Origin of the sequence: Microcoleus sp. S13_C5 (genome assembly GCF_036700845.1) — a bacterium.
GTDB lineage: Bacteria > Cyanobacteriota > Cyanobacteriia > Cyanobacteriales > Microcoleaceae > Microcoleus.
Genome location: NZ_JAUBPR010000054.1, coordinates 1 through 41,161, shown reverse-complemented (window position 1 = coordinate 41,161; position 41,161 = coordinate 1). Strand labels below are relative to the sequence as shown.

General features: G+C 46.5%; 34 protein-coding genes. 15 read left to right on the top strand and 19 right to left on the bottom strand.

Annotated features, from left to right (window positions below):
- Positions 1-69: 69 nt before the first annotated feature.
- The 4 genes from QUA04_RS15945 to QUA04_RS15930 form a co-directional block, all read right to left on the bottom strand.
- A complete protein-coding gene (locus tag QUA04_RS15945; protein ID WP_333258294.1) occupies positions 70-516 on the bottom strand; it encodes an alpha/beta hydrolase in 447 nt (148 codons plus the stop codon).
- A gap of 514 nt (positions 517-1,030) precedes the next feature.
- A complete protein-coding gene (locus QUA04_RS15940; RefSeq protein ID WP_333258293.1) occupies positions 1,031-3,031 on the bottom strand; it encodes a cation:proton antiporter domain-containing protein in 2,001 nt (666 codons plus the stop codon).
- Positions 3,032-3,591: 560 nt separating this feature from the next.
- Positions 3,592-6,348 carry an NHL repeat-containing protein gene (locus QUA04_RS15935; protein ID WP_333258292.1) on the bottom strand — a complete coding sequence of 919 codons (2,757 nt, stop codon included), beginning with the start codon at positions 6,346-6,348 and terminating at the stop codon, positions 3,592-3,594.
- 298 nt (positions 6,349-6,646) lie between these two features.
- Positions 6,647-8,044, bottom strand: a complete 1,398-nt coding sequence (locus QUA04_RS15930; protein ID WP_333258291.1) for an amidase — start codon at positions 8,042-8,044, stop codon at positions 6,647-6,649.
- 305 nt (positions 8,045-8,349) lie between these two features.
- Here QUA04_RS15930 and QUA04_RS15925 point away from each other — a divergent pair, with 305 nt between their 5' ends.
- Together QUA04_RS15925 and QUA04_RS15920 are read left to right on the top strand one after the other, a co-directional pair.
- On the top strand, positions 8,350-9,612 hold the full coding sequence (locus tag QUA04_RS15925; RefSeq protein WP_333258295.1) for a type IV pilus twitching motility protein PilT: 1,263 nt from the start codon (positions 8,350-8,352) through the stop codon (positions 9,610-9,612).
- 61 nt (positions 9,613-9,673) lie between these two features.
- Positions 9,674-10,474 carry a circadian clock KaiB family protein gene (locus tag QUA04_RS15920; RefSeq protein WP_333258290.1) on the top strand — a complete coding sequence of 267 codons (801 nt, stop codon included), beginning with the start codon at positions 9,674-9,676 and terminating at the stop codon, positions 10,472-10,474.
- 339 nt (positions 10,475-10,813) lie between these two features.
- Here QUA04_RS15920 and QUA04_RS15915 read toward each other — a convergent pair whose 3' ends face one another.
- Complete coding sequence (locus tag QUA04_RS15915) at positions 10,814-12,454, bottom strand: thioredoxin-like domain-containing protein (RefSeq protein WP_333258289.1); 1,641 nt, start codon at positions 12,452-12,454, stop codon at positions 10,814-10,816.
- Between the two features lie 65 nt (positions 12,455-12,519).
- Here QUA04_RS15915 and QUA04_RS15910 point away from each other — a divergent pair, with 65 nt between their 5' ends.
- Complete coding sequence (locus tag QUA04_RS15910; protein WP_333258288.1) at positions 12,520-12,918, top strand: helix-turn-helix transcriptional regulator; 399 nt, start codon at positions 12,520-12,522, stop codon at positions 12,916-12,918.
- Entirely contained in the window at positions 12,896-13,645 is a 750-nt protein-coding gene (locus QUA04_RS15905) for a hypothetical protein (protein WP_333258287.1), read from the top strand. Before QUA04_RS15910 ends, QUA04_RS15905 begins: the two co-directional genes overlap by 23 nt.
- On the opposite strand, the gene QUA04_RS15900 is transcribed toward QUA04_RS15905, so the two are convergent.
- From QUA04_RS15900 to QUA04_RS15890, 3 genes are all read right to left on the bottom strand, one after another.
- On the bottom strand, positions 13,608-14,765 hold the full coding sequence (locus QUA04_RS15900; RefSeq protein ID WP_333258286.1) for a DNA cytosine methyltransferase: 1,158 nt from the start codon (positions 14,763-14,765) through the stop codon (positions 13,608-13,610). The two genes, QUA04_RS15905 and QUA04_RS15900, sit on opposite strands and share 38 nt — an antisense overlap.
- Before the next feature lie 174 nt (positions 14,766-14,939).
- Positions 14,940-15,908 carry an arsenosugar biosynthesis arsenite methyltransferase ArsM gene (gene arsM, locus QUA04_RS15895; protein WP_333258285.1) on the bottom strand — a complete coding sequence of 323 codons (969 nt, stop codon included), beginning with the start codon at positions 15,906-15,908 and terminating at the stop codon, positions 14,940-14,942.
- Positions 15,909-15,989: 81 nt separating this feature from the next.
- Complete coding sequence (locus QUA04_RS15890) at positions 15,990-17,684, bottom strand: hypothetical protein (RefSeq protein ID WP_333258284.1); 1,695 nt, start codon at positions 17,682-17,684, stop codon at positions 15,990-15,992.
- A gap of 644 nt (positions 17,685-18,328) precedes the next feature.
- On the opposite strand from QUA04_RS15890, the gene psaA reads away from it, so the two are divergent.
- From psaA to QUA04_RS15875, 3 genes are all read left to right on the top strand, one after another.
- Positions 18,329-20,623 (top strand): photosystem I core protein PsaA, encoded by a 2,295-nt coding sequence (gene psaA / locus QUA04_RS15885; protein WP_333258283.1) that lies wholly within the window; start codon positions 18,329-18,331, stop codon positions 20,621-20,623.
- A gap of 110 nt (positions 20,624-20,733) precedes the next feature.
- Positions 20,734-22,962: a photosystem I core protein PsaB gene (psaB, locus tag QUA04_RS15880; protein WP_333258282.1), complete on the top strand. Its 2,229-nt coding sequence runs from the start codon at positions 20,734-20,736 to the stop codon at positions 22,960-22,962.
- 359 nt (positions 22,963-23,321) lie between these two features.
- Complete coding sequence (locus QUA04_RS15875) at positions 23,322-24,107, top strand: hypothetical protein (RefSeq protein ID WP_333258281.1); 786 nt, start codon at positions 23,322-23,324, stop codon at positions 24,105-24,107.
- 160 nt (positions 24,108-24,267) lie between these two features.
- On the opposite strand, the gene QUA04_RS15870 is transcribed toward QUA04_RS15875, so the two are convergent.
- The 3 genes from QUA04_RS15870 to QUA04_RS15860 form a co-directional block, all read right to left on the bottom strand.
- Positions 24,268-24,462 (bottom strand): hypothetical protein, encoded by a 195-nt coding sequence (locus tag QUA04_RS15870; protein WP_333258280.1) that lies wholly within the window; start codon positions 24,460-24,462, stop codon positions 24,268-24,270.
- 155 nt (positions 24,463-24,617) lie between these two features.
- Positions 24,618-24,830: a helix-turn-helix domain-containing protein gene (locus QUA04_RS15865; RefSeq protein ID WP_006631308.1), complete on the bottom strand. Its 213-nt coding sequence runs from the start codon at positions 24,828-24,830 to the stop codon at positions 24,618-24,620.
- Between the two features lie 87 nt (positions 24,831-24,917).
- Positions 24,918-25,130 carry a helix-turn-helix domain-containing protein gene (locus QUA04_RS15860; RefSeq protein ID WP_006631307.1) on the bottom strand — a complete coding sequence of 71 codons (213 nt, stop codon included), beginning with the start codon at positions 25,128-25,130 and terminating at the stop codon, positions 24,918-24,920.
- Positions 25,131-25,320: 190 nt separating this feature from the next.
- Between QUA04_RS15860 and QUA04_RS15855 the strand changes: the two genes are divergently transcribed.
- From QUA04_RS15855 to QUA04_RS15845, 3 genes are read left to right on the top strand one after another with little or no spacing between them, the layout of a single operon-like run.
- Complete coding sequence (locus tag QUA04_RS15855) at positions 25,321-25,791, top strand: hypothetical protein (protein WP_333258279.1); 471 nt, start codon at positions 25,321-25,323, stop codon at positions 25,789-25,791.
- Between the two features lie 56 nt (positions 25,792-25,847).
- Positions 25,848-26,111 (top strand): type II toxin-antitoxin system HicA family toxin, encoded by a 264-nt coding sequence (locus QUA04_RS15850; RefSeq protein WP_333258278.1) that lies wholly within the window; start codon positions 25,848-25,850, stop codon positions 26,109-26,111.
- Positions 26,108-26,326 (top strand): type II toxin-antitoxin system HicB family antitoxin, encoded by a 219-nt coding sequence (locus tag QUA04_RS15845; protein WP_333258277.1) that lies wholly within the window; start codon positions 26,108-26,110, stop codon positions 26,324-26,326. Before QUA04_RS15850 ends, QUA04_RS15845 begins: the two co-directional genes overlap by 4 nt.
- Here QUA04_RS15845 and QUA04_RS15840 read toward each other — a convergent pair.
- The 8 genes from QUA04_RS15840 to QUA04_RS15805 form a co-directional block, all read right to left on the bottom strand.
- Entirely contained in the window at positions 26,323-26,529 is a 207-nt protein-coding gene (locus tag QUA04_RS15840) for a hypothetical protein (RefSeq protein ID WP_333140518.1), read from the bottom strand. The two genes, QUA04_RS15845 and QUA04_RS15840, sit on opposite strands and share 4 nt — an antisense overlap.
- Positions 26,530-26,781: 252 nt before the next feature.
- Positions 26,782-28,104 carry a CO2 hydration protein gene (locus QUA04_RS15835; protein WP_333258276.1) on the bottom strand — a complete coding sequence of 441 codons (1,323 nt, stop codon included), beginning with the start codon at positions 28,102-28,104 and terminating at the stop codon, positions 26,782-26,784.
- Positions 28,105-28,281: 177 nt separating this feature from the next.
- Positions 28,282-29,835 carry an NADH-quinone oxidoreductase subunit M gene (locus QUA04_RS15830; RefSeq protein ID WP_333258275.1) on the bottom strand — a complete coding sequence of 518 codons (1,554 nt, stop codon included), beginning with the start codon at positions 29,833-29,835 and terminating at the stop codon, positions 28,282-28,284.
- A 244-nt stretch (positions 29,836-30,079) separates the two neighbouring features.
- Positions 30,080-30,799, bottom strand: coding sequence for a carbonic anhydrase (locus QUA04_RS15825; protein WP_333258274.1), 720 nt, complete (start codon positions 30,797-30,799; stop codon positions 30,080-30,082).
- A 96-nt stretch (positions 30,800-30,895) separates the two neighbouring features.
- Positions 30,896-32,755 carry an NAD(P)H-quinone oxidoreductase subunit F gene (locus tag QUA04_RS15820; protein WP_333258273.1) on the bottom strand — a complete coding sequence of 620 codons (1,860 nt, stop codon included), beginning with the start codon at positions 32,753-32,755 and terminating at the stop codon, positions 30,896-30,898.
- 335 nt (positions 32,756-33,090) lie between these two features.
- A complete protein-coding gene (locus QUA04_RS15815) occupies positions 33,091-34,119 on the bottom strand; it encodes a glycosyltransferase (RefSeq protein ID WP_333258272.1) in 1,029 nt (342 codons plus the stop codon).
- 319 nt (positions 34,120-34,438) lie between these two features.
- On the bottom strand, positions 34,439-35,554 hold the full coding sequence (mraY, locus tag QUA04_RS15810) for a phospho-N-acetylmuramoyl-pentapeptide-transferase (protein ID WP_333258271.1): 1,116 nt from the start codon (positions 35,552-35,554) through the stop codon (positions 34,439-34,441).
- A 130-nt stretch (positions 35,555-35,684) separates the two neighbouring features.
- Positions 35,685-35,924, bottom strand: coding sequence for a DUF3134 domain-containing protein (locus tag QUA04_RS15805; RefSeq protein ID WP_006631296.1), 240 nt, complete (start codon positions 35,922-35,924; stop codon positions 35,685-35,687).
- A 412-nt stretch (positions 35,925-36,336) separates the two neighbouring features.
- On the opposite strand from QUA04_RS15805, the gene QUA04_RS15800 reads away from it, so the two are divergent.
- The 5 genes from QUA04_RS15800 to QUA04_RS15780 all read left to right on the top strand — a co-directional run bounded on the left by QUA04_RS15800 (position 36,337) and on the right by QUA04_RS15780 (position 40,942).
- On the top strand, positions 36,337-38,013 hold the full coding sequence (locus QUA04_RS15800; RefSeq protein WP_333258270.1) for a glycosyltransferase family 4 protein: 1,677 nt from the start codon (positions 36,337-36,339) through the stop codon (positions 38,011-38,013).
- 158 nt (positions 38,014-38,171) lie between these two features.
- Positions 38,172-38,756 carry a PAP/fibrillin family protein gene (locus QUA04_RS15795; protein WP_333258269.1) on the top strand — a complete coding sequence of 195 codons (585 nt, stop codon included), beginning with the start codon at positions 38,172-38,174 and terminating at the stop codon, positions 38,754-38,756.
- A 312-nt stretch (positions 38,757-39,068) separates the two neighbouring features.
- Positions 39,069-39,206 carry a hypothetical protein gene (locus QUA04_RS15790; RefSeq protein WP_333258268.1) on the top strand — a complete coding sequence of 46 codons (138 nt, stop codon included), beginning with the start codon at positions 39,069-39,071 and terminating at the stop codon, positions 39,204-39,206.
- A gap of 502 nt (positions 39,207-39,708) precedes the next feature.
- Positions 39,709-39,876: a DUF433 domain-containing protein gene (locus QUA04_RS15785; protein WP_333258267.1), complete on the top strand. Its 168-nt coding sequence runs from the start codon at positions 39,709-39,711 to the stop codon at positions 39,874-39,876.
- Between the two features lie 250 nt (positions 39,877-40,126).
- Positions 40,127-40,942 (top strand): PD-(D/E)XK nuclease family protein, encoded by an 816-nt coding sequence (locus tag QUA04_RS15780; RefSeq protein WP_333258266.1) that lies wholly within the window; start codon positions 40,127-40,129, stop codon positions 40,940-40,942.
- The last annotated feature ends 219 nt before the right edge of the window (positions 40,943-41,161 follow it).

Below are 41,161 nucleotides of genomic sequence, written 5' to 3'. Positions count from 1 at the left end.
TCTCTTGTTTCATCTGTCGAAAGAATTCTTAAAGAATTTGGAGATAATTATGTAATTAATTTTGCTTAACTACTTAAAACTCAATACCGATAAGCCTTCCGGCGCATTGGCTCCCTGCACCAGAGCGGCTTGCAGCGCTTCCACACCCCCACCGTCGCGCCTGGGTATGACAGTAGTCAAATCCGTCAGGATGGCAGTGCCGATGCCCGTATTTAGCAAGTTGCTCAGGCCGACTACATTTAGGGGAATTTTCGCTTGTAGCGCCCGAAAAATTTTACTCCGCTGTTCCTCAGACAGGAGATTGGCGTATGCTTGCAGTTTGGCGGGGACTTTTCCTGTTTCTGCGAGTTCGCGCAAATCCGCAACCGATATTGACGATTCTAAAATACCTTTGCGGACAACAACCGTTTCTGCTGCTTTTACAGAGGATGTCGCGTCGCTCAAAGGGCCGATCGAAATCGAACCCAAAACACTCGCCACTGAAGAAAACCATCTGAAATTTGGTCTGATGCTCATTTTTACCTTATTGAACTAGAGGGGGTAGATCACCATATTCTCAAAATTCTCCCAGATACCGAGATATTGTTCTAGATGCCGAGAAATTGCGTCCATCGGAGTGCGATCGTCAAGACCTCTACGCATATTTACTTGTCGATCGCACATTCCGTACCTAAGTGCACTTCTCGTGCGGGTGCTAATGATGATGAGTTGAAGGATTTTTTAATCGGCAGCCCAAAAAATACAAACTTCGCGAGTGAAAAGAGCGAGCCAGTGTATTTCCGAACCGCACAAAGGTGCGGAAATTTTCCTAGCTATTCCGTTGGATTAGGATTAAATATAAGACTTACACAATTGTCACAAATAGGGCTTAAATTTTAGGTATGTAGTTGCGCTTGTGCGCTCTTAGTTAGGAAAGAGCGAGTCGAGCGCAACTACATACCTTTGTTGAATTTGCCAGTTGGCTTTAGTCCTAAAATTTTAACCGCAGATGAATGCAGATTCATAACATCATCTGCGGTTAAAATATCCCTCAAGATACAGGAAAATAAACAACAAGCATCGAGATATCTGCGTGAACCCGGGCGATCGCTTCTGGTTCTTTGAGAGTTCCAGGTTTTTCCCACAAATTCTGGTGAGAAATTGTTGTTAAAATCAGCAAATCGTGTTCTAACAAATTCTGCGAAACTAGCTTGATAAAATTTCCTCGCACCCGATTTACTGGTATCTCAGAAAGAATTTCCACCTCCGCCGCACTTTTGTTGCTTTGTTCCCGTTTTGTCGCCACCAACAACACTTGCAAAGTCGCCTTGAGTTCGTCGGCTAAACTCTTAGCAATATCCACGGTTTCCTGAAATCCAAACCGAGTCAACTCGCTGTCAGTTACGGCCAAAAGAACTCTGGCTGTATTCTGGAGAGGATCGGGAAATCGAGCAATCAGTACGGGTACGGGCGATCGCCTGATCACAGTATCAATGATGCTGCCAAAAAAATTGTCGCGAGTCGTGGAAAATCCCTTCCAACCGCAAACTATTAAACTAGCTTCGCGTTCGGTTGCACTCCGCAGAATTCCGCGATCGATCGCATCATCTATCCTCGCGATCGGTTCAACCGCACAAGCAGCAGCATGGGCCACAGTTTCCGCAGCCGTCAACAGTTGAGTTTGCTGCATTTTATCTGCCGGTGAAATTGCTTCGCCGCGATCGGACAAAATATGCAGCGGCAGCAAAGTTCCCTGAGATGTTTTTGCTAAAATCAAAGCCAAACGCAGCAAATTATCTTCCGTATTCGGATTAGCAACAGGCACTAAAACTCGCTCTCCCCATGACTTCTTTCCCGCAGTAGCAGCCGGCAAACTTGACCCCGGCTGCTGCATTTCTTGACCCCACCGAGATACAATCCAAGGAGAAGCGACACAAGTTACTAAAATCATGGCAATGATGCCGTTCACCGTTACGCGATCGACCAATTTAATCTCAAAAGCCACCGTAATAGCCGCCAAAGTAGAAGCAGCTTGAGCAACAGAAAGACCGAACATTACCATAATGCTGGGAAACTCAAAACCAAATAATTTCCCCGGTAGCCAAGCTGCCAAAAACTTGCTCACAACCTCAGCTAAAATCATCACCGCCGCCACCAACAAAGACTGCGGCTGCTTTATCAGAATTAGCGGGTCAATTAACATCCCCACAGAAATCAGAAAAAACGGCACAAACAGCGTATTGCCAATAAACTCAATCCGATTCATCAGGGGACTCATTTTGGGAATAATTTGAGTAATGGCAATCCCCGATAAAAATGCACCAATAATTGCCTCAATTTCAATTAGTTCTGCTGCGTAAGAAACTAGAAATAGGGTAGCCAATACAAATATAAATTCGGCATTTTCGTCGTGTCCGAATTTCTTAAAAAACCAGCGACCGATTTTGGGAACGCCCCACAAAGTAGCAAAAGTGTAGATAGCCAGAGATGGAATGAGAAACAGCCAAAATTCTAGAGTTAGATTTCCTTTGAAAGCTTTAACAACAATTGCCAGCACCAACAGTCCCAACACATTCGTAATTAAAGTCCCGCCCAAAGTCGTAGTAATAGTCTGAGTTCGCATCAATCCCAATTTTGTGAGAATTGGCAGCGCTAACAGGGTGTGCGTAGCGAAACAAGAAGCAACTAAAATTGAAGCCAGCCAGCTATATCCCAACAGCAACATCGCTGCTGTCCCCAATATCATCGGTAGCGAAAAAGTAGCCAGCCCAAATATGACAGCTTTGTCCGCATTGAGTTTGAGGTCGTCGAGGCTAGTTTCCAGTCCCGCTAGGAACATCAAAAACAGCAATCCTACAGTACCTAACAAAACAATAGTAGCGTCCCGTTGCAGCAAATTGAGACCGTTGGGCCCGACGATTACGCCAGCAATAATTAAACCAACTATTCCCGGTAGTCGCAAGCGCTCAAATACCAGCGGCGCGAGTAGCATGATTGCTAAAAGAACTAGAAAAACGGGAACGGGAGCGGTAATCGGGCCAGAAGTTAACATAAATTTCACCCTAAATATTGGCAGCGAACTGCTACCATATTTAAAAGGAAATAATCAAAATATCTATCAATCTAAAGAGGTATTATCAATAATTGACAGCGTAATTTTTAATAAGTAAGACTGGGCGGGAGTAAGTCGGTTTATTGGGAAAATATGGGTTTTATGACGAGAAATTGGGTGGAGCACGAACTCCGATAAAAAAAACTATCTTTTTTGCGGGAGGGACAAAAACCCGGTTAAGAGTCAAAATAACAGGTTGTGAGCGATCGACTTTTAACGCCGAAACCTGGTTTTTGATCCTATTTGCGTTCACCACTATGTAGGTATCAAATGCAAGGGGAAACAGACATATATCCCAAGATGGACTTTGGTAAACTCGGTCTAATTCAGAAACCCGGTTTCTTTAAAAAACCGGGTTTTTCACCACAACAGACAATTTAAATGGGTTAGTCTTGGACGCGAAAAAACCAGGTTTCTACGCAACGTACTTAACCGTAGCCTTACGGTAGCTAAGTATGTATTTGTTGTCAAGATTTGTCCATCTAATTTTCAATGATAGGCTAAGCTAGCGACACAATACTAGCTCGCTCGTAAGGCAATCTGTTTGTCGGCAAAACTTCCAGATTAATTTGCAACGAATCCAAAGCCGGATTTTCGGCTAGCAGCTTTTGCGTCAAACTCTTATTAAGAATTTCCCAGAAATCCGTTTCATTGGGATAATTAGTCAAGAAACTGTCGATGCTTTTGTAAATCGGCACAAAGTCGGGATACTCATCCTGCGTAATTCCTGGTTTGTACTGATATTTGACATCAATATTGAGGTTATTCAAACCCTGGTGATCTATCGAGTAATTAGGAAGCTTGAAATCCCAGGCTTCGCCTAATTTACCATCTTGAGTGCGAGTAACGGTACTGCTGCGCTCGTAAGGCAATTGGTTGGTCGGTAAAACGTCCAAATTAACCGTCACAGACGAAATTGCCGGATTGTCAGAAAGCACTTTTTCGGTCAGATTGTTGTTGACAATTTCCCAAAAATCTGTTTCGTTCGGGTAGTTAACTAAAAGATTGTCAATGCTCTTGTAAATAGGCACAAAATCAGGATACTGATAATTTTGAATCCCGTCTTTGTACTTATAATTTACATCAATATTCAGGTTGTTTAACCCTTGATGATTAATTGGGTAATTTGCAAATGTAAAATTCCATTTCTGCGTCAGTTGAGCATCGGACGGAAAGAAAGCAATTCCTATTGGACGCTGTAGCTTGCTGTCGGGAGGGACAAAAATAGAACTGTTACTCGACCCCGGATTTCCCGATATTGGCAGCGGTTCGTCAGTCTGACCGTTATACCGCAAAACCGCGCCGGCACCGTTAGCATTAGCGCGGTTGTCAAAGCCAACTGCAAACAAATTGCCGATCGGCGAAAAGGCCAAACTACCTACATAATTGCTGCTGGGCGAAGTATCAGTATAATTGGTAGATAAAACCTTGACCAATTCCCCACTTTTTAAATTGTAGCGCCTGATATCGTTAGCAAAATCGCTGACATAAAGGTCGCCGTCAGCGGGCCCGATTGCCATTCCCAAAAGACTTGCAAATCCCTGACTCCGAGGCGAAGGATCGGGCGAAGCAAAGATACTTGACTGCCGGGTTTGCGGGTTGTAACGCAGCACCTGACTGGGGAAACTTGCGCTATAATCTGCTTTACCATTGCGAGCAACACTCCCCTGCGTTGTCACATACAAATTGCCGTCAGGAGCAAACAGTAAACCGTTCGGGCCATTCAATCCTCCCGCTTGCTGATTTCCCGAAGCAAATACATCAATAAACTGTCCTGTTTTGCCGTTATATCGGAGAATTTGGTCACTCAAAAAACTGCTGACATAAAAATTACCGTCAGGGCCAAAAGCTAAACCGTAAGGGCGAAACAATCCGCCAGTTTCATCGACCGCCGTGTTCGGATTATCGCCGACAAACTTGTCAATAAATGCGCCCGTAATTCCGTCATACCGCAATACCGCAGATGCTGTCGGTTCTCCAGAATTTCCGGGCTTTTCGCCGCTACTAACGTAAATGTCCGACTTATCATCGCCATTGCCATCTGGCCCAAAAACGATCGTATCTGGATTAGACAAACCGCCGCTTCCCGGTGAAATAAATTCGCCTAGAAAATTGCCGGTATTGCCGTCAAACCGAAGTACATTATTGCCCCTGCTATTGCCAACTAGGAAAGTTCCTTGAGGATTGCTGGGTTTAGTGCGAGTAACTTTGCTGGTGCGGCTATAGGGCAAGTTTGGGCTTGGCAAAACGTTAAAATTGATATCAATTGCCGCCAAGGCAGGATTTTCATTGAGGATATTTTGAGTCAAGTTTTTATTGACAATTTCCCAAAAATCTGTTTCGTTCGGATAGTTGGTTAAAAACTTATCAATGCTATTGTAAATTGACCGGAAATCTGGATATTCATTTGGGGTGATTTCCGGCTTGTACTGGTAACCTATATCAATATTGATCTTGTTCAATCCTTGGTGATTAATTGCGTAGTCTTTCAAGGAGAAATTACCATCTTCTTTGAGTTGACCGGAACGACTGCGGAAAACTGTACTTGTTCGATCGTAGGGCAATCTGTCTGTTGGCAAAACTTCAATTTTAATGCTAATATCTGTCAGTGCCGGATTTTCATTAAGCACCTTTTGCGTCAAATTTTTGTTAACAACTTCCCAAAAATCTGTTGCGTTCGGGTAGTTAACTAGGAAATTATCAATACTTTGGTAAATGGGAACAAAATCGGGATATTCGTTCGGGGTAATTCCCGGTTTTAATCCGTAACCAACTTTGAGGTTTAGGGTGTTTAAACCTTGGTGTTCGATGGTGTAATCTTTTAAATTGAAAGCCCAGTTTTCATCAGGAAATAGGGAAGAAGTTCGGGATAGGGTGAGTTCTGGCACGCCACCACTATCACCAACAGCCAAATCCATCCCTGTCAGTTCGTCTCTCTGAACTTGAGTGGAGACAGCGCTCTGGGATTTTATACTACTATCAACTTTAAGATTGTCGCCTCCTGACGATTGGATACCGAAGTCGGTGGATGGCTCAAAAAGGCCGATCGCACTACCAGTCGCAGCAGCCGCCCAATCGGGTTTTTGAGTCGAATCGTAGCTGGTATCAAATAAACCTTTGGTATCCCCGACGGCACTTTGGCTGATCCGATTTAAGCGCTCGAACTTACTGCCCAATAAGTCTTGTATTGCCGCTGAAACACCCACAACATTTCCCGGAATCTGGTTTTCTTCAAACAGTCCTGCTGTGTTAAACATAAGGTATTTTTTTAGATACACCCGCCATCGGGAAGGAAGTTAAAAAGATTATACTCTCTTTCGCCAAAAAATCAAGTACCTTAAGAAGTGTTTTATTTTTGTTTACCCAAACTAAAACAGAAAATTGTCCCCTTTCTCAATCCTCTCGTTTGCCGTTGCATGGGTATTGTTCAAATGTCAAACAGTCAACACTCAATAGAAATTTCTGCGAAAAACCGGATTTCTAGTTCCCCGCGCACCAATCCTGATTTGGCATACCCCTAAAAAAGGGAAACGTGCTTTTATCCCTTGCTCTTCTCTATTTAAAATCTAAAACGGGGAAAGGTTTCGCCGCTTCCATCTGCGCCGCTAAAGCAATTAAAGTTGCTTCCGCCGCCGGCCGCCCGATAATTTGAATTCCCACGGGCACACCGTTGTTATCTAAAATTGCAGGAAGTGCGATCGCAGGCAAACCGCTAGCATTAAACGGCGGACAAGGAGCTACCCAATTAATAATGCGCTGCAAAGTTTCTTCAAAACTCAAATCCGCCCACTCTCCAACCCGGATGGGGGAGTGCATATAAGTCGGCAAAACTAACACATCAAATTTTTCAAAGAATCCCACAATCCGCCGTGAAATAACCTGCATTTGATTCACCGCCCGCAAATATTCCCCAGCGGAAATAGTTCTTTCTAAAAGCCAGCGATTCATGGGTTCCAAAGCAGGGCCTGGAATGCCACTTGCCGCCGCCCCCGACTGCCAAATTGCGATAAACGGTTCGATTAAACCCGTAAAATCTGGGCATCCAGGTTCGACATCATGACCCAAATCTGTCAATAATTTTACTGTTTCGAGTACCGCTTGCTGACAGATAGCCGCAGCCTCGCCCACAGGGGAAATAGTCGTAGAAAACGCAATTCGCAGTTTGCCCGACTTTTGACGGGAAGCCTCTAAAAACGTCGGATTTGAATCAGGTAGCCAGTACGGATCGCCTGTTGTGTAGCCTGACATCACGTCCAAAAGTGCGGCGGCGTCAGCTACAGTGCGCGCCAGTGGGCCGTTGGCAGAAATGCCGCTGAGGTAATCTCCGACAGGTGCCCAAGAAACTCGCCCCCGCGACGGTTTAATGCCCACTAAACCGCAGCAGGAAGCCGGCCCTCGAATCGAACCGCCGCCGTCGGAACCTTGGGCGATCGCGCACAAACCCGCTGCTACAGCCGCCGCTGAGCCTCCGCTAGAACCTCCGGGCGTATAGTCTAAATTCCAGGGATTGCGGGCGGGCGGGAAACCTTCTGGTTCGGTGTAAGGTAATGAGCCAATTTGAGAGGTTGCTGTTTTCCCCAGAATGTTAAATCCCGCTGCTTTGATCCGCCATACTACTGACTCGTCGTAGGCAGAGATGTTACCCAGCAAAGCCTGAGCGCCGTAGGTACAGGGAAGGCCGGTAACTGGTGTCAAGTCTTTAATGGCGATCGGCACTCCGAAAAAAGGTGGCAATTCCTGTGGCTTGTTTAACCCAGCTAGTTTTTCGGTTTGAGATTTAGCTAGGGCGATCGCCCGCTCGGCCGTTACAGTAAAATAACTGCCAAGCTCAGGGTTTAATCGCTCAATCCGTTCCAAGTACAGATTGACAATTTCTAAAGGCGACACTTCCAGGGTGCGGATCGACTCCGCCAACTCCAGAGCTGGAGTAAAAGCCCGCTCGACAGAATTCATCGGTTTAAGTCCTTAATATTTGAATGAAGTATCAATTTATACTGCTTGAGTGCGGAAAACTCTTTCCATTAAAAATTTTATCCAAAAATGTAGAAAATCCCTATTTGGTCGTAGATAGAGAGTGAGCGCATCCTCCTATTGGCAGAATATTTCCTTTGTATTGCACAAGTAGAACCCTATCTTGCGATAGACTGAGGAGAACAGTTAAGCTTTTGTGCAAGAGACGCACAATGGCGATCGGCATTGTCCAACTCCCACAAATCCTCTGTTCGAGTCAGCCTTCTCACCAACTTAAGGTAGCGCATATGACACAACAGCATCCGCCAGCTCCTCGCCCGCCCGTACCCGGAGCCCCCCCACCGCCAGGAATGCCCCGCCCTCCAGCTCCCGGGATGCCCCCCAGAGCAGCAGGAATGCCGCCCGCACCGCCGCCAGCACCAGCACCGCCGCCAGCACCAGCGCCGCAATCCTTCGCCACACCTAAAGGCCCCATCTCCAGCAACGGCGGAGTTCCGAGTTTGAAAGAGCTAGTAATCCGAGCCAAAGAAGAAGGAGTATCCGACCTTCACCTCGGAGTAAACGAAGTTCCCCGCTTCCGCACCCGGGGCGAGATTGCCGACATCGGCTATCCACCGACGGATTTAGATACGTTTTTTGGCTGGTTGCGGGAGTGCATGAGCGATGAAGAAATTGAAATTTTCCAAAAAACCCTAGACTTTGACGGCGCTTTCGACTTCGGATTCGTGCGGATTCGGATCAGTTGCATGGACTCCTTGGCCGGCCCGGCAATGGTGCTGCGGCTAATTCCTGCCAAAATAATGACACTGGAGGAATTGAAGCTGCCGGAGGTCTTTAGGAAAATATGTGGCTACCACAAAGGGCTGATTTTGGTGACAGGCCCGACAGGTTCGGGTAAGTCTACCACGTTGGCCGCGATGATCGACTACATCAATAAGAATAAAGCCTACAATATCATCACGATCGAAGACCCGGTAGAATTCGTACACGAAAGCAAAAAATCCTTGATCAAGCACCGGGAAGTCGGCAGGCACACCCTCAAGTTTATGAGCGCTCTCAAAGGCGCTCTGCGACAAGACCCGGATATGCTGCTAGTAGGAGAAATTCGGGACAGAGAGACGGTGGAAATCGCCCTCAAAGCCTCTCAAACCGGTCACTTAGTTGCAGGAACCCTGCACACCAACAGTGCGGTTAAAACTCTGAACCGGATTCTTGATATGTTCGGGGCGGAAGAACAGGATGCCATACGGGTTTCAATTTCCGAATCCCTAGTGGCAATTATTGCTCAACTGCTGTGCAAAACCACAGACGGAAAGCGGGCTGCTTTCCACGACGTTATGATCAATACCGACGTGGTTAAGGAATACATTCTGAAGGGCCAGAATGAGGAAATCAATCAAATCATGATCAAAGATACTTATGAAGGCATGACGACGATGAATAAGTCGCTCTACGGTCTTTATCAAGAAGGTCGGATTACTGAAGAACTTTGTGTAGAGAACTCGCCGTTCCCGAACGAAATGGCTCAGATGCTCCGAGGTCGAGTCTAAAGGTCGAGTGTTAACAGTTAACTGTTAACAGTTAACTGTTAACTTTTATTGGTGTACTGAATTGAAAGTCGATCGCCCGATTTTGCCAGAAATTTTCAAAGGCATTGCGCTGTTTACGCCTGGGGGAGACTTAATCTATTGCATAGACCCCCGCAAGCAAACTCAGTGGCATTTGCAGTTGTGCGTAGCTCTACAGGAGATCCTCGGTTTGTCGGAACCGCCGCATTTTCTGATACCTTGCTACACGGCAACCGTTGACTGCTGGCTCGATCCAGGCGATCGGCAGGTGCGGCTTGCTGCCGAGGCTTACCCCCCCGTGCTGCGACATCAAACGCTGCTGAACGCCATTTTTGGGACTGGGGACTTAGTGTGGCATCCCCGGAGCGAAGAAATGTGCGAACCGATGGCAATTGCTACTTATCACGAACAATTCCCCGAACTTTGGGAAAATCACGACTTAGTTGTACAGTATGCCAGCCCCGAAGCTCGATCTTACTGGAGCAGTTCGATAGCACCTCCCTTGGGCTTTCCGCAATCGCAGCAGACTCCGCTTCCCAAACCAACAGCACTCACCCCACCGCCACAAACTCAAGGGTACGTTTTGCGTTTGTTTGTTTCCGGCAGCAACCCCAGCACCGAACGCACCCTCGAAACTTTACACCAGTTTTTAGAGCAATGCCTCGATCGTCCCTACACTTTAAAAGTAATTGATGTTTTGAAACATCCAGACCAAGCTGAGGCAGATCAGATTTCAGCAACTCCTACTTTGATTAAAATCTGGCCGAAACCCGTGCGACGAATTGTCGGCGAATTGAATGATAATGAAAAAATAGTGCGGCTGCTGAGCTATTCGGAATTTTAGATTGGGGCGAGGATTTTGGCGATTATTTAATACGGGCGATCGCGGTTTGAGTAGCGATCGAATTAACAACATTTAGTAATTCAGCCCTGGACGCAAAAAGTGGTTTGACTTTCTACTTATATCGGTCAGGTGTTCTTGGACCCTACACCCTAAATATAGAGGTTCTGCATCCAGGAGTGAATTGCGGGTGAGGCACTGCACTCACCGCGAATAATTAGGGTAACTTACTTGGCTTGAAAATGGTGGTAAGGTGCGCCGAAGAGCACCCTACTTTACCACAATCAATCTGGCAATTAGGAGAATTGAAAACCGTGCCTGATGTCAAAAAGGTCGATCGACTTAATCAGGAAGACAAACATCGGGAGCGCACAAATTGGGGAAATCCAAAGTTGTGACTTCCAGCGTGTCCAACTCAACTCTCCGAATTACATGATTGTTCGTATCAGCAACAAACAAATGAGGCCCGATCGCACTCAACCCTGAAGGTTCAAAAAATCGAGCCTTGAGACCTTTAGCATCAACCAAACCTGCTGTACCATCTCCAATCATGGTTCTGCACGTACCGCCCCGGTGGTCGATCCGCTTAATTTTGTGATTGTAAGTATCAGCCACCCAGAGGTAATTTTGAGCGTATTCAACACCCAAACAGTGCTGCAACCTGACCTCATCACCGCGACCATCTTTATCCCCAAAACCAAACAATTCACCGCTACCGCAAACAGTTCGCACCTTCGGGTCTTCATCTATACCCACAGCACGAATCGAACTAATTTCGCTGTCGGCAACAAACAACTCCGATCGATCCGTAGCGAGCCCGCTGGGCTGAGAAAAAGCAGATTCTGCAAGATTCCCGTCCACACAGGATTCTCTGCCAATACCCGCATAAGTGCCGATCGTGCCAGTGTCTAACTGCATTTCCCAAATTTGGTGGGAACCAGCCATTGCAATAAAAAGCCTATTTCCAACTCTTTCTAAATCCCAAGGCGAATTCAATTGCATTTCTAAACCCTTGCCACTGCGGGGTGAAATTTCGTGACTTTGTTCGCCGGTACCAGCAACAGTTTCTACCCGTTGAGTCGTAAAATCAATCTTTCTGAGAGCATGATTTTCCGTATCAGCAACATATAGAATTTGACTTTCTGCATCAAAAGCCATACCTTGAGGTGCAAAAAACTCAGCCTCTTCAAAGTCCCCATCAGTTAAACCCGGTTTGCCGCTACCGATGACGTGCAGCACCTCACCTTCGAGGGTGCTGACAACAATCCTATTGTGGCCGGAATCGGCAATAAATAAGCAAGAACCGACTAAGTTTTGTATGACAGAATTAGCCGGCCCTGGCAATACAGTTTCATCTACAGATTCATTTTCCTGACTCATTTCGCCCAAAAGCGCGACCTGTTGGTGAAGCTGTTTTGCCTCCGTTGCAGCGATCGCAAATGCCAGCACTTTACCGGGAAAAGCCAGCGGTGTTGATACAGGTTTGCGCTGTTTTTCTAAGCGAAAACTGAGTTGTTTAAAGTTGAGTGCATTTTTATCTTTGTATTCAGCAATTAACTTGCCAACTAAGTCGTCAAGTGCTTCTCTATTGCCTTCGCCGGAAACAAACCCAACTACATAACTTTCAGGATCGATCACCATTAAAGTCGGCCAAGCGCGAACCGCGTAGCTTTGCCAAACTTTCATGCCGCTATCTACGATTACGGGATGTTCGATATCGTAGCGGAGGATAGCTTGGCGGATGTTTTCTACTTCTTTTTCGTTTTCAAATTTAGCCGAGTGAACGCCGATAACCGTGAGGGAATCTTTATATTTTTGTTCGAGGTATTTTAAGTCTGGGAGAACGTGCAAGCAGTTGATGCAGCAGTACGTCCAGAAGTCGAGGAGGACGACCCGCCCTTTTAGAGATTCAATGGATAAAGGTTTTTCGGTGTTTAGCCAGGGGTAGTTTCCGGGGAATTCTGGTGCTCTGACGCGAGGCATGGCATCTCCTGGGTAGGATGTGAATGATTTTTTTACTTCTTTAATTTAGCGGGAAGTTTAGCGCCATGGGGAAAAAGCTGGTTAAACCTGGGCTTTTGGAGACAGCCAAGATGGCTGTGCCACCAGAGGGGAGTGAGTTCATTGCTCATATTGCCACCTTGAATACTTTAGTCTGTAGAACTTTTGTATTCAAAACCTTACTATTTCTCTCTATGCAGCCTAGCAAACTAGACCAAACTTTAGGACTAGAAATACAACGTCGTCGCATAGAGAAACGTTGGTCACAAGAATATCTGGCAGAAGTCACAGGTCTGCACAGAACCTATATCAGCCAGCTTGAGCGAGGGCTGAAAAGTCCATCTGTTAGAGTTCTTAGTCACATTACAAATGCTCTGGACATAACAATGGGTGAATTTTTACGAGTTGTAGAGGAACTCTTGAGTGCTGACGGAAAACGAGATTGAAAGATTGAGGCAAGCCATTATTGCTACCATTGCATCTCCAGTTATAGGCTCGATAGAGGATTATACTTGGGAAGCTATTTTTCATTATGTCAAGCATATTCCTTTATCAGATCCAGCATTAGGACGTAGCAAACTCCTCTATGATGCTGTTGACTCCACGACTGCAACTGGTTGGTCACTTAAATCTCTTCAACTGAATAGTCTTAATGTTGTAAATACATTTTTGTTTGTCATTCAGAGAGCAGATGTTATCAAAAAGGCTGCCAAACTTGGTTTTCCTGGTTTGACGGAACAATCCTCACCTGCTGAACTCGGAGCAGCTATTGTTCAGCATTGGAACGAGAAAATTATATCGAGTCAAGTAGCACAGAGCATTACCAATAGCTATGAAAGCATACTGCTGAAAACCATTAGAGGATATGAATATATTTACTGTGAATTTCCTCTTAATCCACTTGACCCAAATGCTTTTTCCTGGGCTTGGACAGTGGATAGAGTTACTGGACGATCGGGAGTAGGCCTACAAGGCAATGTTGCAGGTAAGCTAGAGTTAGTTTGGTACAAGAATCAAAAGCAACTTTTTAGAGCTAGAACCATTCCTCCAGAAGCAGTTCACATCAGGGTTAAGCGAACTCGTATTACACTTGATCGATATGTGCAAACTGTTCTCTCAGCTTTGCAAGATCAACTCAGTACACAGTCTTTGGACAGTGAACTTGGAGAATAGATGCAGCTATTGCTTTACCTAGAAGTGGGGGTACTGATTCTCCGATTTGAGAAGCCATATCAGTGTATGTTCCCAGAAAGTGAAAGTTATCTGGGTAAGAATGCAATCTTGCAGCTTCACGGATTGTAATTGTCCGATTTTGGGTGGGATGAAAAAATCTGCCAGAGCCGGGATGGAAAACCCACCTTGTGATAGTTCTTGCTGGTTTATCCCAGTAAAGCCTTCCATATGCACCGCTATAGTGCTTTTTAGGAGCTAATTCTGGTGGCAAGTCTCTAGCATCTTGCCCTTCACTAAGAAGACGCACTCTTGACATTTGAATGGGGCTCAAAGCACGAGCAACGTGATTGAAAAGTTTCGTACTTCCATTACGTATCATTGCTTGGTACGCAGTTTGGGGTGGCAAAGGATAAACTTCAGCATTATATTCCTCTCCTGCGTTCAATGACGGCAAATCTCCAATCGCATCTCTAACGGTGACGACTGAAGAAATGTTTGATTCTAGGAGACTAAGTTGGTAACAAGATTTAGTAGCTCTGTAATCGCTTCTAATGTCGCCAGCGTGTGTAGGTTCAGGGAATTGAAGTGGTTTATCTAAACTAGCCAGGAAAAAAGCCCTTGATCGGGTCTGCGGTACTCCATAATGCGCGGAGTTTAGTGAGCCATAAGTGACTTTATAACCTTGCGACTCAAGTTGCTGTGTAATTTCATTCTTAACTACACCACCATAAGCTTTCAAGATTTCAGGTACGTTCTCCATAACAACGTAAAGGGGTCTAAATTCCTGTACGAATTCTAAAAATGTCCGATATAAGTGATTGCGAGAGTCGCTGAGGTAGCGATAGTCAGCAGGAATATTTCTTGAAAATCCTTGGCATGGGGGGCCGCCTATCAACGCTGTTAGTTCCTCTCTCTGCAAACCCAAACATAATCGCAAATCTAAAGGATTGACCTCACGTATATCCTGATGAACAATTTTGGTGTTTGGGTAATTGTGCTTATAGGTCGCTAGAGCTTTCGCATCCACCTCGATCGCACATAAAGATTCAAAACCAGCCAGGTGAAATCCTGTAGTCAAGCCACCCGCACCAGAAAATAAGTCAATAGTCTTATATGTCATGATCGAATACTATAGTATTAGGAAGCTAGTGTCAACCAACTTCAGCAATTGGCGTTTCTTGCTTCTCCTAAATTTTATGCTTGCTTTTCCCTGCTGTTATTTTCCAAAATAACTAATACACCGTTAATTTTATTCTGGTCGATCGCACTTGCGATCGACTTAACCCCACAAAATCTAACAGCAACCGCCGCCGTTATAATGCCAAGTCGAATCAGTAATTAACACCTTATCGGGGATTAATCCCCCCAACTTCCCAGCAGTTTTATCGCACACCGCCGCCGGAACTCCCCGCTGCAAAACGTGACCTGCGCCGTCATCAAACAGATCTTCAGACCCCGTATAAATCGCCGTCTTGCCAGTGAAAATGCAAGCTCCGTCATCCGGTACATCCACTTTGAAAGACACCGAATCCAGGCTTTCTAACAGCAAATCCGCGTCCAATTGATAATTGTGTTTGTCCAGCAATCGGTAAGGCCTTCTCGCCCGCACTTCCACTTGCCCAAAACCAACGTCTACAAGGTGTTGAACGTATTCTGCGTATGTCAGAGCACCGGACAAACACAAAGCCCGCAAGCGTTGGTCTTCCTTCAAATGCTGCGGAATGGGGCGAGTTGCGATTGGATCGCTCATCAACAATCTGCCACCCGGTTTTAACACCCGATAAGTCTCTTTTAATGCTTTAGCTAAATCCGCAGGTTCAAAGATATTAAACAAGCAGTTTTGGGCGACAACATCTACAGAAGCATCCGGCACCGGCAACGCAAAAGCATCGCCTTCACAAATTTCTACAAAACTCGGATCAAACCAATCATTTTCGTGGGCGGCTATTTGCAAGTTTCGGGCAGCCGCATCTCGCATTGCTGGAACCGGATCGACGGCAATAACCGCTCCTTTATGTCTAGAAAAATATGCAAATTGTAGTGCTTCCAATCCGCCGCCGACGCCTACATAAAGCACGAAGGGATTGCCGACAAGTTCGGCGGCGTGAACGGTTGTGCCGCAGCCGTAATTCATTTCTTGCATTTGTTCGGGAATTTTTAATCCGGGCAATTGCAAGGGACTGCTTTGGACGCAGCAAAGTCCGATTTGGGGTGTTTCGGCAACATCGCTGTAGAATTTGGCTGCTGTTTCGAGGTAGGTCATTTTTTAGTGTCCTTTAATTTTTAACGGCAGATGGAGCACGAGCGTCCCGCCCATGCCACGAAGAAGCCCAGGAAGATTTTGTTAGGTGGCAAATTCGACTTTTTGTTCGGATTTTGGCTGATTTTCGGGTTCGGAAACAGTTGTTTCGGGAGGGGCTAATTGGCTGGTTGGCTGGCTAGGAGTTTCAGCGGCAACTGGTGGCGTTGGCGGTACAAGATTGGGAGACTGTTCTGGTATCGCGGGAGCGACTACTTTTGGTACTGGAGCTTTTCCTGTTATTTCTGGCAGGGTTGGTGGCTCTGAATGATTAGCAGGTTGCTGTTCTTCACGCAAGAAGTTGCGGAACCGATTGTAGTATCCTTTATATTCCTGTTTTTTTGTTTGGGGAGATGCTGTTGGGGTCGGTTCTATTATTTTAACGGGTGCAACAACTTTGGGGGTTTCTAACTGTGGAGTTGCTGTCGGTGTCGGTTCTATTACTTGAACTGGTTCCACAACTTTGGGGGTTTCTAACTGTGGAGTTGCTGTCGGCGTCGGTTGTATTACTTGAACTGGAGCTACAACTTTGGGGGTTTCTACCTGTGGAGTTACTGTCGGCGTCGGTTGTATTACTTGAACGGGATCTACAACTTTCGGTGCTTCGAGTTGGGGGGTTGCTGTCGGTGTCGGTTCTATTACTTGAATGGGAGCAACTTCAGGAGCGACTGTTGGCTCTAAGCTCGGTTGGGTAACAGGGGTTTCTGGAACCGCTGGTGAGGGTGGGACAACTGGTGTTTTTTCTAATGCAGGTGTCGGTGTCGGTTCGGGGGTTGGGGTTGGTGTCGGTTCGGGGGCTTGGTACGTGCGATCGACTAGACCGCGAGTTTCTGCTGCTGTTAGTTCGCCCCGCACTAATTTTGAAAGAGGATCTTGGCCAAGCGGTTGGAAATTTATCAGTCTGACTGTATTATTAAAGGCGTTTTTGACGATATTTCCCCGTTCGTCAATTAATTCTAGCTGGACCCAGTTTTTCCCTGGTTTGAATCCTTTAAGATATATAGGTTGCCACTGGTCGATCGCAAAGCTTTGGCCGTTGACTGTGGCTCGAATTTTCCAATCGAGTATTTCATCTTGGGAATTTTCTTGCGCCACTTCGTGCGGGGGGGCATTTGTCAAGTAAAAGTCGAGCAGGATGGGTTCTGCCCCGTAGCTGCCGTGGGGGCTGTTGTACGTTAATAGGGGCAATGTTTGATTGGGATTATTGTCGTCTGTTTTGGTAAAAACGTGAAAGGTTGTTTGAGCCGCGGCACCTTCGTTTTTAAAGCTTTCTTCCCAAGGGCGAGCGGCGAACACCTGAAGGGTATGGGTTCCGGGTTCTAAGTCCGAGAGCGTTAAAGGCTGGTTGAGATCGTAAACTTCTGCATAAGGTTGGTTGTCTAATAAAACTTGCAGATGGGGGCCCAAACCCAAGTTTGCATCTTTGAAAATGGGCAAGTCCTTAACTTGGAACTGAACAGACACATTTATATCCTGAAGCACTTCGTCAGGTTTTGGATTCAAAATACTAATTTGAGGCCGGTAGATTTCTAGAGCCTGACGCAGTTGTTGAATGGCTTCTGGGGGAGAAACCTCTGAGATTCTGTTTACTGGGGCGGTAGCTGAGCCGCTCTTGTTCCCTGATTTGGGCAATTCGGGATGGCCCGCGCCACAACTTGCTAAACCCAAAATTAATATTGCTGCTGCCAACAATGCCAGCAGCCTGCCCGCAACCGTTCTGTGCCAATTGATCCCAATCACGCAACCATACTCCTAGAAGCCTTCTCATAGGGAACTATAGCCCAAAAATGAATTTAGTATTGGGGAATTGCCGGCGAGGAATTCCCAAGTCGCGTAGGAACCCGGATTGAGGCAGCAGCGGGCAACCCATCATCTCCCACTCTTAATTGCCGCAGCCTTTTTCCAAAACATATATCTACAAATGAGTATTCGTAAATTACCTTATCTTTGAGTTTTGTAAAGTTAATGGCAGTACCCCTTGACTTTTTCGAGGGACTGTGGGATTTAAAGGCGTTATTACATCAAGAATTGAGCCTTTTTTAAGTATTGTTAACAAGCGATTAATACTCCTCTAGCAAGCTTATAATTCATAAAACTCCCTCAAAAGGAGCAGCCGTATCAAGTCTGAATCAAGGACGCGATCGGCGGCTCCAGATAGCGAGAAGAGTTGGCAGTACCCAGTCACATTGTTAGCGACACTGGGAAACTGGCTTCTTCACAGAAGCAAAATGCTTGGGGAGACGATGCACCTGCGTCTAGCTCTGCAAAGAGTAAAGTGTAGTTCAGTGTCGGCTTTTTCGAGAATCCCCCGCCTAATCAAGCGCGGGGAGTGTCCGGTACAGTATTCAGTTCTCGTTCCTTGTCTTACCGAGAGGAGAGTCTTCATGACCATTAGTCCTCCAGAGCGAGAGGTAAAAGCTAGGGTAGTAGTCGATAAGAATCCGGTTCCAACTTCCTTCGAGAAGTGGTCAAAACCCGGTCATTTTGATCGCACTCTAGCTAAGGGACCAAAAACCACCACTTGGATTTGGAACCTCCACGCTAACGCTCACGACTTTGACAGTCATACAAGTGACTTAGAAGACGTTTCGCGCAAAATCTTTAGCGCTCACTTCGGCCACTTGGCAGTAATCTTCGTATGGTTGAGTGGCGCATATTTCCACGGCGCTAAATTTTCCAATTACGAAGCTTGGCTGACAAATCCTACAGCCATCAAGCCCAGCGCTCAAGTGGTCTGGCCGATTTTTGGTCAAGAAATTTTAAATGCAGATGTAGGCGGCGGCTTTCACGGGATTCAGATCACCTCTGGTCTATTCCAACTGTGGCGCGCCAACGGCATCACTAACTCATACCAGCTATATTGCACTGCGATCGGCGCCCTGGTAATGGCAGCTTTGATGCTGTTTGCCGGTTGGTTCCACTATCACGTCCGCGCTCCGAAACTGGAATGGTTCCAGAACGTGGAATCGATGATGAACCACCACTTGGCAGTGTTGTTGGGCTGCGGCTGCTTGGGCTACGCGGGACAGCAGATTCACGTTTCGCTGCCGATCAACGCTTGCATGGACGCGATAGATGCAGGTTCACCGCTGACAGTCGGCGGCAAGCTGATCAAAACAGTCGCTGACATCCCTCTGCCGCACGAGTGGATTTTGACGCCGGGCTTGATGGCTGACATCTACCCGAGCTTCGCTAAAGGTTTAACCCCCTTCTTCACCCTCAACTGGGGCGCATACACAGACTTCCTGACCTTCAAAGGCGGTCTGAACCCGACCACAGGCGGTTTGTGGCTGAGTGATACAGCACACCACCACTTAGCTTTGGCAGTGCTGTTCATCGTTGCTGGTCATATGTACCGCACGAACTGGGGCATCGGCCACAGCATGAAAGAAATCCTAGAGAACCACAAAGGCCCCTTCACTGGTGAAGGTCATAAAGGTCTCTACGAAATCCTGACTAATTCTTGGCACGCGCAACTGGCGATTAACTTGGCACTGATGGGCTCTCTGAGCATCATCGTGGCTCAGCACATGTACGCGATGCCTCCGTATCCGTACATCGCGACCGACTACCCGACTCAGTTGTCCATCTTCACCCACCATATGTGGATCGGCGGATTCCTGATCGTTGGAGGAGCAGCTCACGGAGCAATCTTCATGGTTCGGGACTACGAACCGAGCGGCAACGTCAACAACCTGCTCGATCGCGTGATCCGTCATAGAGATGCGATCATTTCCCACCTGAACTGGGTTTGTATATTCTTGGGCTTCCACAGCTTCGGTTTGTACGTTCACAACGACACGATGCGGGCTTTCGGTCGTCCTCAAGATTTGTTCTCGGATACCGGGATTCAATTGCGTCCGATATTTGCCCAGTGGGTGCAAAACATCCACGCCTTGGCTCCGGGCACAACAGCGCCTAATGCTACGGAAATCGTCAGCCACGCTTTTGGCGGCGGTGCAGTAGTAGTAGCCGGCAAAGTAGCGATGATGCCGATCGAGTTGGGTACGGCGGATTTCATGATCCACCACATCCACGCTTTCACTATTCACGTTACAGTCCTGATTCTCTTGAAAGGCGTGTTGTTTGCACGCAGTTCTCGCTTGATTCCTGACAAAGGCAACTTGGGCTTCCGGTTCCCTTGCGACGGCCCCGGCCGTGGCGGCACCTGCCAAGTTTCTGGTTGGGATCACGTGTTCCTAGGCTTGTTCTGGATGTACAACAGCATCTCGATCGTGATTTTCCACTTTAGCTGGAAAATGCAGTCGGACGTTTGGGGAACAGTATCGCCAGACGGCACAATTTCTCACATTACCGGCGGCAACTTCGCCCAAAGTTCGATCACGATTAACGGCTGGTTGCGGGACTTCCTGTGGGCGCAAGCTTCTCAGGTGATTCAGTCCTACGGTTCGGCACTGTCGGCATACGGTCTGATGTTCTTAGCTGGACACTTCGTCTTCGCCTTCAGCTTGATGTTCCTGTTCAGCGGCCGCGGCTACTGGCAAGAACTGATTGAGTCGATTGTTTGGGCTCACAACAAGCTCAAGGTAGCTCCGTCGATTCAGCCTCGCGCTCTGAGCATTATTCAGGGTCGGGCTGTGGGTGTAGCTCACTACCTCCTAGGAGGAATTGTCACTACGTGGGCATTTTTCCTAGCGCGAATCATTTCGGTAGGGTAAACTACCCCTAGGTTTTGGATTCTCGATTTGGGAGGAATCTCAAATCGAGAATCCAAACTCCGAACCGAATCCCTTCAATTTTGTTCAGGATTCAGGATTAATCAAGGCTTATGGCAACGAAATTTCCAAAATTTAGCCAAGACCTTGCCCAAGACCCGACCACACGGCGGATCTGGTACGGGATTGCCACAGCACACGACTTTGAAAGCCACGATGGCATGACCGAAGAAAATCTTTACCAAAAGATTTTTGCTTCTCACTTCGGCCACCTAGCAATCATTTTCTTGTGGACATCGGGCAGCCTGTTCCACGTAGCATGGCAAGGTAACTTTGAACAGTGGATTAAAGACCCCCTAAACGTCCGCCCGATCGCTCACGCGATTTGGGACCCGCAATTCGGCGCTCCTGCAGTAGAAGCTTTCACTCAAGGGGGCGCTTCTAACCCGGTGGATATCTCTTACTCTGGTGTCTACCATTGGTGGTTCACCCAAGGGATTCGGACAAACGCCGACCTGTATCAAGGAGCTATCTTCTTGTTACTACTGGCCGCTGTCTTCCTGTTCGCAGGTTGGTTGCACCTCCAACCCAAGTACCGCCCCAGCTTGTCTTGGTTCAAAAATGCTGAATCTCGCCTCAACCACCACTTGGCTGGTTTGTTCGGTGTCAGCTCTTTGGCTTGGACTGGTCACATGGTTCACGTTGCTATCCCCGAATCTCGCGGACAGCACGTAGGTTGGGACAACTTCCTGTCTACCCCGCCTCACCCGGCCGGTTTGGCTCCGTTCTTCAGTGGTAACTGGGGCGTATACGCCGAGAATCCAGATGCAGCGAACCATGTCTTCGGTACTTCCGAAGGCGCTGGAACCGCAATTCTGACTTTCTTGGGTGGCTTCCACCCTCAAACAGAATCCCTGTGGCTGACAGACATCGCTCACCACCACTTGGCGATCGCAGTTCTGTTTATCGTTGCCGGTCATATGTACCGGACTAACTTCGGTATCGGTCACAGCATCAAAGAGATGTTGGATTCTAAGGCTGGTTTGGTCGGCGGTAAGAGTGAAGGTCAGTTCAACTTGCCTCACCAAGGCTTGTATGAAACCTACAACAACTCGCTGCACTTCCAACTGGCATTTCACCTCGCTGCTTTGGGCGTGATTACCTCCTTGGTAGCACAGCATATGTACGCGATGCCTCCCTACGCTTTTATAGGTAAGGACTTCACGACTCAGGCTGCGCTTTACACCCACCACCAGTACATTGCTGGATTCATCATGGTCGGCGCTTTCGCCCACGGAGCTATCTTCTTGGTGCGGGACTACGATCCTGAAGCAAATAAAGGCAACGTGCTCGATCGCGTGTTGCAGCACAAAGAAGCGATTATCTCTCACTTGAGCTGGGTGTCGCTGTTCTTGGGCTTCCACACTCTCGGCTTGTACGTTCACAATGACGTTGTAGTGGCTTTTGGTACTCCTGAAAAGCAAATCTTGATTGAACCAGTGTTCGCACAGTTCATCCAAGCTGCTCACGGAAAAGCTCTCTACGGCATGGACGTGCTGTTGTCTAACCCTGACAGCATTGCTTCTACCGCTTGGCCGAACTACGGCAACGTATGGCTCCCAGGCTGGTTGGATGCGATTAACAGCGGTACTAATTCTCTGTTCTTGGCGATCGGACCTGGCGATTTCTTGGTTCACCACGCGATCGCACTAGGCTTGCACACCACCACATTGATCTTGGTCAAGGGAGCTCTAGACTCTCGCGGTACTAAGCTGATGCCGGACAAGAAAGACTTCGGTTATGCTTTCCCTTGCGACGGCCCCGGCCGTGGCGGTACTTGCGACATCTCTGCTTGGGACTCTTTCTTCCTCGCTATGTTCTGGATGCTCAACACCCTGGGCTGGGTAACTTTCTACTGGCACTGGAAGCATCTGGGCATCTGGCAAGGTAATGTGGCTCAGTTCAATGAGTCTTCTACCTACCTGATGGGCTGGTTCCGCGATTACCTCTGGCTGTATTCTTCTCAGTTGATCAACGGTTACAACCCGTATGGTACTAACAACTTGTCTGTCTGGTCTTGGATGTTCTTATTCGGACACCTTGTTTGGGCAACTGGTTTCATGTTCCTGATCTCTTGGAGAGGTTACTGGCAAGAGTTGATCGAGACTTTGGTTTGGGCTCACGAGCGCACTCCTTTGGCTAACTTGGTTCGCTGGAAAGACAAGCCTGTTGCTTTGTCCATCATCCAAGGTCGCGTTGTTGGTTTGGCTCACTTTACTGTGGGATACATCCTCACTTACGCCGCCTTTGTAATTGCCTCGACGGCCGGGAAATTCGGGTAACTCTGAACTCTGGTTTCTAGGTAATTAAATGAAATCCCCTGCCTTCTGGCGGGGGATTTTTTTGTATAGCAGAAGGAAGTTCGGCAACGGATTGTGTAACGGATGTAACGGATGGATGGAATAAGATTGATGAGTCGAAGCTGCCGTTCGATTAATGTTAATCGGCGGGAGAATGCGAAGCGGTTGGCTGAGTCTGTCAAGCAGGAATAAAAGTGTGATCGATCAGTCCTAAAAACCTTGAGCCCAAAGCTTTTCGCGGTAATTTGCACCTACAGAAAAATTTATAGTGCGAGCGGGGTAAAATTAGTAGTTAGGTTCCCAAGTTTCGGGGATAAGTGGTTTATCGAGAGGGCTGGGTTGTGAATACAATTATTGACACACAAGTGCTTTCATATCGTTTCAAGGAGATTGAGAACGATGTCCACGACGGAAGCCGAGCTATTTCATCAATTACAGCTAATGAATTTTTACTGGCTCAGCCCAGAGACTCAAAGCAACCTGACTACTACATTCTTCATCCAGCTAGATACTCGCCACTAAATTCAGAAGAGCCTGATTTTGGTATTCCCGAGCATTTTGGAAATCCTAAATGGGCCAAGGGAGGTGCTTGTCGGACAGACCAAGTGATTATCGACTTTGGCAGTCAGTTCTCTGCATATCGTGAGTTTGGAAACGAAGCAATTGCTGAGGTTATTAACAAAAAAAACTATGGCGTATATGAACTCAGTGTTTCTCATTTATCTAAACAAAAGCAGAAGTACCTCAAAAAACGGTTGAAATACATTTTGGATAATAATTATCGTTGTTACACTCTAACTAGAGCGACAATAGAAAATGGGTTGACTCTGTTTTCAGAGTTTGCTGCTAAACATAACTGCAAAAGCAATATTCGTAACACTATCAATGACATCTTAATACTGGCGACTGCTGTTGACAGACAAAAGAAATTTATAACATATGATAATCTGCTAAATCGTTTTGCTGCTGAGTATTATGAGGCCAGAACTCACCAAAACGAAGGTGAATTGATCATCGATTTTTCAGAGGAGACAACTGAAAGTAGAAAAAGTAAGGAAAGTAAAGGATATGTCAATAGGGGTTGGAGTTACTCGGTTCGTAATAACCGAGAGGTACAGGGAACCTAACAACCCGCTTGCACCCGACCGCATTAAGGTTGTCTGTTGGAACCAATAAGGTATCCGTGATGGGTGAAGCGAAAGGTTATGGCATGGTTCTTACAACTATAGTGGCTGTAGGAGCGATCGCCCTTTTCACTTCACCCAAATGGCCATCGCCCTTATCCCTTCAAATTTCCCCATTCACCTGCATCTGATGCACCTTATCTGCCAACTCTTGGCGGCTTTCCTCGTCGAGTGCATCAATTGCCAGCATTCCCAAGTACACGACTTCCTTCTGAGTTAGCCTGGTCGCTAGCGCTTGTTTTTGAATGACTTCCTTAATCACAGAACTGACCGCGATCGCAGTATTAGTTTTAGCCACGAAGAATAATTAACGATTAATAACTTTGCTTGATGTTACCATCCTCAATCCGATTAAGTACAATAATGTTTGACTAAGTACAGTTAATCATGCTATAGTGTAAAAAATACAAAAAAGCGATCGCCCCCGGTCTAGACAACTTAAGAGCGATCGACCTATTCCTCAATAATCTCCACCAAGTCCTCAATCATCACATCAAATGCCCGCGCTAACTTGTACAGGGCGGTAAAGTCAACCATTGATATTTCTGAACGACGAGCATAGCTGGTTATGGTGCTGTAGATCACGCCCGATCGCTCAGCCACCTCCTTGAATGTCCAGCCCCTCTCGGCGGCTAACTCTCGCACTTTTACTCTGACTAAACCCATGCTTGACAAATAATGCAGTTGCGTTTTAAGATATTTGCATCTAAAAAAGCGATCGTCCCCGGTCTAGACAACTTAAGGCCGATCGACCTATTCCTCCAAAACCTCAACCAAATCCTCAATCATCACATCAAAAGTGCGAGCTAACTTCCGCAGGCAAGTAAAGTCAACCATTGCCATTTCAGGACGACGAGCATAGCTTCTGACAGTGCTATAAATTACCCCTGAACGATCGGATACTTCCTTAAGCGTCCAGCCCTTCTCCGCCGCTAGTTCCCGAATTTTTAGCCTGACTAAACCCATGCTTGACAGTTGATGCAATTGCGTCGTACAATTTTATATGTAAAGAGCGATCGCCCTCCGGCCTGGAAAACTAAAGGGCAATCACTTGTAAAACCATAGGGACAAACATTTTTTGCCCCATGCACTTAAATATCTAGAGATTTACTCTCTATTCAAAAGTGCATTTACCATATCCATAGGTCTACCAGCCATGATATCAGAAACTCCGGCAAAATCGCGGACGATCGCAGAATCGAGAATAATTCACAAATCGCCAATCCTTCATCCCCTGGCGAGATTTGTTACCGAAGAAACAGTCGCACTGCTGTTCAATATCGCAGCAGACGAGATTTATCGCATCGAATGCTGCCGCTACATGGTTTACGTTCACGCCAAAGGCATTAGTCGGTTTGTCAGCTACGCCGATTTTCCCCCTATTTTAGAAGTAAAGCCGATCGCACTTCAAGATTTTGGCAGATGGTACAAACGCTGGAAAAGCAAGCTAGCACCAGCATTTTGGACGAAATTCTACACCCACAAGTTCAAAAAAGCTGTTTCAGTTGACAGCTTGCTAGAGTGGGGCCAATTGGTAGCTACTGTTAAATCGGTCATTTCTGGGGCGGCGCTGCAACAGCTACGAGATGTCTATGCCCAAGAAAAACATTTGATGGAGAAATTTTAAAGTGCGATCGCCCCGGCAACCAACTGCGAGAATGGGGCAAGGAAAAATTAAAATAAATGGCTAAGTGGGAAAATGGAGGTAGAAAATGGACAATCACCATGCCTAGAAAAATTCGCGAGTTAAAAGCTCAGATTACCCGTGAGGGCTTTATTTATTTGCCAAAACGCGGAAAAGGCAGCCATGAGAGATGGCAGCATCCTTTGATTGGGAAGACATTAACAATTCCAGGCAAAGACGGAGATGATGTGCCACGCTATTTAGAGAAGCAGTTGGCAATATTGTTAGCCGAACTAGACGAGTTAAAGGAGGAAGATTCATGAATCGATACAGTATGATCGTCCAATGGTCTGACGAGGATCAACTTTTCCTCGTGACGATTCCAGAGTTTGCCGAGCGCGTTGTCATGCCCTGTACCCACGGCAAAACCCGCGAAGAAGCCATCCGAAATGGCGAAGAAGTGCTCGAAATGTATCTAGAAGCTTGGCAGGAAGAAGGTGAACCCATCCCCGCACCTAGCATTCTTCAAATCGCCTAGAACACCTCATCTTCGATTCCCAGCCACCATTCCCCCAGATTCATTAAATCTTTGTGAATGTCTGTAAGTTCTGTCATATACTCTTCAGCAGAAATCTCCGATCGCCTTTCCTGCAATTTTTTCAGCCGCAATTGCACCAACAGCCAAGGTTTGGAAATCCCGTCCGTTGCTTCGATATATTTGGCTAGCTCTTTGCTGTCCATAGTTATTGGTTATTTTTTATATCGGAATGATTAAACCGCAGAGAACGCAGAGAACGCAGAGGAAGAGAAGAGAGAGATGAATAATTCTGATACCAACTAATCTAATATTATAGGACTTTTGAAACGCCTTAAAAAGCTCTGATTTTTCCCAGTCGGTTTCAACCGACTTTAACTTTGAGCCAGGGGTTGAAACCCCTGGCGGACTGGCGGAGTGGCGGACTTGGAAGCTAAGATGCTGCCCGCAAACATCCTTTACCTGTAATCCGAAGTCTGAATATTCTTCAACTTCGCAGCATATTTCATGCCGTATTCCGGGCGACAGAAGCGATCGAGCTGAGCCTCAAAGAAAGCCCGATTTGCCTTCAAATGCTTTGGATTCGGGTCATCTAAAGGATACAAAAGAGCAGTCCGCAACGCTTGAAACACCGCCGAAGTTACGCAGTACATCGAACGCTGAAATGTCACCCCAATTTGATTGAGGATATCATCTTCGCCGCGACAGCGCTGTTTGTAGAAATCCATCAAATAAGGTGGCAGGAAATGCAGCATATCTTGTGCTAGCAAAGTCGGCGGAATCCCCGCCGTACCTACCGGGAATTTGTCTGCATACAAAACTCCGAAGTGGAAGTCTTTTTGGTCGTCAGGAACTTCCTTAGCTTGAGCGTTATAAGATTTGGTGCCTCGGAATGGCGAAGTGCGGTAAAATACAGCTTCCACGTAAGGTAACGCTGCTTCATAAAGCCAAGTGAAACCTTTAGATTTCGGGATGATTTCGTAGGTTTCGCCGTCGATTTGAACGTGGTGGTAAATCGGACGACCGGCGATCGCAAATATGCCATTTACTAGGAAATCCATCGCCTGCGGGACTGTGGTAACTTTCCCTTCGTCGTAAAGGTCGGAAACTTCAAAAAACACCGGTGCCATTACTTCCCAGAATAAACCGAGATTGCTGTAATAAGACATTTGGCGGCACTGTTCTAAAAACATTTCGGGAAATGCTTTGTGAAGTGCCAGCATGAACGGGTCTTTTTTGAAGTAAGCTTTAATTGCCCGATCGGCATTAGCCTTATATTCGTCACTGTCCAAATAAGGATCGAATTGATTGGTCGGCACGTACAAGCCCCGGTGCCAAAGCATTGACCTCATGCACTCTTCGGCAAATTCCATGTTAATGCGATCGTGCCACAAATGGTGAAACAGCCGGGGGATTTTCCCTGTTTCACCCTTCTCCATGAACTCCAAGAGTTCCGGGTGAACGCTGCCAGTCCCGCGCCAAATCCGCAAATCTGCACCGTCGCCTGCATAGTGATTTTGTAAATCTAAATACTCTTGGGGTAAAAAGTATTTAAAGAAAGGAAGCGGGTGTAAAAATACCCGTTCGGCGATGTAAAGCAAATCCCGCCAGTAAAAGTCCATCGGCACTGCGTAAGCTTTCCAAATAGCGATGATTTGCATCAGATTTTCCGGCGTATCTGGAATCATCGCGCCGCCAGCTTCCAGTCTGTGAATTACCTCAGCAAATTGGTGTTTGGAAGGAGGTAGTTTAGTTGCTGGTTTATTAGGGGTTTGTACCATTGTTTCTTCCTTTGATTGAGTGAATCTAAATATTTTGAATTATTGCAAAAAGCTGCGATTCTTTAACTGGTTTTCCGGCTCTGCTTTGGAACCGATATCCAGGCCGACGAGCCGGAAAATTGGAGGCATAGCCTCCGGATCTGCGCTTCCAGGCAGAGCCTGGAAACGAGTAGATTCTTAGTCTGCGGAGGCGGACTTCGTTTGTGTAGACGCGATTTCAAGAGCCGAATGTTCTAGGGGATAGCTAATAGCAACTTGGGTATTTCTGTCCGCAGGAAGAGTAGCAACGATCGCGTTTGTAGTAGATTCGCTCCACTTTAGCAGCCAAGCAGGCTGAATTCCCAACACAAAAATGATGCCCGCCAAAACCAGCGCCGGCATATTTTCACCAAACGTAACAGGAGGGTAGTAAGCCGTGGCATTGTCCAACTTTCCAAAACAGGTGCGGTTGAGCAGAATCACAAAGTAAACTGCTGTTAAACCAGAAGCTAAAATGCAGACTAAAGTTGGAATTGGAAAAATCGAGAAACTGCCTTGAAACACTAAAAATTCGGCAATAAAACCCACCAAACCGGGAATTCCGGCGCTTGCCATGCCGCCCAAAACTAACAGGGAACTGGCAGTGGGTAAACCCCGCATTGGGTTCATCAAACCATTGAGCACGTCCAAATCCCGCGTGCCAACTTTGGTTTCGATGATGCCTACCAAATAAAATAGCAAAGCTAAAATTAAGCCGTGGCTTACCATTTGCCCGACAGCGCCGATTAAGGCGAGTTTCGTACCCGCAGCGCAGGCAACGAGGATGTAGCCCATATGTCCGATCGAACTATAGGCTACCATGCGTTTGATATCTTTTTGGGCGATCGCGCTCAAAGCACCGTACATCACGCTGACAGTCCCGATAATCGCTAAACCGGGAGCTATAATCGACCAAGTTTCGGGAAACATCTGCAAGCCAAACCGCACTAAACCGTAAGTTCCCAACTTCGCCAGAATCCCTCCCAGCAAAATTGCTGTTGCTGGCGAAGCTTCCACGTAAGCATCCGGTAGCCAAGTGTGCAGTGGCACCAAGGGAATTTTAATTCCCAACCCAATTAGCAAAATTGTTAGCAGGATTAACTGCAAATTTCTCGGCAATTCTTGAGTGGTAATCGCACTGTAATCGAAATTTAAAGAACCGCTCAGCCAAGCCACACCCAAAAATGCTGCTAGCACTAAAAGTCCTGAAACTGCTGTGTAGATCAAAAACTTCATGGCAGCGTATTCCCGCTGCTTTCCGCCCCAAATCGCAATCAACAGGTAAAAAGGAATTAATTCTACTTCGTAAAACAGTACAAACAGCAGCAAATTTTGAGACATCAAAGCTCCGGCAACACCAGCATTGATTAGCAAAATCAAAGCGTAGTAAAGCTGGGGGCGATCCATCTTTTCGCCAGTGCCGTAAATGACTAATAGCGTCAGCAAAGCACTTAAAACCAGCAGCGGCAAGGACAAACCGTCAATGCCCAAGTTGTAGCTCAAACCTAATTGTGGAATCCAAGGCCAATATTCTTGAAATTGCAGTCCCGAATTTGCTGTATCGAATTGAGTCAACAGCCAGATATTCAAAATGAAAATAGCAGAAGCAAAAGCCGAGGCTATTGAACGCAGGCGCATCCCATTGATATTTCCGGGCAGGAACCCGACTACCGCAGCGCCCAACGCAGGCAACCAGAGCAAGGCACTAAGCATAATGTGTCAAGAGTAAAGAGTAAAGAGTAAAGAATCAATTTTTCTGGTTTTTGTGTGTGATAATTTCCGTCCTGAACGCAAAGGACACAGGTTGTAAGGTGCGTCCGAACCCCAAGCCCTCGCTAATCCGTCTATAACTCGGTATGACGCACCCTACAAGTCGATCGTCCTCTGCCTGGGACTTTGATCCTGAATTTGAGAGTTTAGATGTTAACTTTTCTCAAATTATCAATCTCCAATTGCCTCACGGCAAAGTAACCATACTGACTGCCCCCGTGTCTAAATCGTAGTATCCACCAACAACTTTCAGTTTATTCTCCGCAATTAACTTAGAGATAACTGGAGATGCTTTCAACTTGTTAGCTTGCAGCCTAACATTCGCTTTGACGGCATTTTCTAGACGATCGCCCGCTTGGTCTTTCGAGCTTTCTACCGCCGGCTTAATGGCGTCGATTAAACTGCCAATTTGACCGGGAACTTGAGCTCCTTTGATGGTTGCGCCTACCGCACCACACCTTTCATGCCCGACTACCATAAGCACTTTTGCTCCCAGTACCAGTGTGCCAAATTCCAGGCTGCCAATTTCTTCTGCAGTAGCAATATTTCCGGCCACGCGACAGACAAATAAATCTCCCAATCCTTGATCGAAGATAATTTCCGAAGGAAAGCGGGAATCTGCACAGCCGAGAATACAAGCAAAGGGTTTTTGAGTTTGGGCAACTTCGGTGAGGCGCCCAAAGTCTTGGTGGGGATTTTGGCGTTTGCTCTCAACAAACCGCTTGTTGCCGTCCATTAACTTTTGCAGAGCAGCATCGGGAGTCGAGTCATTTTGAGCAATTGCCGGTTCGGGTGCAGCCAAATCAGCGCCTGCTCGTGCTGCGAGTATGCCTGTACCAATAGCACCTGCGACAAATTTGAGGGAATTGCGCCGGGAAAGATTCAATTTGTCGTTATTTTGGTTCATTTATGCTGCCTTGAGTTGGAAATCTTTGTTTAAGACTTCATATTTTTAAGATTTTAGATTAAAACTGTCACCTAAAATCTTAAAATTTATATCTATTTACCCACCTACTATCAGCGACAGGCGAGCTAGCAGTGGCCAGCTTATGAGCAGTCCCAAAAGTGCAACGCCGAACAGAATTGTCAAGGCGTAAAACTGAGTTTGACCGTTAACGTTGTATTTGAGGCTTTGCCCGCTGAAAACTGTGGCCAAACCGATTAAGTTCACGAATCCGTCAACAATATTGCGATCGATCCAAGAGATAACTTGAGCAACTAGACCGACTGCAAATATCACTGTCACCCGGTAAAGTTTGGCAGTGTAAAAGTCGTAAGCAAAAAAGTCTTGCAAAGCTTGAGAACCAATTCGCACCGGTTTTTCCCATTTTTCGTTCAGGTAAACAAATGCTCCGGCACCGATGCCGATCACCGTTGACAAAACTAGCAATCCAGTTGCAGTATAATTCAAACTTGCCCCAGGCAATAAATGCCAGGCCGCCAGCAAGTGCGGAACGTGCAAAGTAAAGCCCATTAAAACAGTCATCGGCAAGATAAAAGGCCAGTGAACTTCCGGTGAGCGTTCGGTCATTTGCTTTGGTTTGCCGCCGAAAACTAAACCGAAGACGCGCACCAAGCCAAAAGCAGTGATGCCGTTTACAAACAGCACTATTCCTAACAAGAAAGGGTGAGTTGGCGAAAGCCCGGATGTGAAGTCTTCTAAAGCCCAGAAACAGCCGAAGGGCGGCAGTCCCACCAATCCAGCGCTACCGACAATAAACGATATAGCCGATATCGGCCGCTTTCTCCACAAACCGCCGAGAGCTCGGACATCCTGAGTGATGCTGTTCCAAACTACCGAACCGATGCTCATCACCAGCAAACCCATTGCCAAGCTGTAGGCAAATATTAAGGTCAGGGCTGTCTGGGCTTGTCCGGTGCCGACGGCGATAAATACTAAGCCCATGTAAGAGCTGACTATATAGGAAAGCGTTCGCTTGATGTCGATTTGGGCGATCGCAATTAATGAAGCACCCACCGCTGTCGCAGCACCTACAGCAATAGTTGCCGTCATCCCAATCGGCGACAAAGCAATCACTGGCTGCAACTTAATCAATATCCAAGCACCAGTTTCGACAACTACCGTGTTCCGCAAAATCGTCGCCGGCAGCGGGCCTTCCATCGCCTCATCCAGCCACAGGTGCAAGGGAAACTGAGCGCACTTACCCATCGGACCGGCAATCAAAGCTAAAGTCAGCAGCGTCGCTACAGTAGGGTCAAGCTTTGCAGTCTGGGCCCAAACAGCCAACTCGTCAAAATTCCAAGTTCCAGCCAGCGGCAGAATTGCGACTACTCCCATCAGCAGGAATAAATCTCCCACCCGCTTGGTTAAGAAAGCGTCGCGGGCGCCTGTCACCACCAAAGACTGATTGAACCACAGCCCGACTAGCAGGTAAGTACCCAAAGTCAGAACTTCCAAAATCATGTAGCTGAAGAAGAGAGAATTGCACAGTACCAAGCCGCACATCCCGGCTTCAAACAGCCCCATCAGAGAAAAGAACCGAGCCCAGCCCCAGTCCATTTCCATGTAACCGAAAGCATAAATCTGCGCCAGCAAGTTCAGTCCGGTAACCAAAACTGTCGCCCCGACGGTGACAGCAGAGATTTCTACGGGAATGGTTAAGTCTAAACCTGCTACATTCAGCCAGGGAATAAACTGGTGTTGTGTCGGTTGGTTCCAGATAGCTGTGAGGGCGATGACGCCGTGTAGGAAAGCGAAGAAGGTTAATATGGCGTTCACGTAACCGGATGGTCTTGGCCCCGTGCGGCGGGTAACTGCTGGAAACCACAGCATCGACAGAACTCCGCCGATGAGTGGATAGCAAGGTATAAACCAAACGGTCTGGAGTAAGATTTGATCCATTGGCATTACTTGTAAAGGTTACAAAAATTTAAAAATCTGAGAATAATTCCGCTCGCGCTGACGACAGCAGTGAAAAGCCCGAAGGCAGAAGTAAAGAAAATTTAGGGGTTTGCCTCTGAGTTTCTTCGCCTCGTCAAACCGAGCGCTTCAGAATAGACTTATTAATTTTATATTAAGTATTGCGTTAAATTTTCATATTTCGGATTCAGCATATTTATTTGTACCGATAAACTCTACTTATAGGTATATATAGACGCGGATTGTGTACAAACGAATACTTGTCGATCGCAAGTGCGATCGAACAATGATTTATTGCTCTAAAATATTAAAACCGATTAAAACCGCTCAATCTGCCAAGCTGATTCGGGAAGTTTGGCTTGGCGCTGTCCCATCGCCCTTGCCCTAACATTAACTAGACCGATCGGCGTATTAAACAAATCTACCAGATCCGCTCGGGCGATCCTCTTCGTTGGCGTAGCCGCCGTAGGGGCGGGCTTCGCTAACGCACTTTTGGCAGCAGCAACCGGAAATTCCTTTAACAGCCATCTAGCCAGCCGATAACAATATTCCCCTGTTGTGAATTCTCGCATCAAATCGACACCGTAGAGTTCGTGCAAATATTTATTAGACTCGCCGTACCGATACCATTGACTTTGCAACTGTTTTATTGTAGAACGGTGGCGGTGTCGGACGATCGCATTTTCGGCAAAATACATTTTATAGGATGTTTCCCGCAAAATCCGCCAACACAAGTCAGCATCGCCGCCGCTGGTAAGGTAAGGGCGAAATAATCCTATTTCTTGTAAAACTAGCCTCCGTACAGCTAAGTTGGCGGTTTGACCGTAGGGACAAAAAGGGTGAGCAAGAGTATGTTTTTGAGATAAAGTATTTTGGCGATCGGCGTGTTGTTCTAAGATAGTTTTACCGGGCAATGCGAGTATTTCCCCAGCGCTAATTCCTACTTCTAAGTCAACAAATGGTTTAACTAAATTTTCCAGCCAGTCAGATTCCGGGCGACAGTCTGCATCAGTAAATGCAATGATTTCGCCTGTTGATGCGCGAATTCCTTTATTGCGGGCGGCGTAGGAACTTTGAATCTGGTTTTCGGTGAGGTGGCGAATGGTTATTCGATTGAAATTGCTTCCCCCCGTTACCAAGGGGGGGAGTGAGGGGGGGTTAGAGGCTGCTGTTTGGATGATGGTTGAAGTGCGATCGCGACTGTTATTGTCTACTAAGAGATATTCTACACTGTCGATCGGATAAGTTTGCGATCGCAGGCACTCGATCAACTCCGGCAAATCCATCTCGCCGTTGTAAACAGGCACAACCACCGAAACTTGTGGTAAAAATCCGCCACTGTTCATTAGTCCTCTATGCAGCTTTTTGAGTCAATTAGGAGTAAAGTTCTTACTGAGAACAAGTTTTATTGCAGCTTAACTTATCGCATAATTTCTACTTCTGTGCCTTTGTCCACAAACTGATACAACTCCTTAACATCCTTATTTTCAAGTGAGTGGAACAGGGGGGAAAGCCAGTTTTTGAGCTTTTTTTTGAGTCTTAAACGGGCAAGATGCCCGTTCCACAACTGCATTGAGTTCCTGTAGAACGGGCATCTTATTTGTTTTTGAACATTGCACCAAATATCTCTTACATCCCCTGCACAATCCGTTACCAAATCCGCTGTTAACTGTTGCTAGTCAACATCAAAATCATTAACACTAACACCCCGTTTGTTAAATAAAATATCCCAACCACCTGAGTTTCCAACCAGCCGCACAACTCTAGATGATGGTGGAGTGGAGCCATTCTTAACAGACGCTTGCCGATTCCATCAGGCCCTTTTGTAGCTTTGTAATAACCTACTTGAGCAATTACTGACAGCGTTTCAATAAAGAAAATCCCGCTGATAATTAATAATATCCAAAGGCTATTTGTTAATAAAGCTACCCCACCCAACGCACCGCCCAAAGCTAAAGCCCCTGTATCGCCCATAAACACCTTGGCTGGATTGCGGTTGTGAGCTAAGAAACCGAAACAACTGCCGCTGATGCAAGCGCAAAAAATCATTAATTCTGGCGAAGTTGAGGCTACAGATGCGCCCAATCCCAAAAGTGCGATCGCGCCCAAACCGCCCATCAACCCGTCAACACCATCGGTAAGATTAGTAGCATTGCTTTCGGCAACTAGCACAAAACCCGCCAGCGGCCAGAACAGCAAACCTAAGGGCAATACCCAACCGAAAGGCAAAGCAACATTCGTAGAAATAGCAGGTTGATGAAACATCAGCCACAGACAAAATAGAGCAGCAAAACTTATTTGCAAAGCCAATTTCATCCGAGGTGAAATACCTTTGTTCGACTTGCGTCGCAGAATTTGCCAGTCATCGAGCCAGCCAATGAAACCGTAAGCCAAAGTTAAAGCCGATACGGCAACAACATCTGAGTTAAACTTAGACCAAAGTAAAGCGACTGCTACCCCTGCGGGTATAAAAAAGATGCCTCCCATGGTCGGCGTTCCCGCTTTTTTCAAATGGGCTTGGGGGCCGTCTTCGCGAATTATTTGTCCTGCTTTTAGTTGCTGGAGTACGGGCACAACTGCATAGCCCAACCCCGACGCAACTAAAGCACAAACAACTAGCGGCATAAATAGCGATGCAGGTAAATTCAAAAATCTATCCGCTGCTACATCTAAACCGATCGCTACAATGCCGAGCCCCAAACCCAGCAGCAGGAATAAATTCCTGCCTGTAAGTTTGAAAGGCAGACTAAAAGGGATTTTCTCATCCACAAAGTTATCCATAACACTCCTCACCACACACTATTTGAGAATAAGCAATTGACTATTGGGGAATAGGGTGCGATACAGGAGATTGAGAAATCTCTTAGTTTTTCTTCCCTGTTTCCGGTTGATTTCTTCACCCTTCTACCCGTTATTCTTCGCCTACACTCACATCCTCTTCTACTTCCTCTTCTAAATCATCGTAAGGACTGTCGTCAACTGCCATAAGTTCAGAAATTTCTTCTTCGTGCAGATAGTCGGGTTCTTGGACATCCCTTGCTAACAGGCGATTGTTAGATTCCAACCAGTCTAAAAGAGAAGATTGCTGCTTTAATGGAATTACATCCGCAGGCAAGTGGCGAGGTATTTGACGCAGAGATGGGTTGTACATGATTCTCGGTTTTTAAAGACAAAGACGCGATCGAGTAGAGGTAACGTTTTGCCGACGAACTGCTCCTTTGATAAAGCACTTGCAAATCGGGCATTGAGCAAGGCTAAAGCATTATACCACAGGCACTGTTTGGTTCCGGATCGGATAAGATGGGAGACCCAAAAGGCGATCGCCCCCAAGCATGGGCATGAGGATAACACTAAAATCCGCTCTTGCCAATCCTTCTTTAGCCGTAAGCATTGTAATCTGAGATGATCGTCTTTAAGATATCGCGGGACACGCGGCGATCCTATTCTGCAAGCTTGGCTAACGGCAAGGCGTTGATTCACAACAGTCTCCTGGTTTTTCATCAAAGCCTGAGCCCGCATACCCTCTGGCTTCTTCAGTCAACTCTCAAGCAATAAATCTCAGAATGGATATAACGGCAGCGGTTTTATACAACAAAGAGGGTTACCACACCGGAGGGAAAAAACTTCTGGGGCGTCATTCAGCCGGAGAAGGGTTTCTCAAAAGCTTAGTCCAACACGGAACCGCTGACTCTCTCTACTGTTGCGCCGATAGCGAAACAACCTTTAAGGAGTTTTGTTCGCACATCCAACCTTGGCTGCAAAAACCTCGGAAAGTCCGCTGGATTCCAATGGAACGACCGGATTTGCTATCTCAACCGGGCACAATTTACCGACCCGATCCGGTTCTGTCGCAGATGGTGTGGGCGCGCAGATTTGTCGATCAGCGGGCCTACAGCGTTTGCGGCGTTACTCACACGATCGGTACAAAATACATCATGGAGGCGATCGGCGATTTGATCACCGCACCCATGCAGCCTTGGGACGCCCTGATCTGCACCTCTGCCGCCGTGAAAACAGCAGTAGAAGGAGTTATGAGGGAGTGGTCTGAATATTTAGCCCAGCGGAACGGCGGTAAACCGGAAATTTTGGTCAAATTCCCCGTTATTCCCCTAGGAGTGGATTGCAGCGCGTTTCCGCAGGGTGTGGAAGCAGTTAATAGTCGCCACCAAATGCGACAAGAACTCGGCATTTCTCCCGAAGATATTGTTGTGTTATTTGTCGGTCGATTGACTTTTTCTGCAAAAGCTCATCCGGTACCCATGTACATCGCCCTAGAACGGGCCGCACAACAGACAAAAGCCAAAATCCACTTAATTCAAGCTGGTTGGATCGAAGATCCGAGAGAAGAACCCGACTTTAAAAATAGCGCACAAATATTTTGTCAGTCGGTGAATGCTATTTTTTTAGATGGGAGGCAGCCGGAAATTAGAATAAATATTTGGTCGGCGGCCGATATTTTCATTTCGCTGTCCGACAACATTCAAGAATCCTTTGGACTGACACCAATAGAAGCTATGGCGAACGGACTGCCGGCCATAGTCTCCGATTGGAACGGATACAAAGAATCTGTACGCCACGAAATAGACGGCTTCCGCATTCCCACACTCATCCCGCCCCCGGAATCTTGTTTAGATTTAGCCCTAAATTATCTTGACGGCAGCTTAAATTGGCCGACTTACATGGGTCACACTTCCCTCGCCACAGCAGTTGACATTGATGCTTGCACCCTGGCGTTATGCCAATTAATTGAAAACCCCGAATTGAGAAAGCGGATGGGGGAAAATGCCAGACAAAGGGCGAGGGAAATTTATGATTGGAAAGTAGTAATTGCTGCTTACGAACAATTGTGGCGGGAATTAGCAGAAATTCGCCTAGCGGCACCGGAGTCAGCACCTTTAAAACCCGGGAAGCCGCCTTATCCCCTAGGCGACGATCCGTTTCGGGTATTGGGTAATTATGCGACTAGAAGTTTAAGCAATGAGATGATGCTGAGTCTGGGTGCGATCGCCACACCAGAACTTCTGAGAGAGTTGCAAACAATTTGGTTTACCAACTTCGGTCAGGACAGAAGAATCTCTGTTAACATTCAGATAGAGATATTGGATGCGATCGAGCAAAAGGGTGCTGTCAGCGTCGGAGAAGTTCTCAACCGTTATACCAAAAACGACCAAGAATTAGCATCCCTGTATCGGACTCTGCTCTATCTGGTGAAATTTGGTATCTTAGTTATTAGTTGTTAATACTATGCGGACTCGGCGATTAAAATCGCTACTACAGAAAATTTCGTCCCTCTCGCTTGAGACTGAAGAAAAGAGCGGTCTGACTTTTGCCTGACGCTCGATAATTAATCCGTGTATTCGTGTCAAAATCCGTGTGGAGTCTTTCTTATTAAAAAATCATGCTTAGAAAATCTGCACTATTAGAGATAATTGCTGGTAAGAATCGCGGTTTGCTGGCGACTCCCAGCGACAAACAAGCGATTTTAAGCGCGATCGCCCAATTGGAAGATTACAACCCCACAACACGCCCTGTCGAAGCTGCAGAGCTTTTAAATGGAGATTGGCGGTTATTGTACACCACCAGCCGCGCCCTCCTGAATCTTGACGGTTTTCCCTTGGTGAAATTGGGTTCAATTTATCAATCTATCCGCGTCAAAGAATCTAAAATTTACAACATTGCCGAACTTTACGGCTTGCCTTACTTAGAAGGAATTGTCAGCGTGGCTGCGACATTTGAGGCGACTTCGGAACGGCGAGTGCAGGTGAAGTTTGAGCGGTCAATTTTCGGTTTAAGCAGGTTGATTGGCTATGAATCTCCTGTCAAGTTTATCAATGAGATTGAGTCGGGTAAAAAGTTCGCTGCTGTAGATTTCGGGTTCGATAGTCGCGAACAGCAGGGATGGTTGGATATTACTTATTTAGATAAAGATTTGCGGATCGGGCGCGGGAATGAAGGAAGTGTCTTTGTGTTGACAAAAGAGTGATTTTGTGCTGTTGATGTGCAGAGCGATCGCCCCTTAACTCATTCTAAATGTATCTTTCTTTTATCCGCGTTTATCTGCAGTTAAAAATCAAAAATCTATCACTTCTGCAAACAATTCAACACTCACTAAAACCCTCAAATCCATAGCCGATAAAAGCTTCAGATACGATAACCGTTAAAACTTAGCGTTAAGAATTGACAATTGACAATTATTGTGATATGTGCTTGAATTTTAATGGAAAAGGCGTTAGTACATTCCCGCCAAGAAACTTACTAACGCCTTTTGTGTACTTCTTACGAATACAACACGATTATGCCACAAAACGGTTATCAACAGGGATTCGCAGCGAATCCTGGTGCGATGGCGTACCAAAAACGCCTTTACCCTTGGGCGATCGCCAAACTCATGCCCAGTATGCAGCGGGCGATTGTGGGGCGATTTCGCAGTTGATCGGATGCTGACGGGCACTTGCTGTGTCTGCGTCAACTCATGCCTCAGACAACGTTTGTCGTAGTCTTCGACTTGCAACCACACTAAAAGTAGGGGCAAACCCCCGTGGTTGCCCCTCTAAGAGTAGGGTAGACGCGGGGGCATTACCCCTCCAAATTGTTCACAATTCATACAGGATTGCTATATCAGAAATGCGATTTTTATGTGGCGATTGAGGGATTGCCAATTGTTTTACTGTGGTAGATTTTAAAACTTTAGGGTGAGGGAAATGGGACGGCGGCGAGGTAGTTTGCTCAACAAATTTGGAATTTGTAAATGGGGGGGGAAAAGTGCGCTCACACTTAATATTTCTCAATTATTTACGCAATTCTCACTTAAATAGAACCGTCAAGGGCATAAACAGTTACACATTTCAAGAATAAATCTATATAATCAAGTTAACTGAATTGAGAAAATATATGGCAACAACTGTAGTAGATATCGGGACTTTAATTATCCGCGATTGCAACCTTCGAGTTGGCCTCCGATTATTGCTGAAACTGGTACTTCTGTCCGCCGCATCGCCGTTTTGTACAAGCAGGGTAACAGTGCGGAAGAAATTGCTAGGCTGATGACTCACTTATCGATCACACAAGTTTATGCAGCTTTAACGTATTATCACGCTAATTGAGAAGAGATTGATACAGATTTAGCTGAGAAGAAGCTGACAAACAGTTAGCAGAGTTACACTACAAAAACCTCAAGACAAATTTATGAGCATCCGTACAGGGGAAAGAAACGTGCCATCGCACTCTCCTCCAAAAACGCGATAGCCCTAATTTATCTGCGTTTATCTCCGTCCATCTGCCGACATCTGCGGTTAAAAAAAGATCGATACCCCTTACAATCATAAAAAATATAAAATCTAAAATCCTAAAAAAATGCTCCGACTCTCCCAAACCCAACTCAAAATCCTCGAAGAATGCCCCCGCAAATTCCAACACAGCTACCTAGAACTCCTAGCCACCACCGCATCCCCAGAACACAAAGAAAAACTCACATGGGGAAGCCACTTTCACCTATTAATGCAGCAGCGAGAACTCGGACTTCCCATTGAATTTATAATCCAACAAGACCCCGAACTGGGACGCTGTGTGGCAGCATTTATCAACACCGCACCCGAACTTTTCGCTAATTCAGAAAATAGTGATCGAATTTTCCGCCAAGCCGAACACCCCCGCACCCTAATTTTCCAAGACTACCTATTCACCGTTATCTATGACTTGCTAATAGCCGAACCAAACGCCGCCCAAATTCTCGACTGGAAAACCTATCCCCGCCCTCAAAAATCAAAATGGATAGCCGAAAGTTGGCAAACCCGCCTCTATTTATACGTCTTAGTAGAAACCAGCGACTATTCCCCCGAACAAGTTTCCATGACATACTGGTTCGTACAATTGCAAGGAGAAGAACCGCCGCAAAAACTCACATTTTATTACAACCAAACAGAACACGAGCGCACAAAACAAGATTTAACCCGCCTATTGCACCAGCTAACCGACTGGCGACAGCGCTATACCGACAAAGGTGAATTCTTACCTCAAGTAGAAATTAGTTCCAATTTGTGCGATTCATGTCAATTTGCCACTCGCTGTAACCGCACACCTGACACCCAAGGTTCCTCACCATATCTTCCCGCAGAAACTCCCACAGATTGGCTGCCAAATCTTGCTATAATCGACGAAATATATATTTAACAGGACTACTGCAAAGTGTCACACGCGCGATCGACTTGTACGGTGCGTCAGAGTTGCGTTATCACTGGATAATTAAGGGTTTGAGTCTGACGCACATTACCATATATGCCACTGGTGTAAGTCCTATTTAACATACAAATAAGGTAGAAGTTCACGGGGGTAGCAAAAACCAAAAAAATCTGATAAGGTGAGGCACATGGAGAAGACAGTGCCGGAATT

Bases quoted from the DNA above. Each gene is read 5' to 3' on its own strand.
- QUA04_RS15825 (WP_333258274.1), bottom strand. From the start codon at position 30,799: ATGAACCAAAATAACGACAAATTGAATCTTTCCCGGCGCAATTCCCTC.
- arsM (WP_333258285.1), bottom strand. From the start codon at position 15,908: ATGACCTACCTCGAAACAGCAGCCAAATTCTACAGCGATGTTGCCGAA.
- QUA04_RS15820 (WP_333258273.1), bottom strand. From the start codon at position 32,755: ATGGATCAAATCTTACTCCAGACCGTTTGGTTTATACCTTGCTATCCA.
- mraY (WP_333258271.1), bottom strand. From the start codon at position 35,554: ATGGATAACTTTGTGGATGAGAAAATCCCTTTTAGTCTGCCTTTCAAA.
- QUA04_RS15900 (WP_333258286.1), bottom strand. From the start codon at position 14,765: ATGACATATAAGACTATTGACTTATTTTCTGGTGCGGGTGGCTTGACT.
- QUA04_RS15930 (WP_333258291.1), bottom strand. From the start codon at position 8,044: ATGAATTCTGTCGAGCGGGCTTTTACTCCAGCTCTGGAGTTGGCGGAG.
- QUA04_RS15795 (WP_333258269.1), top strand. From the start codon at position 38,172: ATGCTTAGAAAATCTGCACTATTAGAGATAATTGCTGGTAAGAATCGC.
- QUA04_RS15830 (WP_333258275.1), bottom strand. From the start codon at position 29,835: ATGCTTAGTGCCTTGCTCTGGTTGCCTGCGTTGGGCGCTGCGGTAGTC.
- QUA04_RS15840 (WP_333140518.1), bottom strand. From the start codon at position 26,529: ATGGACAGCAAAGAGCTAGCCAAATATATCGAAGCAACGGACGGGATT.
- QUA04_RS15910 (WP_333258288.1), top strand. From the start codon at position 12,520: ATGGGGAAAAAGCTGGTTAAACCTGGGCTTTTGGAGACAGCCAAGATG.
- QUA04_RS15925 (WP_333258295.1), top strand. From the start codon at position 8,350: ATGACACAACAGCATCCGCCAGCTCCTCGCCCGCCCGTACCCGGAGCC.
- QUA04_RS15800 (WP_333258270.1), top strand. From the start codon at position 36,337: ATGGATATAACGGCAGCGGTTTTATACAACAAAGAGGGTTACCACACC.
- QUA04_RS15815 (WP_333258272.1), bottom strand. From the start codon at position 34,119: ATGAACAGTGGCGGATTTTTACCACAAGTTTCGGTGGTTGTGCCTGTT.
- QUA04_RS15790 (WP_333258268.1), top strand. From the start codon at position 39,069: ATGCCACAAAACGGTTATCAACAGGGATTCGCAGCGAATCCTGGTGCG.
- QUA04_RS15865 (WP_006631308.1), bottom strand. From the start codon at position 24,830: ATGGGTTTAGTCAGAGTAAAAGTGCGAGAGTTAGCCGCCGAGAGGGGC.
- QUA04_RS15855 (WP_333258279.1), top strand. From the start codon at position 25,321: ATGATATCAGAAACTCCGGCAAAATCGCGGACGATCGCAGAATCGAGA.
- QUA04_RS15835 (WP_333258276.1), bottom strand. From the start codon at position 28,104: ATGGTACAAACCCCTAATAAACCAGCAACTAAACTACCTCCTTCCAAA.
- QUA04_RS15860 (WP_006631307.1), bottom strand. From the start codon at position 25,130: ATGGGTTTAGTCAGGCTAAAAATTCGGGAACTAGCGGCGGAGAAGGGC.
- QUA04_RS15850 (WP_333258278.1), top strand. From the start codon at position 25,848: ATGGCTAAGTGGGAAAATGGAGGTAGAAAATGGACAATCACCATGCCT.
- QUA04_RS15940 (WP_333258293.1), bottom strand. From the start codon at position 3,031: ATGTTAACTTCTGGCCCGATTACCGCTCCCGTTCCCGTTTTTCTAGTT.
- QUA04_RS15915 (WP_333258289.1), bottom strand. From the start codon at position 12,454: ATGCCTCGCGTCAGAGCACCAGAATTCCCCGGAAACTACCCCTGGCTA.
- QUA04_RS15945 (WP_333258294.1), bottom strand. From the start codon at position 516: ATGAGCATCAGACCAAATTTCAGATGGTTTTCTTCAGTGGCGAGTGTT.
- psaB (WP_333258282.1), top strand. From the start codon at position 20,734: ATGGCAACGAAATTTCCAAAATTTAGCCAAGACCTTGCCCAAGACCCG.
- QUA04_RS15935 (WP_333258292.1), bottom strand. From the start codon at position 6,348: ATGTTTAACACAGCAGGACTGTTTGAAGAAAACCAGATTCCGGGAAAT.
- QUA04_RS15845 (WP_333258277.1), top strand. From the start codon at position 26,108: ATGAATCGATACAGTATGATCGTCCAATGGTCTGACGAGGATCAACTT.
- QUA04_RS15780 (WP_333258266.1), top strand. From the start codon at position 40,127: ATGCTCCGACTCTCCCAAACCCAACTCAAAATCCTCGAAGAATGCCCC.
- QUA04_RS15805 (WP_006631296.1), bottom strand. From the start codon at position 35,924: ATGTACAACCCATCTCTGCGTCAAATACCTCGCCACTTGCCTGCGGAT.
- psaA (WP_333258283.1), top strand. From the start codon at position 18,329: ATGACCATTAGTCCTCCAGAGCGAGAGGTAAAAGCTAGGGTAGTAGTC.